Annotated in this window: 53 protein-coding genes (1 of these 53 only partly in view); 38 read left to right on the forward strand and 15 right to left on the reverse strand. The window is 63.8% G+C overall.

From position 1 onward, the window contains the following. The 4 genes from pnp to BM408_RS03250 all read right to left on the reverse strand — a co-directional run. A protein-coding gene (gene pnp, locus BM408_RS03235) for a polyribonucleotide nucleotidyltransferase (RefSeq protein WP_092126787.1) crosses the window boundary here: on the reverse strand, window positions 1-1,883 show its 5' portion. 235 nt of this gene lie to the left of the window's left edge; 1,883 of the gene's 2,118 nt are visible here — the first part of the coding sequence; its start codon is at window positions 1,881-1,883; the stop codon falls past the left edge of the window. A gap of 220 nt (window positions 1,884-2,103) precedes the next feature. Next, window positions 2,104-2,370 carry a 30S ribosomal protein S15 gene (rpsO, locus tag BM408_RS03240; RefSeq protein WP_007864491.1) on the reverse strand — a complete coding sequence of 89 codons (267 nt, stop codon included), beginning with the start codon at window positions 2,368-2,370 and terminating at the stop codon, window positions 2,104-2,106. A 160-nt stretch (window positions 2,371-2,530) separates the two neighbouring features. Further along, on the reverse strand, window positions 2,531-3,724 hold the full coding sequence (locus tag BM408_RS03245; RefSeq protein WP_092126789.1) for a pyridoxal phosphate-dependent aminotransferase: 1,194 nt from the start codon (window positions 3,722-3,724) through the stop codon (window positions 2,531-2,533). Between the two features lie 54 nt (window positions 3,725-3,778). Next, window positions 3,779-5,044 (reverse strand): branched-chain amino acid ABC transporter substrate-binding protein, encoded by a 1,266-nt coding sequence (locus BM408_RS03250; RefSeq protein WP_092126791.1) that lies wholly within the window; start codon window positions 5,042-5,044, stop codon window positions 3,779-3,781. Window positions 5,045-5,185: 141 nt separating this feature from the next. Between BM408_RS03250 and BM408_RS03255 the strand changes: the two genes are divergently transcribed. Continuing rightward, window positions 5,186-5,587 carry an Hsp20/alpha crystallin family protein gene (locus BM408_RS03255; protein ID WP_092126792.1) on the forward strand — a complete coding sequence of 134 codons (402 nt, stop codon included), beginning with the start codon at window positions 5,186-5,188 and terminating at the stop codon, window positions 5,585-5,587. Between the two features lie 31 nt (window positions 5,588-5,618). Here BM408_RS03255 and tsaD read toward each other — a convergent pair whose 3' ends face one another. Then, window positions 5,619-6,662, reverse strand: coding sequence for a tRNA (adenosine(37)-N6)-threonylcarbamoyltransferase complex transferase subunit TsaD (gene tsaD / locus BM408_RS03260; RefSeq protein WP_092126794.1), 1,044 nt, complete (start codon window positions 6,660-6,662; stop codon window positions 5,619-5,621). Window positions 6,663-6,751: 89 nt separating this feature from the next. Between tsaD and BM408_RS03265 the strand changes: the two genes are divergently transcribed. From BM408_RS03265 to BM408_RS03335, 15 genes are all read left to right on the forward strand, one after another. Then, window positions 6,752-7,963, forward strand: a complete 1,212-nt coding sequence (locus BM408_RS03265; RefSeq protein ID WP_092127345.1) for a nitrate regulatory protein — start codon at window positions 6,752-6,754, stop codon at window positions 7,961-7,963. A gap of 370 nt (window positions 7,964-8,333) precedes the next feature. Further along, complete coding sequence (locus BM408_RS03270) at window positions 8,334-9,590, forward strand: CmpA/NrtA family ABC transporter substrate-binding protein (RefSeq protein ID WP_092126796.1); 1,257 nt, start codon at window positions 8,334-8,336, stop codon at window positions 9,588-9,590. A 24-nt stretch (window positions 9,591-9,614) separates the two neighbouring features. Beyond that, entirely contained in the window at window positions 9,615-10,580 is a 966-nt protein-coding gene (gene ntrB, locus BM408_RS03275; RefSeq protein WP_092126798.1) for a nitrate ABC transporter permease, read from the forward strand. Between the two features lie 9 nt (window positions 10,581-10,589). Further along, window positions 10,590-11,399 carry an ABC transporter ATP-binding protein gene (locus BM408_RS03280; RefSeq protein WP_092126800.1) on the forward strand — a complete coding sequence of 270 codons (810 nt, stop codon included), beginning with the start codon at window positions 10,590-10,592 and terminating at the stop codon, window positions 11,397-11,399. A 48-nt stretch (window positions 11,400-11,447) separates the two neighbouring features. After that, entirely contained in the window at window positions 11,448-13,916 is a 2,469-nt protein-coding gene (gene nirB, locus BM408_RS03285) for a nitrite reductase large subunit NirB (protein ID WP_092126802.1), read from the forward strand. A 48-nt stretch (window positions 13,917-13,964) separates the two neighbouring features. Further along, window positions 13,965-14,771, forward strand: coding sequence for a type IV pili methyl-accepting chemotaxis transducer N-terminal domain-containing protein (locus BM408_RS03290; protein WP_092126803.1), 807 nt, complete (start codon window positions 13,965-13,967; stop codon window positions 14,769-14,771). A 21-nt stretch (window positions 14,772-14,792) separates the two neighbouring features. Next, entirely contained in the window at window positions 14,793-15,179 is a 387-nt protein-coding gene (gene nirD, locus BM408_RS03295; protein WP_092126805.1) for a nitrite reductase small subunit NirD, read from the forward strand. A 14-nt stretch (window positions 15,180-15,193) separates the two neighbouring features. Then, entirely contained in the window at window positions 15,194-18,187 is a 2,994-nt protein-coding gene (locus BM408_RS03300) for a nitrate reductase (protein ID WP_092127347.1), read from the forward strand. A gap of 43 nt (window positions 18,188-18,230) precedes the next feature. Next, window positions 18,231-19,148: a DNA-binding protein YbiB gene (gene ybiB / locus BM408_RS03305; protein ID WP_092126807.1), complete on the forward strand. Its 918-nt coding sequence runs from the start codon at window positions 18,231-18,233 to the stop codon at window positions 19,146-19,148. Next, window positions 19,145-19,921, forward strand: a complete 777-nt coding sequence (gene cobA / locus BM408_RS03310; RefSeq protein WP_092126809.1) for a uroporphyrinogen-III C-methyltransferase — start codon at window positions 19,145-19,147, stop codon at window positions 19,919-19,921. The genes ybiB and cobA overlap by 4 nt, the downstream gene beginning before the upstream one ends. Window positions 19,922-20,004: 83 nt before the next feature. Beyond that, complete coding sequence (locus BM408_RS03315) at window positions 20,005-21,129, forward strand: sterol desaturase family protein (protein WP_092126811.1); 1,125 nt, start codon at window positions 20,005-20,007, stop codon at window positions 21,127-21,129. Between the two features lie 70 nt (window positions 21,130-21,199). Further along, window positions 21,200-22,450, forward strand: a complete 1,251-nt coding sequence (locus BM408_RS03320; protein ID WP_092126813.1) for a BaiN/RdsA family NAD(P)/FAD-dependent oxidoreductase — start codon at window positions 21,200-21,202, stop codon at window positions 22,448-22,450. A 263-nt stretch (window positions 22,451-22,713) separates the two neighbouring features. Further along, on the forward strand, window positions 22,714-22,926 hold the full coding sequence (gene rpsU, locus BM408_RS03325) for a 30S ribosomal protein S21 (RefSeq protein ID WP_007872347.1): 213 nt from the start codon (window positions 22,714-22,716) through the stop codon (window positions 22,924-22,926). Between the two features lie 121 nt (window positions 22,927-23,047). Then, entirely contained in the window at window positions 23,048-23,497 is a 450-nt protein-coding gene (locus tag BM408_RS03330) for a GatB/YqeY domain-containing protein (RefSeq protein WP_092126815.1), read from the forward strand. A gap of 22 nt (window positions 23,498-23,519) precedes the next feature. Further along, the gene (locus BM408_RS03335) at window positions 23,520-24,206 is read left to right on the forward strand and encodes a class I SAM-dependent methyltransferase (RefSeq protein ID WP_092126817.1); all 687 of its coding nucleotides are present in this window, start codon (window positions 23,520-23,522) and stop codon (window positions 24,204-24,206) included. A 7-nt stretch (window positions 24,207-24,213) separates the two neighbouring features. Here BM408_RS03335 and BM408_RS03340 read toward each other — a convergent pair whose 3' ends face one another. Together BM408_RS03340 and pmbA are read right to left on the reverse strand one after the other, a co-directional pair. Continuing rightward, window positions 24,214-25,116, reverse strand: a complete 903-nt coding sequence (locus BM408_RS03340) for a DMT family transporter (RefSeq protein WP_092126819.1) — start codon at window positions 25,114-25,116, stop codon at window positions 24,214-24,216. A gap of 44 nt (window positions 25,117-25,160) precedes the next feature. Then, the gene (pmbA, locus tag BM408_RS03345; protein WP_092126821.1) at window positions 25,161-26,564 is read right to left on the reverse strand and encodes a metalloprotease PmbA; all 1,404 of its coding nucleotides are present in this window, start codon (window positions 26,562-26,564) and stop codon (window positions 25,161-25,163) included. A gap of 25 nt (window positions 26,565-26,589) precedes the next feature. On the opposite strand from pmbA, the gene yjgA reads away from it, so the two are divergent. Genes yjgA through BM408_RS03360 form a run of 3 tightly spaced genes read left to right on the forward strand, consistent with a single transcriptional unit; the run spans window position 26,590 to window position 29,098 of the window. Continuing rightward, window positions 26,590-27,228 carry a ribosome biogenesis factor YjgA gene (gene yjgA / locus BM408_RS03350; RefSeq protein ID WP_254774688.1) on the forward strand — a complete coding sequence of 213 codons (639 nt, stop codon included), beginning with the start codon at window positions 26,590-26,592 and terminating at the stop codon, window positions 27,226-27,228. Beyond that, on the forward strand, window positions 27,225-27,830 hold the full coding sequence (gene mog / locus BM408_RS03355; protein WP_092126825.1) for a molybdopterin adenylyltransferase: 606 nt from the start codon (window positions 27,225-27,227) through the stop codon (window positions 27,828-27,830). Before yjgA ends, mog begins: the two co-directional genes overlap by 4 nt. Continuing rightward, the gene (locus BM408_RS03360; protein WP_092126827.1) at window positions 27,827-29,098 is read left to right on the forward strand and encodes an amidase; all 1,272 of its coding nucleotides are present in this window, start codon (window positions 27,827-27,829) and stop codon (window positions 29,096-29,098) included. Before mog ends, BM408_RS03360 begins: the two co-directional genes overlap by 4 nt. Before the next feature lie 10 nt (window positions 29,099-29,108). Here BM408_RS03360 and cysE read toward each other — a convergent pair whose 3' ends face one another. Next, complete coding sequence (cysE, locus tag BM408_RS03365; RefSeq protein ID WP_092126829.1) at window positions 29,109-29,885, reverse strand: serine O-acetyltransferase; 777 nt, start codon at window positions 29,883-29,885, stop codon at window positions 29,109-29,111. 9 nt (window positions 29,886-29,894) lie between these two features. Beyond that, the gene (locus tag BM408_RS03370) at window positions 29,895-30,719 is read right to left on the reverse strand and encodes an RNA methyltransferase (protein ID WP_092126831.1); all 825 of its coding nucleotides are present in this window, start codon (window positions 30,717-30,719) and stop codon (window positions 29,895-29,897) included. A gap of 138 nt (window positions 30,720-30,857) precedes the next feature. Here BM408_RS03370 and BM408_RS03375 point away from each other — a divergent pair, with 138 nt between their 5' ends. The 8 genes from BM408_RS03375 to BM408_RS03410 all read left to right on the forward strand — a co-directional run bounded on the left by BM408_RS03375 (window position 30,858) and on the right by BM408_RS03410 (window position 40,822). Beyond that, the gene (locus BM408_RS03375; RefSeq protein ID WP_092126833.1) at window positions 30,858-31,856 is read left to right on the forward strand and encodes an inositol monophosphatase family protein; all 999 of its coding nucleotides are present in this window, start codon (window positions 30,858-30,860) and stop codon (window positions 31,854-31,856) included. A 391-nt stretch (window positions 31,857-32,247) separates the two neighbouring features. Then, on the forward strand, window positions 32,248-32,748 hold the full coding sequence (locus BM408_RS03380; protein ID WP_092126835.1) for a Csu type fimbrial protein: 501 nt from the start codon (window positions 32,248-32,250) through the stop codon (window positions 32,746-32,748). A gap of 14 nt (window positions 32,749-32,762) precedes the next feature. Next, window positions 32,763-33,431: a fimbrial biogenesis chaperone gene (locus BM408_RS03385; protein ID WP_092126837.1), complete on the forward strand. Its 669-nt coding sequence runs from the start codon at window positions 32,763-32,765 to the stop codon at window positions 33,429-33,431. A gap of 30 nt (window positions 33,432-33,461) precedes the next feature. Then, on the forward strand, window positions 33,462-35,828 hold the full coding sequence (locus tag BM408_RS03390; protein ID WP_092126839.1) for a fimbria/pilus outer membrane usher protein: 2,367 nt from the start codon (window positions 33,462-33,464) through the stop codon (window positions 35,826-35,828). Beyond that, a complete protein-coding gene (locus BM408_RS03395) occupies window positions 35,825-36,337 on the forward strand; it encodes a Csu type fimbrial protein (RefSeq protein WP_175541664.1) in 513 nt (170 codons plus the stop codon). The genes BM408_RS03390 and BM408_RS03395 overlap by 4 nt, the downstream gene beginning before the upstream one ends. 118 nt (window positions 36,338-36,455) lie before the next feature. Beyond that, window positions 36,456-39,080: a DNA mismatch repair protein MutS gene (mutS, locus tag BM408_RS03400; RefSeq protein ID WP_371326984.1), complete on the forward strand. Its 2,625-nt coding sequence runs from the start codon at window positions 36,456-36,458 to the stop codon at window positions 39,078-39,080. Between the two features lie 68 nt (window positions 39,081-39,148). Then, window positions 39,149-39,976, forward strand: coding sequence for a proteasome-type protease (locus BM408_RS03405; protein ID WP_092126843.1), 828 nt, complete (start codon window positions 39,149-39,151; stop codon window positions 39,974-39,976). Between the two features lie 3 nt (window positions 39,977-39,979). Beyond that, window positions 39,980-40,822 (forward strand): alpha/beta hydrolase, encoded by an 843-nt coding sequence (locus BM408_RS03410; protein WP_092126845.1) that lies wholly within the window; start codon window positions 39,980-39,982, stop codon window positions 40,820-40,822. A 652-nt stretch (window positions 40,823-41,474) separates the two neighbouring features. Here BM408_RS03410 and BM408_RS03420 read toward each other — a convergent pair. The 3 genes from BM408_RS03420 to BM408_RS03430 are packed head-to-tail and all read right to left on the reverse strand — an operon-like array spanning window position 41,475 to window position 43,569. Further along, on the reverse strand, window positions 41,475-42,293 hold the full coding sequence (locus tag BM408_RS03420) for an IclR family transcriptional regulator (protein ID WP_092126847.1): 819 nt from the start codon (window positions 42,291-42,293) through the stop codon (window positions 41,475-41,477). Continuing rightward, window positions 42,293-43,012 carry an SDR family NAD(P)-dependent oxidoreductase gene (locus tag BM408_RS03425; RefSeq protein ID WP_092126849.1) on the reverse strand — a complete coding sequence of 240 codons (720 nt, stop codon included), beginning with the start codon at window positions 43,010-43,012 and terminating at the stop codon, window positions 42,293-42,295. The genes BM408_RS03420 and BM408_RS03425 overlap by 1 nt, the downstream gene beginning before the upstream one ends. A 29-nt stretch (window positions 43,013-43,041) precedes the next feature. Then, window positions 43,042-43,569 (reverse strand): 2,4'-dihydroxyacetophenone dioxygenase family protein, encoded by a 528-nt coding sequence (locus tag BM408_RS03430; RefSeq protein ID WP_007874999.1) that lies wholly within the window; start codon window positions 43,567-43,569, stop codon window positions 43,042-43,044. A gap of 258 nt (window positions 43,570-43,827) precedes the next feature. On the opposite strand from BM408_RS03430, the gene BM408_RS03435 reads away from it, so the two are divergent. Next, window positions 43,828-45,108, forward strand: a complete 1,281-nt coding sequence (locus BM408_RS03435; protein WP_092126851.1) for an MASE1 domain-containing protein — start codon at window positions 43,828-43,830, stop codon at window positions 45,106-45,108. Between the two features lies 1 nt (window position 45,109). Then, window positions 45,110-46,636, forward strand: a complete 1,527-nt coding sequence (locus tag BM408_RS03440) for an acyl-CoA-binding protein (protein ID WP_254774689.1) — start codon at window positions 45,110-45,112, stop codon at window positions 46,634-46,636. Between the two features lie 12 nt (window positions 46,637-46,648). On the opposite strand, the gene BM408_RS03445 is transcribed toward BM408_RS03440, so the two are convergent. The 3 genes from BM408_RS03445 to BM408_RS03455 form a co-directional block, all read right to left on the reverse strand. Next, window positions 46,649-47,857 (reverse strand): dienelactone hydrolase family protein, encoded by a 1,209-nt coding sequence (locus tag BM408_RS03445; protein ID WP_092126853.1) that lies wholly within the window; start codon window positions 47,855-47,857, stop codon window positions 46,649-46,651. Window positions 47,858-47,868: 11 nt separating this feature from the next. Further along, complete coding sequence (locus BM408_RS03450; protein WP_092126855.1) at window positions 47,869-48,702, reverse strand: undecaprenyl-diphosphate phosphatase; 834 nt, start codon at window positions 48,700-48,702, stop codon at window positions 47,869-47,871. A gap of 79 nt (window positions 48,703-48,781) precedes the next feature. Next, window positions 48,782-49,225 (reverse strand): nuclear transport factor 2 family protein, encoded by a 444-nt coding sequence (locus BM408_RS03455; protein ID WP_092126857.1) that lies wholly within the window; start codon window positions 49,223-49,225, stop codon window positions 48,782-48,784. Between the two features lie 237 nt (window positions 49,226-49,462). On the opposite strand from BM408_RS03455, the gene BM408_RS03460 reads away from it, so the two are divergent. From BM408_RS03460 to BM408_RS03500, 9 genes are all read left to right on the forward strand, one after another. Further along, window positions 49,463-50,200, forward strand: coding sequence for an amino acid ABC transporter permease (locus tag BM408_RS03460; RefSeq protein WP_092126859.1), 738 nt, complete (start codon window positions 49,463-49,465; stop codon window positions 50,198-50,200). After that, window positions 50,197-50,850: an amino acid ABC transporter permease gene (locus BM408_RS03465; protein WP_092126861.1), complete on the forward strand. Its 654-nt coding sequence runs from the start codon at window positions 50,197-50,199 to the stop codon at window positions 50,848-50,850. The genes BM408_RS03460 and BM408_RS03465 overlap by 4 nt, the downstream gene beginning before the upstream one ends. After that, entirely contained in the window at window positions 50,834-51,562 is a 729-nt protein-coding gene (locus BM408_RS03470; protein ID WP_092126863.1) for an amino acid ABC transporter ATP-binding protein, read from the forward strand. Before BM408_RS03465 ends, BM408_RS03470 begins: the two co-directional genes overlap by 17 nt. Before the next feature lie 103 nt (window positions 51,563-51,665). Then, window positions 51,666-52,442, forward strand: coding sequence for a transporter substrate-binding domain-containing protein (locus BM408_RS03475; protein ID WP_254774705.1), 777 nt, complete (start codon window positions 51,666-51,668; stop codon window positions 52,440-52,442). 213 nt (window positions 52,443-52,655) lie between these two features. Continuing rightward, on the forward strand, window positions 52,656-53,066 hold the full coding sequence (locus BM408_RS03480) for a DUF2306 domain-containing protein (RefSeq protein ID WP_092127353.1): 411 nt from the start codon (window positions 52,656-52,658) through the stop codon (window positions 53,064-53,066). A gap of 438 nt (window positions 53,067-53,504) precedes the next feature. Beyond that, window positions 53,505-54,668 (forward strand): branched-chain amino acid ABC transporter substrate-binding protein, encoded by a 1,164-nt coding sequence (locus BM408_RS03485; protein ID WP_092126868.1) that lies wholly within the window; start codon window positions 53,505-53,507, stop codon window positions 54,666-54,668. 18 nt (window positions 54,669-54,686) lie between these two features. Beyond that, window positions 54,687-55,343, forward strand: coding sequence for a DUF924 family protein (locus BM408_RS03490; protein WP_092126870.1), 657 nt, complete (start codon window positions 54,687-54,689; stop codon window positions 55,341-55,343). Between the two features lie 254 nt (window positions 55,344-55,597). After that, entirely contained in the window at window positions 55,598-56,152 is a 555-nt protein-coding gene (locus BM408_RS03495) for a DUF3455 domain-containing protein (RefSeq protein ID WP_092126872.1), read from the forward strand. A gap of 428 nt (window positions 56,153-56,580) precedes the next feature. Then, window positions 56,581-57,171, forward strand: coding sequence for a DUF3455 domain-containing protein (locus BM408_RS03500; RefSeq protein ID WP_092126874.1), 591 nt, complete (start codon window positions 56,581-56,583; stop codon window positions 57,169-57,171). The last annotated feature ends 64 nt before the right edge of the window (window positions 57,172-57,235 follow it).

A 57,235-nucleotide genomic window follows, 5' to 3' on the forward strand; every position in this document is an offset into this window, starting at 1 on the left:
TCGTAGACCTTGCCGATTTCGACTTCAGCGGTGATCTCGGCGATGCGGCGTTTGGCTTCATCAGCCTTGGCGCTGTCGTTCGACGCGATCGTGATGGTGCCGTCTTCCTCGATGTTGATCTGCGTGCCGGTTTCTTCGGTCAGCGCGCGGATGACGGCGCCGCCCTTGCCGATCACGTCACGGATCTTCTCGGGATTGATCTTCATGACATAGAGGCGCGGTGCGAAGTCGGACACTTCGGCCTTGGCTTCGCCCATGGCTTCCTGCATCTTGCCCAGAATGTGCATGCGGGCTTCCTTGGCCTGGGCCAGCGCGACCTGCATGATTTCCTTGGTGATGCCCTGAATCTTGATGTCCATCTGCAGTGCGGTGATACCGAAGGTGGTACCGGCAACCTTGAAGTCCATGTCGCCCAGATGATCTTCGTCACCCAGGATGTCGGTCAGCACGGCAAAGCGGTTGTCTTCCTTGATCAGGCCCATGGCGATACCGGCCACGTGGGCCTTCATCGGCACGCCGGCGTCCATCAGCGACAGGCAGCCGCCGCAAACCGAAGCCATCGACGAGGAGCCGTTGGATTCGGTGATTTCAGAGACCACGCGCATGGTGTACGGGAATTCTTCCTTCGTGGGCAGCACGGCGACGAGCGCGCGCTTGGCCAGGCGGCCGTGGCCGATTTCGCGGCGTTTTGGCGAGCCGACACGGCCGGTTTCGCCGGTGGCGAACGGAGGCATGTTGTAGTGCAGCATGAAGCGGTCTTCGTAGTCGCCCGACAGTGCGTCGATGCGCTGCGCGTCGCGCTCGGTGCCCAGCGTGGTCACGACCAGCGCCTGGGTTTCGCCACGCGTGAACAGGGCCGAACCGTGGGTGCGGGGCAGCACGCTGTTGCGGATTTCAATGGCGCGAACGGTGCGCGTGTCGCGGCCGTCGATGCGCGGCTCGCCGGCCAGGATCTGGCTGCGAACGATTTTGGCTTCGATGTCGAACAGCATGCCTTCAACGGCCACGCCGTCGAATTCCACACCGTCGGCCTTGAGCGCGGCCATGACTTCAGACGTCACCACGCGGCAAGCTTGCGTACGGGCTTGCTTGGCGCGGATCTGATATGCGGCTTGCAACTTGGCGCCGGCGAGTTCGTTGACCTTGGCGATCAGCGGCTCGTTCTTGGCAGGCGCTTGCCAGGCCCAGACCGGCTTGCCGGCGTCGCGCACGAGTTCGTGAATCGCGTTGATGGCGATGTTGCCTTGCTCATGGCCGAACACCACGGCGCCGAGCATGATTTCTTCGGACAGTTGCTGGGCTTCGGACTCGACCATCAGCACAGCGGCTTCGGTACCGGCCACAACCAGGTCCATCTTCGATTCTTTGAGCTGGGTCTTGCCGGGGTTCAGCACGTACTGGCCGTCGATATAGGCCACGCGGGCGGCGCCGATGGGGCCGTTGAACGGGATGCCGGAGATCGACAGTGCGGCGCTCGAAGCGATCAGCGCGGGGATGTCGCCTTCCACTTCAGGGTTGAGCGACAGCACGTGGATCACGACCTGCACTTCGTTGAAGAAGCCTTCGGGGAACAGCGGGCGGATCGGGCGGTCGATCAGGCGGGAAGTCAGCGTTTCGAATTCGCTGGGACGGCCTTCACGCTTGAAGAAGCTGCCGGGAATGCGGCCGGCGGCGTAGGTTTTTTCGAGGTAGTCAACGGTCAGGGGGAAGAAATCCTGGCCAGGCTTGGCATCGGTCTTGGCGACCACGGTGGCCAGCACCACGGTGCCGTCCATGTCAACGATGACGGCGCCGCTGGACTGGCGTGCGACTTCGCCGGTTTCCATCGTGACCTTGTGCTGGCCCCATTGGAAGGATTTGGTGACTTTGTTGAAAATGCTCATGTTCTTTTCTCCACTAAATTCACGCACTTGAGGCAGTGCGGGAGGCCCGGAGTGGCGGCTGGCTGAACACGATGCCATTCCACAAAATGCCTGGAATCAGGGGGCTGACCAGGGCTTTTTTTGTGGAATGACACAGCGCGTGCTCGTTTTGCCTTGCTCCGAAGTAAAAAGCGCCTGAGCTAGTGAACTAACTCAGGCGCTTTCAAATCGTTTTTACCGATTACTTGCGCAGGCCAAGCTTGGCGATCAGCGCGGTGTAACGGTCAGCATCTTTGGACTTCAGGTAGTCCAGCAGCTTGCGGCGGCGGCTCACCATGCGCAGCAGACCGCGGCGGCCGTGGTGATCTTTGGCGTTAGCCTTGAAATGGGGGGTCAGTTCGTTGATGCGGCCGGTCAGCAGCGCCACTTGAACTTCAGGGCTGCCGGTGTCGCCGGCGGCACGTGCGTTGGCCTGAACGATTTCGGCCTTGACTGATTTTGCAATCATGGATTTCTCTTTCTTGCACCGAGGTGCGCTTGCGAGCGAAGCAGCGTTCCCGACATGGGAGTGAAATAAACCGCTTTCGTCGTGTTCCGGCATGAAAAAAGCCCCAAAAAGGCCTCAAACCGCGCAGAGCCTTGGATTATAGCCTGAGAAGCCGCCCAGGTCAGGAACGGGCCCCCAGCCAGTGCTGGAGGCGCTCCACCCCCTGCCCCAGGCGGGCGACGTCCTGGCTGGCGAAACACCAGCGCAGCCAGCCCTGCGCTTCCGGGCCGGGGTTGACCATAAAGGCATTGCCGGGCGCCAGGCCCAGCCCGGCCTCGACCACCAGGCGTTTGGCCGTCTCCAGCGAGTCGCCGAAGCGGGTTTGGTCTTCCAGCCGGAAAAAGGCGTACATACCGCCTTTGGCCGGCGCCAGTTGTACACCCGGCACCGCCTGAAGCAGCGGCACCAGGGTGTCCCGGCAGGTTTTGAGGTGGGCGACCACTCGCGGGGTGATCTCGGCGGTGCGCTCAATGGCCACCAGCCCGGCCCGTTGCACAAACACCGGCGCGCAGGAGGTGTTGAACTCCACCAGTTTGCCCATGTGGGGCGTCATGGTGGCCGGCATCACCAGCCAGCCCAGGCGCCAGCCGGTCATCAAAAAGCTCTTGGAGAAGCTGTGAACGACCACCAGACGGTCCTCAGGCGCCGCGATGTCCAGAAAACTGGGCGCGCAGCCATTGGGCGTGGGTTCGTAGTAAAGCCGCTCATACACCTCGTCAGCGAGGATCCAGGTGCCGGTTTTACGGCAGTGCGCCAGGATAGCCTCCTGCTCGGCGCGCGACAGCGTCCAGCCGGTGGGATTGTTGGGCGCATTCACGATCAGAAGTTTGGTTTTCGGCGTGATGGCGGCCAGCAACTCGGCCACGTCAAGCCGCCATTCGCCCGCTACCGGCTTGAGGCTGACGCATTGGACCCGTGCCCCCATGATGGCCGGCTGGGCCGTCAGGTTGGGCCAGACCGGCGTGACGGCCACCACCTCATCGCCCGCATCCACCAGCGCCTGCACCGCCAGCATCAGCGCATTGACGCCGCCGGAGGTAACCGCAATGCGGTCAGCCGTGATGGGCGCGGCGCCTGCGCAGCGCAAGCCGGTTGCGTAAGCGGCAATGGCGTCCCGCAGCTCGGGCAGGCCCAGGTTGTGCGCATAAAAAGTCTCGCCCTGCTGCAGCGAAGCCGCTGCAGCATCGCGGATGAAAGCCGGGGTGACCTCGTCGCTCTCGCCAAACCAGAACTTGAGCACATCGCTGCGCCCCATGCCGGCATTGGCCACCTGGCGGATCATGGACTCTTCAAGATTTAAAACGGCCTGTCTCATGGGATGGTTCGATCTGCCTGCCGGCGTCAGTCAATAAATAAAAGAAGCAAAAATTCAAGGCCTGACCATCTTGCAACTGGTCGGCTGCTCGGCCCGTTCGGGCGAAATAGTCTTGATGACGCGAAACCCGTAACCCGAGCCTTCCACGTCAAACCTCACGCCCGGCGAGCCCTGCTTGCCCATCAGCGCCACCAGCAGCGGCTGCTGGAACTGGTGGTCGGCCGCGCGCATCGCGCCTTTGTGGCCCGCAAATGTGACCGTGCTGCGCTCCAGCTGCGCCGCCACCGCGCCGGCGTCAGCACTACCCGCCTTGTCGATGCTTTGAGCCAGGGATTCAATCATGAGCTGCATACGCATGTGCACATAGTCATCCTGCGGCTTGGGGAAACGCTGGCGGAAGGACTGGTAGAAAGTCTCGGACGCTACGCCGGCTTCATTCGGAAACCAATCGGCCACCGCCACCACCTTGCCGACACCCGCATCGCCCAGCGCCCCCGGCACGCCCAGCGCATTGCCGTAGAAGGTGTAGAACTTGCCCTCGTAACCGACTTCTTTGGCGGCCTTGATCAGCAGTGTCAAGTCGTTGCCCCAGTTGCCCGTCAGCACCGCCTGTGCACCGCTGGCCTTGATCTTCACGGCGTAAGGAATGAAGTCCTTGACGCGGCCCAGCGCGTGCAATTCATCGCCCACGATCTGCACATCGGGCCGCTGCACGCCGAGCTGCCTGCGCGCTTCACGCAGCACGGCCTGGCCGAAGCTGTAGTCCTGGCCGATCAGGTAAATGCTTTTCAGCGCCTTGTCGTCCTTGAGCACATCCATGAGCGCAGCCATGCGCATGTCGGCATGCGCATCAAAGCGGAAGTGCCAGTAGCTGCATTTCTCGTTCGTCAGGACAGGGTCGACCGCCGAGTAGTTGAGAAACAGCACGCGCTTGTTTGGCTCGCGTTCGTTGTGCTTGTTGATGGCGTCGATCAGCACCGCCGCGATGGCTGACGAGTTGCCCTGCGCAATGATGGTCACACCGTCGTCGATGGCCGAGCGCAATGCCGCCAGCGCTTCTTCGTTCTGGCCCTTGTTGTCATAGCGCTCAATCACCAGGTTGCGCGGGCCGCCCACCAGCTTCACGCCGCCGCGCGCATTCACACGCTCGGTGGCCCAGACCAGGTTGCGGAACACCGCTTCGCCGGTGTTGGCGAAGGCACCTGACAGGCTTTCGATCAACGCGACGCGTACCGGCGGCTGGCTGCCGGTCTGCGCCCCGGCGCCCAGCGAAGCGCCAAGACATAGGGCCGTGAACAGGCGTTTCAAGTGTTTGTGCATAAAAAAATAGCCTCTTGCTTTCGCTGGGATAAACCTTGAATAAACCGACCCCACACCTAACTGGTGTGCATGCGGCAATCACGGTGAGCGCCGCGCAGTGTAAGGGGAAAACGCCCCTTGTTAACCCTTCAAGGAACAGCCATGTTTTACTCTCTCGCCAATCGCCCTTCCCGCGCCTTTCATCGTCACTACGCACCCGTCGTGAGCAACGGTGCCCTGGAAAAATTCCTCAACGACACCTTCTCGTCGCTCTCCGACACCAGCGCTGCCAAGGCCGCCAGCGTGGAAGACCTGGAGAAAGCCTACACCCTGCAACTCGACGTTCCCGGCCTGGCCCGCGAACACCTGGACATCGGCATCGAAGGCGATGTGGTCCGCGTTTCCAGCAAGGAAGACGCTCCCCGCAAAGTCAAGGCCGCATGGCGTTTCCCTCTGGAAATTGATACCGCCAACAGCTCGGCCAAGCTGGAAAACGGCGTGCTGACGCTGACGCTGGGCAAGAAAGTCCCCGTCAGCAATGTGACGAATCTCGATATCCAGTAATCGAAGCACGCAGGCTTGCGGGCGGTACGGCTCAGGCCGGCTCCGCCTGCAATTCAGCCAGGTTCCAGCGCGGCTTCACATCAAACGTGTAGCCGCGCTGAAGCGTTTCAAGCCCCGCCTGCAAGCGCATGCCGGCCGCCAGGGCAATCATGGCGCCGTTGTCAGTGCACAAATGCAACTCGGGGTAGTGCACACGGATGCCGCGTTGTTTACACACGGCATTGAGCTGGCTGCGCAGCAGCGAATTGGCGCCCACGCCGCCAGCCACCACCAGGCGTTTCAACCCGGTTTGCGTCATCGCGGCCAGGGATTTTTTCACCAGTACTTCAACAATGGCCGCCTGCGTAGACGCGGCCAGATCGGCCTTGCGGCTCTCCAGTTCAAGCCCCAGCTTTTTGGCCTGCGTCAGCACCGCCGTTTTGAGCCCGGCAAATGAAAAGTCCAGGTCGCCGCTGTGCAGCAAGGGCCGCGGCAGCTTGAAGGCCGCGCCGTCCCCGCCTTGAGCCAGTTTCGACAGATGCGGGCCGCCCGGGTAAGGCAAGCCCATCAGCTTGGCCGATTTGTCAAAGGCTTCGCCGGCCGCATCGTCAATGGTTTCGCCCAGCAATTCGTAACTGCCCACGCGGTCCACCCGCATCAGCTGGGTATGGCCGCCGGACACCAGCAAAGCCACAAAAGGAAACTCCGGCGGGTCTGCGCTCAGGAAGGGTGAGAGCAAATGCCCCTCCAGGTGATGCACCCCCATGGCCGGCTTGCCCAGTGCGGCCGCGAGTGAGCAGGCCACCCCCGCCCCCACCAGCAGCGCTCCAGCAAGACCAGGGCCGCGCGTGTAGGCCACGACATCCACCTGTGCCAGGCTGCTGCCCGACTCCGCCATCACCTGGTGCGTCAGCGGCAAAACACGGCGAATATGGTCCCGGCTGGCCAGCTCAGGCACCACGCCGCCATAAGCCTGGTGCATGTCGATCTGGCTGAACAGCGCGTGCGACAGCAGGCGGGGCACGCCGGCGCCGCTGGCATCCACCAGCGCCACACCCGTTTCATCGCAAGAAGACTCAATTCCCAGTACCAGCATGCGGGCAAGTGTAAAGTGTCCTCACGGCCCCGCCCTCTTGCAGGGTCTTGCGGCACGGATGTTGCTGCATCCCTCAAAACACCCCCATGATGAAGTCCGGACTCAGTTTTCTCATCGCCGCGCGCCAATGCGAAATCGGCGAGCTCGAACAGCTTGCGCTTACCAGCGAGCTGGTCAATGCCGTAGGCCGGCTGATCCATGCGCTGCAAAAGGAACGCGGTATTTCCAACGTGTTTCTCGGCTCGCAGGGCACGCGCTTTGCCGACCAGCGCCTGCAGCAAGTTGCTGAATGTGAGCGGGTCCAGCAGTTCGTGCGTACGCATTTCGATACGCTGGACACCGACCCTGCCCGCGTGCGCAACGGCGCGCGCCTCTTTAGTCGGATCGCCTTTGTGCTGCACGCGCTGGACGCCCTGCCTGCCCTGCGCCAGCGCGTCAGCACCCAGGCCACCACGCCCGACGAATCCACCGCGGCTTTCTCGCGGCTGATTGCCGGCCTGCTGGTGGTTGTCTTTGAGGCGGCCGACAGCGCCACCGACCCCGAGATTTCCCGCGCGCTGGTGGCCATGTTCAATTTCATGCAGGGCAAGGAATTCGCGGGGCAGGAGCGCGCCTGCGGCGCCGCCACCTTCGCCTCGGGCCACACAGGCGCGGCGCGCCAGCAGCAATGGCAGCACCTGATTGAATCGCAGGAGCGCTGCTTTGAGGTGTTCACCGATTTCGCGGACCCGGCCGTGCTGAACGCCTGGACTGCCGCGCAGGCGGTTGAATCCATTGCCGAACTGGAGCGCCTGCGCCGCACAGGCTGCGCCCCGGGTGCCGGCGGCAGGCTGGACGCCAACCTGAGCCAGACCTGGTTTGACTGCTGCACGCAGCGCATCGACGCGATGAAAACCGTGGAAGATCTGCTGGCAGCCAATCTGCGCGGCCTGTGCGAGCGCAAGATCGACCAGGCGCATGCCGAACTGCGCGACCAAAAGGCCATCCTGGACGAGCTCTCGCGCCAGGCCGATGCAGACCCCCACGCGCCCACGCACTATGGGCCCCAGCTGGAACGCTCCATCCTCGGCCTGGTGCAGGAACAGGCCCATCGCCTGCAAGTCATGAGCGACGAACTCGAGACCGTGCGCGCCGCACTCAACGAGCGCAAAGTGGTGGAGCGCGCCAAAGGCCTGCTGATGGCCACCCGCAAGCTCAGCGAAGACGACGCCTACAAAATGCTGCGGCAAACCGCGATGAGCCAGAACCGCCGACTGCTGGACGTGGCCGAGTCCGTGCTGGCAATGGCCGACTACCTTTAACGCGGCTCGGCACGGCCTGGCACCACAGCCAGGCGCTAAACGGCCTGCTGCACCGCACAAATCCTGTGCCTGCACGCCCCCGGCGCGCACCACCTTGGGTAGCTCCTGGCAGCGGCCCAAAATCCCCACACCCTCGCTAAGCACCTGTTTTCAAAAGGAAATTTTCCGGCGCATCGGCAACACCATGCCTGGCACGCTTTCTGCTTGATTCACTCCAAAGCAGGACCAAAGGCGGTCCCGCAGCAAGCCTTTCGAGGCTTGCCCAGGACAACGGCGTCCATCTCTTACCGGCTTCGTGCAGGTGACCAGATGGACGCCGTTTTGTTTTTCAGCTTGGTTTTTTCTTCTTTTTTGCCTTCAGGAGTTCAACATGACGCAGCAGTCTTATGGCCCCCTCAAACCCGCCCGCCGCGACTTCATCAAAAAAGCCGGCGCTGCCGGCAGTGCTGCCCTGTTCACCGGCATGCTTCCGGGCGGCGCCTGGGCGGCAGGCTCGGATGCGCCCGAAAAGAAGGAAGTCAAGATCGGCTTCATCCCGCTGACGGATTGCGCCAGCGTGGTCATGGCCTCGGTGCTGGGCTTTGACAAGAAATACGGCGTCACCATCATCCCGAGCAAAGAGGCCAGCTGGCCCGGCGTGCGCGACAAGCTGGTCAGCGGGGAGCTCGACATGGCTCACGTGCTGTACGGCCTGATCTACGGCGTCCATATGGGAACCGCCGGCCCGAAGAAGGACATGGCCGTGCTGATGAACCTGAACCACAACGGCCAGGCCATCACCCTGTCGAAAAAACTCGCCGACAAAGGGGCTGTGGACGGCCCCTCGCTGGCCAAGCTGATGACCACCGACAAGCGTGAATACACCTTCGCGCAGACCTTCCCCACCGGCACGCACGCCATGTGGCTGTACTACTGGCTGGCCACCTACGGCGTCAACCCTATGAAGGATGCCAAGGTCATCACCGTGCCGCCGCCGCAGATGGTGGCCAACATGCGCATCGGCAACATGGACGGCTACTGCGTCGGCGAGCCCTGGGGCCACCGCGCCATCATCGACGGCATCGGCATCACAGGCATCACCACCCAGGACATCTGGAAAGACCACCCCGAAAAGGTGCTGGGCACCACCGCCGATTTCGTCAAGAAATACCCGAACACGGCGCGCGCCGTGACGGCCGCCATCATCGAGGCCGGCAAATGGATAGACGCCAGCCTCTCCAACAAGAACAAGATGGCCGAGACGATTGCCGAAAAGAGCTACGTCAACACCAGCGTCGACGCCATCAACCAGCGCATCCTGGGCCGCTACCAGAACGGCCTGGGCAAGACCTGGGATGACCCTAACTACATGAAGTTCTTCAACGACGGCTCGGTGAATTTCCCCTACCTCTCCGACGGCATGTGGTTTCTCACGCAGCACAAACGCTGGGGCCTGATCAAGGACCATCCCGACTACCTCGGCCTGGCCAAACAGATCAACCAGATCGATATCTACAAGGACGCCGCCGCTGCCGCCAAGGTGAGCGTTCCCAAAGAGCTGATGCGCACGCACAAGCTGCTGGATGGCACCGTCTGGGACGGCAAGGACCCGAAGAAATACGCGGACTCTTTCAAGATCCGCGCCTGAGCCAGCCACACCAAGGAGAACACCATGGTCAGCGCCGTCTTTCACAGCCCGCTTGAAGCGGCCGCCCCCGCGGCCCGCAACGGGGACAAACCCAGAGACCCGGCAGCTACATATTTGATAGCTGCTCACGCAAATAACACGGGGGCCACAGCCCAGAATGACATGAAAACCAGCACGCCGGCCGTGGCCGCCGCCAAACCCCAGCGAGACTTTTCCTATCTTTGGCTGGGCATCCTGCCTCCCCTGCTAGGCCTGGGCCTGCTCCTGCTGGTCTGGGAGCTGGTCTTCATGGGCACGGCGGGCAGCATCCCCTCGCCCAAGGACACGTTTGCGCAGGCAGTGCAGATCTTCAGCGACCCGTTCTACAGCAAAGGCCCCAACGACCAGGGCGTGGGCTGGAACGTGTTGTCGTCGCTCAAGCGCGTGGCCATGGGCTTCGGCATGGCGGCCATCGTCGGCATCCCGGTCGGCTTCATGATCGGCCGCTTCAATTTCCTGAGCCGCATGTTCAACCCGCTGATCAGCCTCCTGCGCCCGGTCTCGCCGCTGGCCTGGCTGCCCATTGGGCTGCTGGTCTTCAAGGGCGCCAACCCGGCCGCCATCTGGACCATCTTCATCTGCTCGATCTGGCCCATGATCATCAACACCGCCGTCGGCGTGCAGCGTGTGCCGCAGGACTATATGAACGTCGCCCGCGTGCTCAACCTGAGTGAATGGAAGATCGTCACCAAGATCCTCTTCCCCGCCGTGCTGCCTTACATGCTGACCGGTGTGCGCCTGGCCGTCGGCACCGCCTGGCTGGTGATCGTGGCAGCCGAGATGCTGACCGGCGGCGTCGGCATCGGCTTCTGGGTCTGGGACGAGTGGAACAACCTCAACGTCAAGAACATCATCATCGCGATCTTTGTGATCGGCATCGTCGGTCTCGTTCTGGAATTCGCGCTCATCAAGCTGGCCACGGCCTTCACGTTTGAAGAAGTGAAGAACTAAGGAATCACCATGACATCCTTCATCACCAAATACATCGAGATCCAGGGCGTCGAGCAGACCTTCAAGACCAAGAAGGGGCCGTTCTGCGCTTTGCAAAACATCAACCTCACGGTCGCCAAAGGCGAGTTCGTCGCACTCATCGGCCACTCGGGCTGCGGCAAGTCCACCCTGCTCAACCTGATCGCCGGGCTGACCACGCCTACCCAGGGCAGCCTGCTGTGTGCCAATCGCGAGATCGCAGGCCCCGGCCCCGAGCGCGCGGTGGTGTTCCAGAATCATTCACTGCTGCCCTGGCTCACCTGCTTTGAAAACGTCTACCTCGCCGTCGAGCGCGTGTTCTCAGCCACCGAAAACAAGGCGCAACTCAAGGCCCGCACCGATGCGGCGCTGGCCATGGTCGGGCTGACACCTGCCGCACAAAAACGCCCAGGCGAGATATCCGGCGGCATGAAGCAGCGCGTCGGCATCGCCCGTGCGCTGTCGATGGAACCCAAGGTTTTGCTGCTCGACGAACCCTTCGGTGCGCTGGACGCCCTGACCCGCGCCAAGCTGCAGGACGAGTTGCTGCAGATCGTCGCCACTACCCACAGCACAGTGGTCATGGTGACTCATGACGTGGACGAAGCGGTGCTGCTGAGCGACCGCATCGTGATGATGACCAACGGACCCGCAGCCACCATTGGCGAGGTGCTGGCCATTGAGCTGCCACGCCCCCGCAACCGGGTGGACCTGGCGGAGAGCACCCAATACCTGCACTACCGCAAAGCGGTCATCGACTTTTTGTATACCCGCCAGGCCCACGTGGAAAAAGCCGCTTAAGCGCGACTTTCAGGCCTGCAAACGTACCGAGACAAACAAGGAACCACGATGGACATGCGTGTCAAAAAACCCAAACTGGTGATGGTGGGCAACGGTATGGCCGGCGTCCGCACGCTGGAAGAGCTGATCAAGGTCTCGCCCGACCTGTACGACATCACGGTGTTCGGCGCCGAGCCTCATCCCAACTACAACCGCATCCTGCTGTCGCCCGTGCTGGCCGGCGAGCAGACGCTGGATGAGATCGTCCTCAACTCCTGGGACTGGTACACCGACAACCACATCACGCTGCACGCCGGCAAAAAAGTGGTCGAGGTGGACCGCATCAAACGCGTGGTGCGCGCCGTTGATTCCGACGGCGGCGTTACCGAAGAAGAATACGACCGCCTGCTGATGTGCACCGGCTCCAACCCCTTCATCCTGCCGGTGCCGGGCAAAGACCTGCAGGGCGTGATCGCCTACCGCGACATCGCCGACACCAACGCGATGATTGACGCCGCGAAGAAGTACAAGAAGGCCGTCGTCATCGGCGGCGGACTGCTGGGCCTGGAAGCGGCCAACGGCCTGATGCTGCGCGGCATGGAAGTCACCGTGGTGCACGTCATGCCCTGGCTGATGGAGCGTCAGCTTGACGATGTGGCGGGCAAGCTGCTGCAAAAGTCACTGGAAGACCGAGGCCTCAAATTCCTGATCGGCGCGCAGACGCAGGAGCTCACCGGCAATGCCGAAGACGGGAAGAGTGGTCGCGTCACGTCCATCAAGTTCAAGGACGGCAGCGAAGTGGCCACTGACCTCGTCGTCATGGCCGTGGGCATTCGCCCCAACACCCAGCTGGCCGAATCCATGCGCCTGCATTGCAACCGCGGCATCGTCGTCAACGACACCATGCAGACCGTCACGGACGCGCGCATCTACTCCGTCGGTGAATGCGCCGCGCACCGCGGCATTGCCTACGGCCTGGTGGCCCCGCTGTTTGAGCAGGCCAAAGTGGCCGCCAATCACCTGGCGCAATTCGGCATTGGCCGCTATACCGGGTCACTCACCTCCACCAAGCTGAAAGTCACCGGCATCGACCTCTTCAGCGCCGGCGAGTTCATGGGCGGTGAAGGAACTGAAGAAATCGTGATGAGCGACCCCTTCGGCGGCGTTTACAAAAAACTGGTCATCAAGGACGACAAGCTGGTCGGCGCCTGCCTCTACGGCGATACCGTGGACGGCAGCTACTACTTCAAGCTGCTGCGCGACGGCCGCAATGTGAGCGACATCCGCGACAAACTGATTTTTGGCGAGTCCAACCTGGGCGATGCGGGCCACGAAGGCCAGAACAAGGCCGCGCTGATGGCCGACGACGCGGAAGTCTGCGGCTGCAACGGCGTCAACAAAGGCACCATCTGCAAGGCCATCAAGGAAAAAGGCCTCTTCACGCTCGACGAAGTGCGCAAACACACCAAGGCCAGCGCCTCGTGCGGCTCCTGCACCGGGTTGGTGGAGCAGATCCTGATGTTCACCGCCGGCGGCGACTATTCGGCCACGCCCAAACTCAAGGCCATGTGCGCCTGCACCGACCACGGCCACCAGGCGGTGCGTGATGCGATCCGCGCCAACAAGCTGCTCAGCATCCCGGACGTCTACAAATTCATGGAGTGGAAGACACCCAACGGCTGCGCCACCTGCCGGCCTGCCGTCAACTACTACCTGATCAGCACCTGGCCCAAAGAGGCCAAGGACGATCCGCAAAGCCGCTTCATCAACGAGCGCAGCCACGCCAACATCCAGAAAGACGGCACCTACAGCGTCATTCCGCGCATGTGGGGCGGCGAGACCACGGCCAGCGAGCTGCGCCGCATTGCCGATGCAGTCGATAAATACAAGATCCCGACCGTCAAGGTCACCGGCGGGCAGCGCATCGACTTGCTGGGCGTCAAAAAAGAAGACCTGCAAAACGTCTGGAAAGACATCGGCATGCCCTCGGGCCACGCCTACGCCAAGGCCCTGCGCACGGTGAAGACTTGTGTGGGCAGCGAGTGGTGCCGCATGGGCACGCAAGACAGCACCCAGATGGGCAAAGACCTGGAGCGCGCGATGTGGCGCATGTACGCACCGCACAAGGTGAAGTTTGCCGTGAGCGGCTGCCCGCGCAACTGCGCCGAATCCGGTATCAAGGACGTCGGCATCATCGGCGTCGATTCTGGCTGGGAGATGTACATCGCCGGCAACGGCGGCATCAAGACCGAAGTCGCGCACTTCTTCACCAAGCTCAAGACGGCGGCTGAGGTGCTCGAATACACCGGGGCCTTCTGCGAGCTCTACCGCCAGGAAGGCTGGTACCTGGAGCGCACTGTGCACTACGTCAACCGCGTCGGCCTGGATTATGTGAAGAAAAAAATCCTGGAAGACCATGAAGGCCGCAAAGCCCTGTGGGAGCAGCTCCAGTTCGCGCTCGACGGCGAGCCCGACCCCTGGTTCGACCTCAAGGAAGCGGCGGTCGACACGCGGCAGTTTGCCGCATTACCCGCTTGAGCCGCCTGAGATGCCGGCCCATCGTTCACAAGACACAGGAAAAACCTGATGCGACACACTCTTCAACGCCGGGCCTTTTTCAGCCTGGCGCTCGCCCCGCTCGTTTCACTGGGCTCCCTGGCGCCTTTCGCCGCCCACGCGCAAGTAGCCGGGATCGGCGATGCCATCAACAAGGCCGGCCGCCAGCGCATGCTGTCCCAGCGCATGGGCAAGGCCTGGTTCGGCCTGGGCCAGGGCATACAGGCCGAGTCGGCACGCCGCGTGCTGGACCAGTCCATGGCGCTGTTTGACCGGCAGCTGGTGGAACTCAAGGCATTTGCACCGGCCGGCGAAACCCGCGACACCTATGTCCAGCTGGAAGCGGCCTGGTCCGACTACAAAACCCTGCTGATCGGGACCACGCCCTCACAGGAAAAGGCCAAACAGGTGCTGGAGCAGGCCGGCAAGGTGCTGGCGCTGGCGCACAAGGGCACCGGGCTTTTTGAGCAGCAGGCCGGCAAGCCAGGCGCCAGGCTGGTGAACGTGGCCGGCCGCCAGCGCATGCTCTCGCAGCGCATGGCCCAGTTTTACCTGGCCAACAACTGGAACGTCGAGAGCGCTGTCAGCCTGCGCGAAATCAACAAGGCCCGTGACGAGTTTGTGCCGGCGCTGGAGCTGCTGCGCAACGCGCCCGAAGCCACACCCGAGATCAAACAGGAACTGGCGCTGGCCGACAACCAGTGGTTCTTTTTCGACAACGCACTGAAAGCCCGCGTGACCGGCGCCAAGGCAGCCACCGATGTCTTTGTGAGCAGTGAAAACCTGTTGCAGGTCATGGACCGGGTCACCGGCATGTATGCACGGGTTCTGGGTTAAGAGGGTCAGGAGGAGACAAGCATGAGTGAATGGAAAAAAATCTGCCGGGTCGATGAAATCCCCGTGCTCGGCTCACGCCGCGTCACGCGCGCGCAGGGCATGGATGTCGCGGTGTTCCGCAACGACCAGGACCAGGTGTTTGCGGTGCTGGACCGCTGCCCCCACAAGGGCGGGCCGCTGAGCCAGGGCATTGTTTTCGGCACCAGCGTGGCCTGCCCCCTGCACAACTGGACGATTGACCTGGAAGGCGGCTGCGCCCGGGCGCCGGACGAAGGTTGTGTGCAGAAGTTCAGCGTGCGCGTGGAAAGCGGCGCCGTGCACCTTGACGCCGGTGAGCTCGCCACGCTTGCGACGGACCTGCCGCGTCCGGTCGCCGGCCCCGCCCGAAAAGAGCTGGCCAGCACATGACCACTGACGGGGCCCTGCGCGAAACACGGTCCACCTGCCCCTACTGCGGCGTTGGTTGTGGGGTGATTATTCAGTCGCAAGGCGACGAAATCACCGGCGTGCGAGGCGACCCGGATCACCCGGCCAACTTCGGCCGGCTGTGCACCAAGGGCTCGACGCTGGCGCTGACCGCGACGGCGGCCGTCACGCGGCAGACACGCCTTTTGCAGCCGATGCGGCGCGAGCACCGGCATGAGGCGCCCAAACCGGTGTCGTGGGATGAGGCGCTGGGTTTTGCCAGCGAAAGTTTTGCGCAAATCATTCGCGAGCACGGGCCCGATGCGGTGGGGTTTTATATTTCAGGCCAGTTGCTGACCGAAGACTATTACGTCTTCAACAAGCTGGCCAAGGGCCTGATCGGCACCAACAATGTCGACACCAACTCGCGCCTGTGCATGAGCAGCGCGGTGGCGGGCTACAAACAGACGCTGGGTGCGGACGCGCCGCCCGCCTGCTACGACGATGTGAACCATGCGCAGTGCATCTTCATCGTCGGCAGCAACACGGCTTACGCGCACCCCATTCTCTTTCGCCGCATTGAAGACGCCAAGGCGGCCAACCCGGCGCTCAAGATCATTTTTTGCGACCCGCGCCGCACCGACACAGCCGAGATCGCCGACCTTTACCTGGGCATACAGCCGGGCACCGATGTGTCGCTCTTCAACGGCATGCTGCACATCATGCTGTGGGAAGGCTGGACAGATGCCGCCTACATCGCGGCGCACACCACGGGCTTTGACGCGCTCAAGGCGACGGTGCGCGACTACACGCCCGACCTGGTGGCCGAAACCTGCGGCATCAAAAAAGAAGACCTGCTGGCTGCGGCCAGACTCTTCGCGACTTCGGCCGCCACACTGAGCCTGTATTGCCAGGGCCTGAACCAGTCGAGCAGCGGCACCGCCAAGAACGCCGCGCTGATCAATCTGCACCTGGCGACCGGCCAGATCGGCAAGCCGGGCGCCGGCCCTTTTTCATTAACCGGCCAGCCCAATGCCATGGGCGGGCGCGAAGTGGGCGGCCTGGCCAATTTGCTGAGCGCGCACCGCGACCTGGACAACCCGGATCACCGCGCCGAAGTCGCTGCGCTGTGGGGCGTGCCGTCGGTGCCTGAAACGCCGGGCAAAAGCGCTGTTGAAATGTTCCAGGCCGCAGCCGACGGCCAGATCAAAGCGCTGTGGATTGCCTGCACCAATCCGGCCCAGTCCATGCCCGACCAGGCCACCGTGCGCCGCGCGCTGGAGCGCGCCGAGCTGGTGATCGTGCAGGAGGCTTTTGCCACCACCTCGAGCTGCGACTACGCCGACCTGCTGCTGCCGGCCACCACCTGGGGTGAAAAAATCGGCACGGTGACCAACAGCGAACGCCGCATCAGTCGCGTGCGGCCGGCTGTGGCCGCGCCGGGCGGCACACGGCATGACTGGTCGATTGCCGTGGACTTTGCGCAGCGGCTGGAGAAGCTGCTGAAAACGGGGAGCCCTCACCCTAACCCTCTCCCAAGGGGAGAGGGAACAAGAAAAGAAGGAGCGTCCACCTCCGCGCATTTACTCCCTCTCCCCCTGGGAGAGGGCGGGGGTGAGGGCTCCCCGAATTCGACCCTTTTCCCTTACTCCCTCGAGGATGCCGCGCTGGGCGCCGAAACCATCTGGAACGAACACCGCGAATCCACCCGCGGCCGCGACCTCGATATCACCGGCCTGAGCTATGCCCTGCTCGATACAGCGCCGCAGCAGTGGCCCTTCAGGACTGGCGATACCGCGGGCAAAGTGCGGCTGTATGAAGACGGCGTATTCCCCACCGCCGACGGCAAGGCGCGCTTTGTCAACACCGTCTACAAGCCGGTGGCCGAACCGCGCGAGTCGCGTTACCCGTTTTCACTGACCACCGGCCGGCTGCGCGACCAGTGGCACGGCATGAGCCGCACCGGCACGCTGGGGCGCTTGTTCGGTCATGTGGCCGAACCTTCGGTGCAAATGAATGTGCAGGACATGGCGCGGCGCCTCTTGAAAGACGGCGACCTGGTGCATGTGACCTCCAAGCGCGGCTCCATCGTGGTGCCGCTGCAGGCCTCGCCCGAGGTGGCGGTAAGCCAGGCTTTTATCGCCATGCATTGGGGTGAGGAATATTTGAGCGGGCAATCCACGAACGGCGACACACTGACCGGCGTCAATGCGCTCACCACCTCGGCCTACTGCCCCAGCTCCAAACAGCCCGAGCTCAAACACGCGGCGGTGAAGATTCTCAAAGCGGAAATGCCCTGGACGCTGCTGGCCATGGCCTGGCTGCCGGAAGGCGATGCGCTGACGGCGCGTGAGCAACTCAAGCCGCTGATGGCGCAATTCCCTTTCACCAGTTGCGTGCCTTTTTCCAACAACACACCGCTGGCCGACCGCGGCCGCGAACGCACCGGCGTGCTGTTTCGCGCCGCCAGCCACGAAGCGCCGCCCGACGAAACGCTGGCCGCACTGGAACGCATCCTCGGCCTGGACAGCGCCGACGTGCTGCGCTACGCCGACCGCAAAAAAGGCCAGCGCCGCACCATGCGCCTGGTGCGCAGCGAAGGCGACGCCCAACTTGCCGGCTTTGTGCTGGCAGGCGACACCAGCGCGCAGGCCTGGATCAAAACCCTGCTGCAGGACGAATTGCCGGCGCAGGCTTACGGCCGGCTGCTGCTCTTGCCTGGCGCCAAGCCGCCGGTGGCGGTGCAGTCGCGCGGCAAGCCGGTGTGCACCTGCTTTAACGTGAGCGATATCGCCATCGACGAACACCTGTCGCTGCTGGCGGCCGGCGGTGGCGGCGCGGGCCACCTGGGCACCGATGAGGCGCGCCTGGCTTCTCTGCAATCCACACTCAAGTGCGGCACCAACTGCGGCTCGTGCGTGCCCGAACTCAAACGCCGGGTGCGTTCATCGCGCGGCGACGCTGCGGCTGCGGCGCCACGCACCGTGATCCCAATCCGGCAGCTGGCTTAAGCTCATAACGAGAAGTTATCTGCATTCGCGGACAATCACGCTTATGGGTATTAGCCAGTACATCAAGGAAATCGGCCGCGGCAAAGACGGCGCCCGTGCCTTGTCACGCGAGCAGGCCGCCGACCTGCTGGGCCAGGTGCTAGACGGCACGGTGACCGACCTGGAAATCGGCGGCTTTTGCCTGGCCATGCGCATCAAGGGCGAAACACCCGAAGAGATGGCCGGTTTTCTGGATGCGCTGCACCAGCGCCTGAACCACCTGCCCGCAGGCGACAGCCCCACCGTGGTGCTGCCCAGCTACAACGGTGCACGCAAGCTGCCGGTGCTCACACCGCTGCTGGCGCTGCTGCTGGCGCGTGAAGGCGTTCCGGTGCTGATTCATGGCACACCCACTGAATCAAGCCGGGTTTTTGCCTCGGAAGTGCTGCAAGCCCTGGAAATACCAGCGCAAGCGGCTATTCAAAAAATAGCAAACGGCGAAGTGGCGTTTGCGCCTACCGAGCTGCTGCTGCCGGCACTGAAGCGCCTGCTGGACGTGCGCCGCGCCGTAGGGCTGCGCAACCCGGCGCACAGCCTGGTCAAGATCATGAGCCCCTGCCTGGGCAAAAGCCTGGTGGTGAGCAGTTACACACACCCCGAATACGCCGTGTCGATGGCGCAGACCTTTGAGCTGACGGGCGCCAACGCGCTGCTGCTGCGCGGCACCGAAGGCGAAGTGGTGGCCGACGCCCGCCGCATGCCGCAAATGGACGCCTTTATCGGCGGGCAGCGCTCACTTCTGCAGGAAACCCAGGCCGGCACGCTGGCCTCCATCCCCGACTTCCCCAAAACAGTGGACGCCGCGGCCACGGCGGACTACATTCGCGCCGTGCTCGCCGGCGATGTGCCGGTGCCGGCTTCGATTGCGCGGCAGGTGGAACATATCTTGCGTTTGCTTCCTCAAATCACCCCACGACCATGAACAACGGACACAACGGAAAAGTCACCCTGGTAGGCGCAGGCCCCGGCGATCCGGAGCTGCTGACCCTCAAGGCCCTCAAAGCCATCCAGCGCGCCACCGTGCTGCTGGTCGACGACCTGGTCAGCGACGAGATCGTGGCCTTTGCGCGGCCCGAGGCGCGCATCGTCTATGTGGGCAAACGCGGCGGCTGCAAGTCCACGCCGCAGGCCTTTATTGAAAAGCTCATGCTGATGGCCGCCCGCGAAGGCGAAGACGTGGTGCGCCTCAAGGGCGGCGACCCGTTCATCTTTGGCCGCGGCGGTGAAGAAGTCGAACACCTGCGCGCCGCCGGCATCGCGGTGGACGTCATCAACGGCATCACCTCGGGCCTGGCGGCCGTCACCTCGCTGGGTGTGCCGCTCACGCACCGCGAACATGCGCATGGTGTGGTGTTCGTCACCGGCCATGCCAAGCCGGGCGGTGCGGGCGCCGACTGGAAGGCGCTGGCCGCCACGGCGCACAGTGCGCGCCTCACGCTGGTGATCTACATGGGCGTCAGCGGCTCCGAGCGCATCCAGGAAGAGCTGCTCTCGGGCCTGCCGGCCGCCACACCGGTGGCCGTGATCCAGAGCGCCTCGCTGCCGACGCAGCGCCACATCACCACCACGCTGGGCGAGCTGGCCGGCGCCATCCGCGAAGCCGGTTTGGCCAGCCCGTCGGTCATCGTGGTGGGTGATGTGATCAGCGGTGTGGCGCTCGCCGCCGCGCACCCTGACGCAGTACGCGCAGCCTGAGCCGGCGTCCGAGGCTGCAGGCGTCTTTGTGATGCCGCCGCAGCTACACTCCCGAAGTCAATACAACAACAGAGGGAACCACGGTGCTCGACAAACTCAATGAACTGACCGAAAGCCACGGAGAACTTCGCCCCGGAAGCGGCATCATGAGCGGCGTGATCGCCCTCAGCCTGGGCGTGCTGTGCTTTCTGGGCGTGCTGGCTTTTCACTTCCCTGAATACCTCACCACGCCGCAGCTGCGCAAAAGCTACAACGTCGACGTGATCCGCATCGTGATGCTGGTGGCGCTGGCAATCGCCGGCGGCATTTCGCTGGTCAACATCATCTTCAACCGCTCGCGCTGGCTGGCCAGTGCAGGCTTTTTGCTGGTGGTGGCCACCGCGCTGCTGGGCGGCCACAAAGTGCCGGTGAACGACTTCGCCGACAACACGCCTTACATCGGCCTGGACTGGTTCATCCTCGACCTGCTGGGCTCGTCGCTGATTTTTATCTTCATTGAAAAGCTGTTTGCGCTGCGCAAAGACCAGCCCGTCTTTCGCGCCGAGTGGCAAACCGACTTTCACCACTTCATCGTCAACCACATGATCGTGGGCTTTGTGCTGCTGGCGACCAATTTGCTGGTGCACAAGTTCTTCGGCTGGGCCGCCAACGACGGTATTCGCGGCTGGGTGCAAGGCCTGCCCTTCTGGGGCGGCGTGCTGCTGATCGTGCTGGTGGCTGACCTGGTGCAGTACTGGACGCACCGCGCGTATCACGAGGTGCCGGTGCTGTGGCGCCTGCACGCGGTGCACCACAGCGCCAAAAGCATGGACTGGCTGGCCGGCTCGCGCCAGCACATCCTGGAGTTGCTGATCACCCGCACGCTGATCCTCGCGCCCATCTACGTGCTGGGTTTTTCCAAGGAAGTCATCGACGCCTACATCGTGATCGTCGGCTTCCAGGCGGTGTTCAACCACTCCAATGTGAGCGTGCGCCTGGGCCCGCTGCGCTACATCATCGTCACGCCCAACTTCCACCACTGGCACCACAGCCAGGATCAGGAAGCGCTGGACCGCAATTACTCGGCGCACTATGCCTTCATCGATTACTTCTTCGGCACCGCCGTCAAAAGCACAAAACTCTGGCCGGAACGCTACGGCGTGCTGGGCGACTACGTGCCCAATGGGTTCTTGAAGCAGCTGAAGTTTCCGTTTACCTGGAAAGGCTAAAGCGGCCTCAAACGGATTGCTATGACTTTTATAGCTGTTTACGCCCGTACCCATTGGGCGAGAGACTGATTTGGCACATAAATTTGATGTCGTGGTAGTCGGGGCGGGCGCCGCCGGGCTGTTTTGCGCCGCCCAGGCGGGGCAACGGGGCCTGAAGGTGCTGCTGCTCGACCACAGCGAAAAGGTGGCCGAGAAGATCCGCATCTCGGGCGGCGGCCGCTGCAACTTCACCAACCGCGACGCCACGCCCGCGCAGTTTCTGGGCGAAAACCCGCACTTTTGCCGCTCTGCCCTCTCGCGCTACACGCCGCAGGATTTCATCGAACTGCTACAGCGCCACAGCATCCCCTTTCACGAGAAGCACAAGGGCCAGCTGTTTTGCGACCGCTCGGCCGAAGACATCATCAACATGCTGCTGGCCGAGTGCGACGCCGGCCAGGTCACACGCTGGCAGCCTTGCGGCGTCAAAAGCATCAAATACGGCTCCAACCCTGACGGAACGGGCGTAAGCAGCTATCAAATCGAGAGCGACCGCGGCTTGATCGAAGCACCGCAGGTGGTCATCGCCACCGGCGGCCTGTCCATCCCCAAGATAGGCGCAACCGATTTCGGCTACCGCATCGCCAAACAGTTTGGCCTGCGCCTGGTCGAGCCCCGCGCCGCGCTGGTGCCGCTGACCTTTGACGGCGAAGCCTGGGTGCCCTACGCCCAGCTGTCGGGCCTGGCGCTGCCGGTGCTGATCGAAACCAGCCCGGCGGACGCCACGCCCAAGCAGCGAAAAAAAGCCGTGGTGTTCTCGGAAGACCTGCTCTTCACCCACCGCGGCCTGAGCGGCCCGGCCGTGCTGCAAATCTCCAGCTTCTGGCGCGAAGGCCAACCCATCCGCATCGACCTGGCCCCCGGCGTCGACTTGCCCGGCTTGCTGCTGCGCGCCAAAGCCAGCTCCAAAAAACTCATCGCCAACGAACTTGCCACCCTGGTGCCCAGCCGCCTGGCCGACGCCTGGGTCAGCCAGGACCCTGCCCTGCAGCGCCCCATCAGCGAAGCCACCGACAAGGCCCTGCAAGCCCTGGCCCAGCGCCTGGCCGGCTGGGAACTCACCCCCAACGGCTCAGAAGGCTACAAAAAAGCCGAAGTCACCACCGGCGGCGTCGACACCCGGGATTTGTCTTCCCAAACCCTCGAATCGAAGCAACCAGGCCTCTATTTCATCGGCGAAGTCGTCGACGTCACCGGCTGGCTGGGCGGTTACAACTTCCAGTGGGCCTGGGCTTCGGCGCATGCCTGTGCTGAGGCGCTAGCGGCCAGAGCGGCGGCCTGAGTCAGGCAAAAAAAGCCCCCGATACAGCCAAAACCCCTGAAAATAGGGGCCCAGCGAAGCGAAGGCCCGTCCCTCTCCCCTACCAGCATGAGCCGTGGAACCGGCTTTGCCGGGCCACAGGCGGGCGGCCCCCTTGGGGGGCAGGGAGTTACACGAAGTGAACGACCGTGGGGGTGCTATAATCTCAGGCTTTGCTAGCAAACCCGCGCCTGGCCTGATCCTGATCAGATCAATTAAGGCGCACCTTTTGGATCAACTGAACAATGACCACCATCCGTGTAAAAGACAATGAGCCCTTCGACGTGGCTCTGCGCCGTTTCAAGCGCACCATTGAAAAACTCGGCCTGCTGACCGACCTGCGCGCCCGCGAGTTTTACGAAAAGCCAACGGCTGAACGCAAGCGCAAGAAGGCAGCAGCCGTCAAGCGCAACTACAAGCGTATCCGCTCGATGCAATTGCCGAAAAAGCTGTACTAATCTTTAGTACCGCCTCACGGCAACAAAAAAGCCCGCACGAGGACGCTCTGCGGGCTTTTGTGTTTTTGGCGCCCTGCTGCGCCAACCCCCTTCCCTATTTCCAGCCCCTCAGGAGCCCCGAATGTCCGCACTCAAAGACCAGATCACCGAAGACATGAAGACCGCCATGCGCGCCAAGGACAGCGAGCGCCTGGGCACCATCCGCCTGCTACTGGCCGCCCTCAAGCAAAAAGAAGTCGATGAGCGTGTGGTGCTGGATGACGCGGCCGTCATCGCCATCGTCGACAAGCTGATCAAGCAGCGCAAGGACTCGCTCGAAGCCTTCATCAAAGCCGAGCGCAAGGACCTGGCCGACAAGGAAGCGGCCGAGCTGGTCGTGCTGCAGGCCTATCTGCCCGCGCGCCTGAGCGCCGACGAAGTCGCCGCCGCCGTCAAAGCCATCGTCGCCGAACTGGGCGCCAGCGGCCCCGGCGACATGGGCAAGGTGATGGGTGCGGTCAAGGCCAAACTGGCCGGCAAGGCCGACATGGGCCAGGTCTCCGCCGCGGTCAAAGCCGCGCTGTCGTCCTGACACTCAGGCTGCGGTTGCCCGCATGAGCTACTCCTGGAACACCTTTGACGAGGTCGTGCGCCACGTGCTGCAGACGCTGCGGCCGGCCCGCGTCCTCGACATAGGCGCCGGCCAGGGCAAATACGGCAAGATGACCCGCGAGGCCCATCCGGGCGTCGCGCAGCTCACCGCCGTGGAGTGCGACACCACGCTCAATGCCGGCCTGGCCGCGGCGGGCTACACCGAAGTGCTCAACATCACGGCCCAGCAGTTGCTGGACCGCCCCGACCGGCACTACGACCTGGTCATCCTGGGTGATGTGATCGAACACATGAAGCACTCGGACGGGCAGGATCTGCTCGAATTCCTGAACTACCGCTGCAGCTACCTCCTCATCATCACGCCCGAGTGCATGCCGATGAGTGACGCGAATTTTTATGTGGGCCACAACTCGCTCTGGACGCCGCGCGCCATGCAGTGGCACGATCTCTGGGCGCACCAGCGCTGCCGCATCATGCACTTTTACCTGCTGCGCGGCTACCTCGACTTTGAAGCGGTACCGCTGGCCGACGTGGTGAACAGCATCAACGCGCAAGGGTTCATGCTCAAGCTGAATGACTCGGACGCCCGGGAAGCCGCAACGCCTTGCCAACTCGGCATCACCGACCAGCGCATTTCAGACCCTATCGCGGGTGAGTCCGGCAACTACGCCATCTACCGGCCGCGCTAAGGACGCGCTAGGGGCGGTGCAGCAGGATCAGCGCGCAGCCCGTCACCGTCAGCACCGCGCCTATCCAGCCGCCCATGGCAGGCCGGCGGCGGTACACCCACCACAATAGCGGTAGCAAAATCACCGGCGTCACCGACGACAGCATGCCCACCATGCCGGCGCTGCCTTGCTGCAGCGCCTTGAGGATCAGAGTCATACCCAGCGTCATGCCCAGTGCGGCGCTGGCAAAAGTGTAGCCCAGGTCCACCCAGCGCGGCGACTGCGTGGCCTGCACCAGGCGCCAGCCCGTCAATAGCAGCAAGAGATGCGCAACCATGCTGCTGCTCATGCGCACAGCCGAGGCCGCCACCGGGTCCAGCCCTGTCTGCATGAGCGGCTTGAGCATCAAGGTAGCCACCGACTGCCCCAGCGCCGACAGCAGGCCCAGGCCTATGCCGACGGCCAGCCGCCCCTGCGTGGCCTCCCATTGGTGTGATTCGGTATCGCGCCGGCCAAAAGCAATCGCCGTCATCACGCCGCCCACCAGCAGCGCGCTGCCCAGCAAGCCCCAGCCCGACAGCGTTTCGCCCAGAAACAGCCATGCCAGCACGGCGGAAAACAGGGCATGGGTGGCAAACAGGATGCCCGAACGCCGGGGCCCGAGGCGATTCATACAGGCAAAAAGCGCTGTATCGCCCACAAAAATCCCGATCAGCCCCGACAGCGCCAGCACGCCCGCGCCGTCAAGCTGCAAGCTGCGCCAGCTACCCGTGGCCAGCGTCATGCCCCACAGCAGCAGGCAGGCAAATGCCATGCGCCAGCGGCTGAAAGCAAAAGCCCCCATGCGGGCGACGGCAGCGGCCGACAGCAGGCTGGAGCCGGCCCAGGTAGCGGCCGCGACAAGCGCCAGTGTTTCGGCGGGCAAAGCCATCAAGAAAGCGAGAAAGGGAAAGCAACAAGCGGCCCGGAGAGCGATTAGCTCCCGGCCACCTTCATGCGATTGACCAGGACGGAGCCCACGGTTTTCGCGCCGTAGTTGTAGGCGTCCGCACCCACGGCCTCAATGCCCATGAGCATGTCGCGCAGGTTGCCGGCGATGGTGATTTCTTCCACCGGAAACTGGATACGGCCGTTTTCCACCCAGAAGCCCGAGGCTCCGCGTGAATAGTCGCCCGTCACGTAGTTCACGCCCTGGCCCATCAATTCAGTCACAAAGAGGCCGCGGCCCAGCTTGCGCAGCATGCCGTCCAGGTCGTCACCCGGGCGGGTGTGTCGGCTGGTCATGATGAGGTTGTGCGAGCCGCCGGCGTTGCCGGTGGTGCGCATGCCCAGCTTGCGGGCCGAATAGGTACTGAGGAAGTAACCCTCAACGCGGCCGCCCTCCACCACCTGGCGCGCCTTGGTTTTCACGCCCTCTTCGTCAAAGGGTGCGCTGCCCTTGCCTTTGCGCAGGTGCGGGTCTTCGGCGATGTCGATGTGTTTGGGAAAAGCCGCTTTGCCCAGGCTGTCGGCCAGGAAGGTGCTTTTGCGGTAAAGCGCGCCGCCGCTCACGGCCTGCACAAAGCCGCCCAGAAGGCCGGCGGCCAGCGGCGACTCAAACAGCACCGGGCACTGCGTGGTCGGGATCTTGCGGCTTTTCAGGCGCGCCAATGCGCGCTCGGCGGCATAGCGGCCCACGGCCTCGGGCCGCGCCAGCTCACTGGCATCACGCATGGAGCTGTACCAGGCATCGCGCTGCATCTGGTCGCCCTTGCCGGCGATAGGCGCGACTGAAATGCTGTGGCGCGAGCTGGCATAACCGCCGCGAAAGCCCTTGGTGTGGGCACTGAAAAAATGGCTTTGCTGGGCCGACACGCCGGCGCCTTCGCTGTTGGTAATCAGCCGGCTGGTGCCCAGGGCCGCGGCTTCGCACTGCAAGGCGAGTTGCGCGGCTTGTTCCGAGTCGATGGACCAGGGGTGAAACAGGTCCAGCGCCGGATGCTGGCGCGCGATGTCGCGGTCGTCTGGCAGGCCCGAGGTTTCGTCTTCGGCCGTAAAGCGGGCGATGTCATAGGCCGCCTGCACGGTCTGCTCGATGGCGGCTTTGGAGAAATCGCTGGTAGCGGCGTTGCCGCGCTTTTTGCCGATGTAGACGGTGATGCCCAGCGACTTGTCGCGGTTGCGTTCCACATTTTCCAGCTCACCCTTGCGCACGCTGACCGACAGGCCGCAGCCTTCGGAAGCCTCTGCTGCGGCGTCCGTGGCGCCCAGTTTCTTGGCGTGGGCCAGTGAGGTGTCGACAAGTTCCTCGAAAAAATCGCGGTGGTAGCTGAAGCCCGATTCGGGACGGGAAGCGCTGCGGGTTGCGCCGCCGGCGCGAGAGGAAGCTTTTTGGGTCATATGGGTAGCTATGATACTGACTGCTATGAATACCAAGACCACGAAGGCCATTCCCAAGTCTCCCAAGGCCATCAAGGGCTACTGGTCCAACGGCCGCTTCGTCAAACCCGAAGAAATCGCGCTTGAAGAAGTCGGCCCGCCCAGCAAAACCCAGCTCAAGGCCGAGGCCGACGAGAAACAAGCCCTTGGCGAAGCGCTGCTGACCCTGCGCGCCGACCTGATGGCGCGCCTGGATTTGCCCGACAAGCTGCGCGACGCGATCGCCGACGCCAAAAAGATCACCAATTTCGAGGGCAAACGCCGCCAGATGCAGTTCATCGGCAAGCTGATGCGCCCGCTGGATCCGGAACCCATCCGCGAAGCGATCAACGAACAGCTCAACGGCTCTGCCGACCTGACACTGGCGCTGCACCTGGCAGAGCAGTGGCGCGACAAGCTGATCGCCGACGATGCCGCACTGGGCACCTGGCTCGGCGAACACCCTGATACCGATTCGCAGCAGCTGCGCGCGCTGATCCGCCAGGCCCGCAAAGACGCCAAGCCCGAAAAGCCCGGCGAAGCCGCGCGCCATGGCAAGTCTTACCGCGAGATTTTCCAGCTGGTGCGGCAGGCCCTGGCACAGGGGCCCGGCGATGCAGGCGAACCCGGGGAACCCGAGGCATGAGCGAGGCTTTTGACGCCGTCAAGATCGGCATCGTCTCCGTCAGCGATCGCGCCTCGGCCGGCGTCTATGTCGACAAAGGCCTGCCTGCCCTCAAAGAATGGCTGACCCGCGCACTACGCAACCCCATTACCTTTGAAGAGCGCCTGATTCCCGACGAACAGGCAGGCATCAGCGCCGCGCTGATCGATCTGGTCAACGCCGGCTGCTCACTCGTGCTCACCACAGGCGGCACCGGCCCCGCACCGCGCGACGTGACGCCCGAAGCCACGCTGGCCGTGGCCCACAAGGAAATGCCCGGCTTTGGCGAGCAGATGCGGCAGATCAGCCTGAAGTTTGTGCCCACGGCCATCCTGTCGCGCCAATGCGCGGTCATTCGCGACAAAAGCCTGATCCTCAACCTGCCCGGCCAGCCCAAGTCCATCCAGGAAACGCTGGAAGGCCTCAAAAACGAGGCCGGTGAATCGGTAGTGCCCGGCATCTTTGCCGCCGTGCCCTATTGCATAGACCTGATAGGCGGCCCTTACCTTGAAGCCGACCCGGCCGTGTGCAAGGCCTTCCGGCCCAAGTCCGCCATTCGGGTGTCAGGCACACCAGCCCCATGAAACCACGCGCGCCGTCCGCCATTGCGACGGCCGCGCAGCTGGCCGACGGCAAGCTGGATGCCACCACCCTGCTCACTGAAACCTTTGCGCGCATTGACGCCGTCGATGCCACGCTGGGCGCCTTCACCGCCCGGCTGCCCCTCTCCACGGCGCTGAGCCAGCTCCCGGCGCTGAAAGGCCCGCTGCAAGGCCTGCCGGTCGCCGTCAAAGACATCTTCGACACCCGCGAGCTCCCCACACGCTACGGCTCCACGCTCTACCCGGCCGAACCAGCCCGTTTTGACGCTGCCATCGTCAGCACCATCCGCCGCGCCGGCGGGCTGGTGATTGGCAAATCCAGCACCACCGAATTCGCCTTCCTCAACCCCACCGCCACACTGAACCCGAATGCGCCTGGCCGCACACCGGGCGGCTCCTCGGCCGGCTCGGCAGCCGCTGTGGCGGCGGGCCTGGTGCCCTTTGCCATCGGCACACAAACCGGCGGCTCCGTGATCCGGCCGGCATCGTACTGCGGTGTCACCGGCTTCAAGCCCAGCTTCGGGCTGTTGCCCACGCCGGGGCTCAAATGTTTTTCCTGGTCGCTCGACACCGTCGGCCTGTTTGCCGCCAGCGTGCCGGAGGCAGCCTGGTTTGCTGAAGCGCTCAGCGGCCAGGCACTGGCGCTAGCCTACGCCCCGCCAGCCAAACCCTGGGTGGTCGGCGTGCCGGACGCCTATCCGTGGGCTGAGCTCTCCCCCAGCGCCCGGCAGGCGATGGAAGCCGGCGTCCTGGCGCTCAAGGCCGCAGGCGCACAAATCAAAGCTGTCACCCTGCCCGGCTGGATCCAACAAGCCTTCGACGCGCAAGACGTCATCCAGGGCTATGAAGTCTGGCGCAGCCTGGCCCGTGAGGTGGACGAACACCCAGAGGCGCTCTCAGACATCCTGCGCAACTACCTGCTGGCGGGCAGCAAAGTCACGCCCGCCGCTTATGAGGCCGCGCAGCGCACCGCTGCACAGAGCCGCCAGGCCTGTACAGAGTGGTTCAGCCAGTTTGATGTGCTAATGACGCCCAGCGCGCCCGACGAAGCCCCTGCGGGCTATGGCAGCACCGGTACGGCGATCTTCAACCGCGTCTGGACGCTGCTGGGTGTGCCTTGTGTGAATGTGGCGGGCGCTACGGGGGTGAATGGCTTCCCCATGGGCCTGCAGATCATCGGCGCGCCACACGCGGATCGCACCTGCCTGCAGGCGGCGGACTTTCTGGAACGCGCCCTGAAGGCGTCCTGAAACCCGCGCCCTACTTGCCAACCAGCTGGTTGAGCTTTTCGGCCTCAAAGGTTTCCGTCAGCGCCGCGTCCTTGGGCACACAGTCCTTGCTCATGGCCGTTTGCGGGCCTGAGAGTTTTTCAATCGCCTGCCAGAGCAGCGCGATCTGATGCTCCTGAGACGACGCGTTGTCGATCAGCCCTTTCATGGCCTGCCCGATCGGGTCGTCGTCCAGGGTGATGCCGTAGGCGGAGAACTTGGGCGAGGTCGTGACGTCGGCGCTTTCGCCCACTTTGGACGGGATGATGCGCGCCGGAATGCCCACCGCCGTGGCGCCGGCCGGCACCGGCTTGATGACCACCGCATTGCTGCCGATCTTGGCTCCGTCACCGACGATGAAACCGCCCAGCACCTTGGCGCCTGCGCTCACCACCACGTCTTTGCCCAGTGTGGGGTGGCGTTTGGCGCCCTTGTAAAGCGAGGTGCCGCCCAGTGTCACACCCTGGTAAATCGTGCAGCCGTCGCCGATTTCAGCGGTTTCGCCCACCACAACGCCCATGGCATGGTCAAAAAACACCCGCTCGCCGATCTTGGCGCCAGGATGGATCTCAATACCCGTCATCCAGCGCGAAACATGCGAGATAAACCGGCCCAGCCATTTGAAGCCGTGGTTCCAGCACCAGTGCGCCCGGCGGTGCAGCACCAGGGCATGCAGGCCCGGGTAGCAGGTCAGCGCTTCCCAGGCCGTACGGGCGGCGGGGTCGCGGTCAAGAATGCACTGGATGTCGGAGCGGAGTCGGGAAAACATGGTGGGAGTTTAGTGGCCGCCCGCAGACCCTGCTGGCCTGCTGCCTTTAGGCGGCGTTTGGTCGGCTATGGCCGTGTTTTGCAGCATGGCCTTGGCCACCCCCCGCAGGATGTGGATTTCCTCCGGGCTGAGCTGGGCGCGGTTAAACAGCTGGTTGAGCCGCGGCATCAGCTTTTTCGGCGAAGCCGGGTCCAGAAAGCCGATGCCCGTCAGGGCCTCTTCCCAGTGTTTCAGCATGCCGGCCACCGCCGCCGCGTCGGCCAGTGTGGGCTCGGCCGTGGCCGGCTGCACGCTGAAGCCGCCCAGCGCCTGGCGCCAGTCATAGGCAATCAGCTGCACGGCGGCGCCCAGGTTGAGCGAGCCGAACTTCGGGTCGGTCGGGATGCTCAGCGCCACGTGGCAGCGGTAAACGTCTTCGTTTTGCATGCCAAAACGCTCCGAGCCGAACAAAAAGGCCACCGAATCGGGCTTTTGGGCAACAGGGACGGGCGCAAGCCGCTCTTCTTTTGATAGCGCGGCAGTTTGCCCCAGCAAAGTCGCAAAGTGCTCACGCGGCGCCCGCGTGGGCGGGCCGAAGTCGCGCGGCGTCATGGCGGTGGCGCAGAGGTGCGCCATGCCTTCCACCGCCTCGTCCAGCGTCTCGACGATGCGGGCGTTTTTGAGCACGTCGAGCGCGCCGCTGGCCCGCTGTATGGTTTCTTCGCGGTTCAGCACATTGGCCCAGCGCGGCGCCACCAGCACCAGGTCGTCAAAACCCATGGTTTTCATGGCGCGGGCGGTAGCGCCCACATTGCCGGCGTGGCTGGTGTTGATCAGGACAAATCGGGTTCGCATGGGCTGGATTGTCCTAGAAGCGGTGCGGCGGCGGCCCGGCGGGCAAAAACCGGGGCAAATCCCATTTATGGGAAAATACCGCCACTGCCCGCCGCCCGCATCGCCAGCGCCGGATTTTCCCGTTCTTCCCTACAAATCATGTCCAGCAATCTCCATCCCATGCTCAACGTGGCCATCAAGGCTGCGCGCGCTGCCGGCGCCATCATCAACCGCGCGGCGCTTGACGTCGAAGCGGTCCGCGTCTCGGTCAAGCAGACCAACGATTTCGTCACTGAAATCGACCAGGCCGCCGAAGCCGCCATCATCGAAACCCTTTTGACCGCCTACCCCGGCCACGGCATCCTGGCCGAAGAATCGGGCAGCGAGCATGGCGCCAAAGACTCCGACTTCGTCTGGATCATCGATCCGCTGGACGGCACCACCAACTTCATCCACGGCTTCCCGGTCTATTGCGTCAGCATCGCGCTGGCCGTCAAAGGCAAGGTCGAGCAGGCCGTGGTCTACGACCCCACCCGCAACGACATCTTCTGCGCCACCAAGGGCCGCGGCGCCTACCTGAACGACCGCCGCATCCGCGTGGCCAAGCGCACCCGCCTGCAGGAATGCCTGATCTCCACCGGCTTTCCCTACCGCCCCGGCGACAAGCTCAAGACCTACCTCAACATGCTGGGCGAAGTGATGAGCCAGTGCGCCGGCGTGCGCCGCCCTGGCGCCGCCGCGCTGGACCTGGCCTATGTGGCTGCGGGCTTCACCGACGGCTTTTTTGAATCCAACCTCAAGCCCTGGGACGTGGCGGCGGGCTCGCTGCTGGTCACCGAGGCCGGCGGCCTGATCGGCAACTTCACGGGTGAGGCCGACTTCATGGACCACGGCGAATGTGTGGCCGGCAACCCGCGCATCTACGGCCAGATGGTGGCCACCCTGGGCAAGTACAGCAAATTCGCCGGCGCCGGCGACAAGGCCGTGGTGCGCCAGGCCCTGAAAGACACACCCGGCACGCCTGACACGCAAGCCGATGCAGAAGACAGCGAAGCAGCAGCGCCCGCACCGGCAGCGGCTGAAAAGCCAACGCTCAAGGCCAAACGCATCAAGGCAGCCGGCCAGCCCACCGCCAAAATGCCCGACGCGCCGATCTGATCAGACCCCAAACGCCCAGACATCAAAGCCCGCCATGCGGGCTTTTCTTTTTTCCGCAGTCTTCATGCAGGTCAAAAGACCACATGCAGCAAATTCTGCTGGGCAGAAAGTTCACATTTGTAGCCGCGTCAGTTGCAAAAAAATGACCACCCTCGGATTTGTGTTGATTAATTCGAAGCCTGCCGTTTAAATAGTTTCACTGCGTGAAACGCAGGTGGTAGAAAAAAACAAGTCAGTCACTTTGCTGTCGCCAGTGCAGCAAAAAAACTGTGGTGTCAGTGCAGGGGAGCAGTGGTATCAGGTCTGGCCTGCCTGTCTCAATCAACGGGCAAGCCGGAAGGCATGGGCGCATCTCCCCGAAGCGGTTCAACCCTTGACTTTCGGAGGCTCCATGCGATTTGTTCCATCAAAAAAACTGGCCACTGTCACCCTTGCCCTCGCGGGCCTGGCGGCCGCTCCTTCCAGCCCTGCTGCAACCGCTACCGGCGTCCTCGCCGTCAGCGCCATCGTGCTGTCCACCTGCGTTGTGGTGGCCACCCCGCTGGTCTTCAACAACTACACGCTGGCCATACTCAACAGCACCGCCACCATCACCGTCACCTGCACGCCTGACGTGCTGACCTACACCGTCGGCCTGGACGCCGGCCTGGGCGGCGGCACGACCTCCACCCGCAAGGTCACCTTCCTCACCAACACGCTTAACTACGGCCTCTACCGCGACGCCGGCCATACCCAGAACTGGGGCAACTCCGCCGGCGTGGACACCCAGCCCTCCAGCGCCGGCACCGGCACACTGGTCAAGCTCTTCACGGTGCACGGGCAGTTGGCGGCCAACCAGCCCGGGGCCATAGGCACCTACCTGGACACCGTCCAGATCAACGTCGAATACTGAGCGGCGGCCCGCTCATGACACGCCATTTGCAATGGCTGCTGGCGCTCGGCTGCCTGCTGCCTGCCGGCGCAGCCTGCATGGCCACCGGCATTCCCATCGCCGTCAGCCCGGTCTCGGTCAAGATGGACACGGCCACCGAATACGGCGGCGTCGAAGTCAGCAACCGCGGCGAGCAGGCCACCGGCATCCAGGCGGAAATCGTGCGCGTGCACTGGGTGGACGGCCAGGAGCGCTACGAGCCCACGGCGGATTTTGTGGTCTCGCCGCCCACCTTTCGCCTGCAGCCCGGCAAGAACCGCATGGTGCGCTTTCGCTACTCAGGGCCGCGCGAAGACATGGAGCGCTTTTACCGGCTGTATATCCGCCAGCTGCCCGAAGCCAGCACCGCCGGGCAGGTGAACATGGTCTTCAACCTCGGCATTCCCGTTTTCATCGCACCGCACCAAGCACGCCCCGCCCTCGTCCTGACGCCTTCAAGCGGCGGCGCGCCAGCGGAGCTCAGCAACACCGGCAACGTGACGCTGAGCGTGGCGCACCTTGAAGGCAAGGACTGCCCCCCGGGCCCGCTCAAAGTGGCGTCGCGCCTGTCGCCACGGCAAAAGCTCGTACTCAAAACCGACGTGCCCGGGTGCACGACTGCGGCGCTGACCGACCGCGGCCTGATTCCCCTGGCAACGCCCTGACGGCGCCCGGCGCCCCTGCCCCGCACCCCGATGGCGTTACCTCAAGGGCACCCTGCAAACCACCGCGGCAAAGCCGCCCGGGCCGCGGCGGCCTGCCTGCTGATGCCCGCCGCCGCATGGGCCGGTGGCGACTGCCTGGTGCTGGGCCTGGCGCCTGACTCGCGCATGGTGATGCAGCTGCGCGAAGCCGGCCACGGCGAGCGGGTGGCCCTGGTATTTCGTGACCGCGAGCGCAGCGGCTGGTTTGTACCGGTGCTCGCCGAACCTGGTAACGAAGACGCCGGCGCGCGCTGCACCTTCGAAGGCCGCTCTTACCGCAAATTCGCCGCCACCGACACGGCGCTGCGCCACGACGCCGACAGCGACCTGCTCACCGTGCTCGACCCCAGCCAGGCGACCGACGTGATCGACGGCCGCAAAGCGCCGCTGCAGCAAAGCCCGGCGCTGGAAAGCGCCGGCATCAACTACCAGCTGGCCCTGAACTACGCCGAGAACAACCCGCAGCGGCGCTTCAGTCCCTCCGCCTACGCCGACTTCTACGCGTATACCGGCGGCTGGTATCTCAACAACAGCCTCGCCTGGAACAACAACGGACGCGTTGCCCGCTACGAAAGCTATGCGCTGCGCGAATGGCTGGACACCGGCACCTTTCTGCGCCTGGGCGACGCGGTGAGCAACCCCACCGCGCTGGGCGAGTCGCTGCAGTTCGCCGGGCTCTCCTGGGGCACAGACCGTAACCTGCGCCCCGGCGACTTCGCACCGGTGCTGCCCACGCTGCGCAACGGCAATGCGCTGGCCGGGCCGCTGGAAGTTTTCGTCAACGACAACCTGCAGTTCCAGCAAACCTTGCAAAGCGGCGTCTACGACCTGCGCAACCTGCCGGCCCAGCAGGGCTTTAACAGCTACAGCGTGAGGACGCTGGACGCGCAGGGCAACCCGGTCACGGTGCAGCGCGAAATCTACCTGCCGGTGTCGCTGCTGCCGCCCGGCATCACCGCCTGGCGGGTCGACGCGGGCTTTCAGCGCGAAGACTTTTTCACCGCCAATGCCAACTACGGCCCGGGCTTTGTGTCCGGCAGCTATGCGCGGGGCATTACCTACGACGTCACGCTCAGCGCACAGGGCCTGGTGAGCCGGGCCGCCTCCACCCTGTCGGCCGGCTACGACCAGCGCCTGGGCGATTTGTGGACCGGGCACCTGGGCGTGATCACCGCCCGCAATACACAGCAAGGACAGCAGCAGGGGCACGCGCTGCAGGCACGCCTCGACGGCGGCAGCCGCTGGTGGCGGCTGCTGGCTGACTGGACACACGCCCCCCGTGCCTTGCCCGGACTGGGCACGCGCGCCGCCCTGCGCATGCAGCGCCTGCTGCGAGCCCAGTGGAACGACGCGGCCGGGTGGAACCTGGGCCTGACCGTGGTGCAGACCGAGCGCGAGCCCTCCACGCGCGAAGACCTGGCCACGCTCTCAGCCTCCACCCGAGTCCTGCAAAGCGGCGCCAGCGTAACGCTGAGCCTGACCCGCACACGCTTTGCCGGCGTCAGCCAGGACAACCTGATGCTGTCCCTCTTCGTGCCACTGGCGCCCGGCGCCGGCAACCGCAACCGCGGCTTTTATGCCAGCCACAACAGCACCGAAGGCGCCGAGCTCAGCCGCGCGCAGTACAGCAGCAGCGGGCAGACACCGCAAGACGGCGCCTGGAGCGTGGGCGCCACGCACGACTCGCGGCCGGGCCTGTCGGCTGTGGACGGCTTCTGGTCCGGCAGCACCGACAAGGCCGACCTGAACTTCAGCGGCCGCGCCAGCCGCGGCGATAACAGCGGGCAGTTCACCCTGCGCAGCGGCGTGCTCTGGACGGGCGGCTCCGCCTACCTGAGCCGGCCGATACGCGGCGCCTTCGCCATGGTGTCCACCGGCGAAGAAGGCGTGGACGTGTACTACGAAAACCGCCCCATGGGCCGCACCGACGCACGCGGCATGCTGCTGGTGCCCGAGCTGCGGGCGCTGGAGCTCAACCGGCTGAGCCTGAACCCCTCGGCCTGGCCCATCCACTGGCTGGCCGGCGAGGTCGAGCGCCAGGTCGTGCCGCCCCGCGGCGGCGGCGTGCTGGTGTCCTTCAAGATCAACGCCCGCGTCTGGCCCTCAAACAGCATGGTCACGCCGCTCGCGCCGGGCGGCGGGCCCTTTCCGGCGGGCACCGTGGTGCGCGCGGTGGCCGAGGGCGAACCCACTGAAACCGTCATCGACCGGCAAGGCCGCATGTGGCTGGCCGAGCTGCTGCCGGCCCGCGTATTCAGCATCACCCATGCCGGCAAGCGCTGCGAATTCGACATGCCCGATCCGGGCGGCGACGCCGAAATGGCGGTACAGCCACGCCAATGCGAGGACACACCATGACATACACCTCTAAGCCCACCCGCGTCCTTGCTCCCGCATGGCGCAAGCTGTTCACCGCCTGCGGCCTGGGCCTGTGGCTCACACTCTTCAGCCCGCCCGCCAGCGCCCAGCTCTGCACCGTGCTGGGCGTCGCCCCGCTGTTCGGCACCTACAGCACCAGCACAGGCGCGCCCGCCAACGGCTCGGTCACCGTGACCTGTATCGTGCTGGGCATTTTTGGGCAGGATGTGTCCTATACCGTCAAACTGGGCATGAGCACGCAGGCGCTGGGCAACCAGCGCCGCATGAAGAACGGCACCGCTTTTCTGAACTACAACGTGTTCTGCGACGGCGGCTACAGCCAGATCTGGGGCAACGGCGTGAGCCCCACCTGCGCACCCACCGGCGGGCAAGCCGGCCTGCTCGGCAACCTGGTCACCATCTACCCGGTCTACGGCAACATCCCGGCCGGACAGTACGTGACGCCCGGCACCTACGGCGACAGCATAGACATCGAAGTGCTGTACTGAGGCGCCCCCTGAAACGGCTTCCCGGCGGGGCATTGGATAATGCAGGTCTTTGACCGCGCGCCGGCCCGGGCCCGCGGCCGGGGCGCACCGCCCAGCACACGCAACGCAAGAGGAATCAATGGCGGCCAAGCCGAATGAATTCACCACGCCCGCCGGCGCCGGCATGCCGCCGCTGGCAGCGCACACGCCGATGATGCAGCAGTACCTGGGCATCAAGGCTGAGTACCCCGACACGCTGGTCTTCTACCGCATGGGCGACTTTTATGAAGTCTTTTTTGCCGATGCCGAAAAAACCGCGCGCCTGCTCGACATCACGCTGACGCGGCGCGGCCAGTCGGCCGGTGAGCCGGTGGTGATGGCGGGTGTGCCTTTTCATGCGCTGGAAGGCTACCTCGCCAAACTCATCAAGCTCGGTGAATCGGTCGCCATCTGCGAGCAGGTTGGCGACGTCGCCACCAGCAAGGGGCCTGTGGAGCGCAAGGTGGTGCGTGTCGTCACGCCAGGCACGCTGACCGACACCGAGCTGCTCAACGACAAGAACGAATCAATTTTGCTGGCCGTGCACCAGGGCCCGCGCAACACCTGCGGCCTGGCCTGGCTCAGCGTGACGCAGGGTGAAATCCACCTGGCGCACTGTGCCAACGATGAACTCGAAGCCTGGCTGGCGCGCGTGGCGCCCAGCGAGCTGCTCTACAACATCGACGTGACGCCGGCCTTTGAGCAGCGACTCAAGGCTCAGCGCTGCGCATCCTCCGCCCGCCCGGCCTGGCAGTTTGACGCGGCGCTAGGCGCGCGCCGCCTGCTCGACCAGCTCAAGGTCGCCTCGCTGGCTTCGTGGAACGCCGAATCGCTGAACGAAGCCCACGCCGCCGCATCCGCCCTGCTGGGTTATGCCGAACACACGCAGGGCCGCGCGCTCTCGCATGTGCAGGGCCTGCAGGTGGTGCGCTCGGGCGAGCTGATCGAGCTGCCGCAAACCACGCGCCGCAACCTCGAACTCACACAGACCCTGCGCGGCGAAGACTCGCCCACGCTGTTTTCATTGCTGGACACCTGCACCACCGGCATGGGCAGCCGCGCGCTCAAAAGCTGGCTGCTCAGCCCGCGCCGCGACCGAGCGCAAGCCGCCGCACGGCTGGAGGCCATCACCCATCTGCGCGGCGGTGCGCAGCAAACCCTGCGCGGCAAGCTCAAGGGCTGCAGCGACGTCGAGCGCATCACCGCCCGCATCGCCCTGCGCCAGGTGCGTCCGCGCGAGCTGGTCGCGCTGAAAGACACGCTACAAAAAACAGAGCTGGCTACGCTTGCCGGCAGCGGCCTTCCGGAGCTTTTGACCCGGATTTTTGAAGACCTGCAGCCGCCCGAAGGCTGCGCCGCGCTGCTGGGCCGTTATGTGCTCGACGAGCCCGCCGCCCTGATTCGCGACGGCGGCGTGATCAACCATGGCTGCGACGCCGACCTGGATGAGCTGCGCGCCATCCAGACCAACTGCGATGATTTTTTGCTCGACCTTGAAGGCCGCGAAAAAGCCCGCACCGGCATCGCCAACCTGCGCGTGCAGTTCAACAAGGTGCACGGCTTCTACATTGAGGTCACGCAGGGCCAAGTCGACAAAGTGCCCGACGACTATCGCCGCCGCCAGACGCTGAAAAACGCCGAGCGCTACATCACGCCCGAGCTCAAGGCCTTTGAAGACAAGGCGCTGTCGGCGCAGGAACGGGCCCTGGCGCGCGAAAAATGGCTGTACGAACAGCTGCTAGACCAGCTGCAGGGCTTTATCCCCGCGCTCAGCCGCCTGGCGCGCGCGCTGGCTTCGCTAGACGCGCTGTGCGCGCTGGCCGAACGCTCACTTACGCTCAACTGGGCCGCGCCCGTATTTGTGCGCGAGCCCTGCATAGACATTGCCCAGGGCCGCCACCCGGTGGTTGAAGCGCGCCTGGCCGAAACCGGCGGCGGCTCTTTCATCGCCAACGACACCCGCATGAGCGGCAAGCACCGCATGCAGGTCATCACCGGCCCCAACATGGGCGGTAAATCGACCTATATGCGCCAGGTGGCGCTCATCGTGCTGCTGGCCAGCGTCGGCTCTTACGTGCCGGCCGCCGGCTGCAAGCTCGGGCCGATTGATGCGATCCACACCCGCATAGGCGCGGCCGACGATGTGGCCAATGCGCAGTCGACCTTCATGCTCGAGATGACCGAGGCCGCGCAAATTTTGCATGCCGCCACGCCGCATTCATTGGTGCTGATGGACGAAATCGGCCGCGGCACCTCGACCTTTGACGGCCTGGCGCTGGCCGGCGGCATCGCGGCCTACCTGCACAACAAGACACAGGCCTTCACGCTGTTTGCCACGCATTACTTTGAGCTCACCGAATTCCCGGCGCAGCACCACGGCGCCATCAACGTGCATGTGAGCGCGGTCGAGTCCGGCGCCGACATCGTGTTCATGCACCACATCGAGCCCGGCCCCGCCAGCAAAAGCTACGGGATTGCCGTGGCCAAGCTGGCCGGCGTGCCGGCGGCCGTCGTCAACCATGCCCGCCATGCACTGACTGCGCTGGAGGCCCACCAGACCGAGGCCCGCGCCCAGGTCGACCTGTTTGCCGCGCCGCCCGAGGCCGCCGCGCCCGACCAAAGCGCCGTGGAAAAGGCATTGGGTACCATAGACCCTGATGCCCTGAGCCCGCGCGAGGCGCTGGACGCCCTGTACCGCCTGAAGAAAATTTCCATCGCACCGTGAACCAGCGCAACCCCACTTCCCCGATTTCTCCGACCTCCCCCACGTCCCCCACACTTCCAGACCACCTCATGACTTATTGCGTCGCCGCCAAACTCAACGCCGGGCTGGTGTTTCTGTCCGACTCCCGCACCAACGCGGGCCTGGACCACATCAGCACCTTCCGCAAGATGATCGTCTATGAAAAGCCGGGCGACCGCTTCATGGTGCTGCTGTCGGCCGGCAATCTGTCGATCTCGCAGTCCATCCGCGAAATTTTGCAGGTCGAGCAGCTCAAGGACCACGATGGCGGCGAAGCCATCACGATCTGGAACGCCAAAAGCATGTTCGACGCCGCCCGCGTGCTGGGCTCGGCCATCCGCCGCGTGTATGACCGCGACGCCGAGGCGCTGAAAAACGCCGACGTGGATTTCAATGTCTCGCTGGTCTTCGGCGGGCAGATTCGCGGCGAGAACATGCGCCTCTTCCAGATGTACTCGGCCGGCAACTTCATCGAAGCCACCGACGAGACGCCTTACTTCCAGGTCGGCGAATCCAAATACGGCAAACCCGTGCTGGACCGCGTGCTCACCCCCGCCACCCCGCTGGCCGAAGCCGCCAAATGCGTGCTGGTCTCCATGGACTCGACCATGAAGTCCAACCTCTCGGTCGGCCTGCCGCTGGACCTGGTGGTCTATGAAGCCGACACCTACAAGAGCGACAAAATCGTCTGCATCGACAACGACAACCCCTACTACCGCATGATGCACAGCAGCTGGGGCCAGAAGCTGCGCGAAGTGTTCGACAGCATTGAAGACCCGGTGTGGGACGACGCGCACACCGACATCCCGCTGAAGATGCCGGCCACGCGCCACGAGCCGCTGAAGAAGATCAGCACGCCTGACGAAAAACTCATCTAAGCCGTGCCCACTTCGACAAAACCGCTGGTCATCTTCTCGCACGGCAACAGCTTCCCGGCCAGCACCTACAGCGCAGTCTTCCAGAGCCTGAGAGCCCGCGGCTTTCAGGTCAAAGCCATTGAAAAATTCGGCCACGACCCGCGCTACCCCGTCACCAGCAACTGGCCCAATCTGGTTCAGCAGCTTGCCGACTTCACCGCGCGTGAAGTTGAAAAGTGCGGCCAGCCGGCCTTCCTGGTCGGCCATTCACTGGGCGGTTTTTTAAGCCTGATGTGCGCCGCTCGCAATCCGCAGCTGGGCGGCCAGCCCGTCAAAGGCGTGGTGCTGGTCGACTCGCCCATACTCGGCGGCTGGCGCGCCCGCGCCCTCAGCGTCGCCAAACGCGCACAGCTGGTGGGCGCCATCTCGCCCGGCGCCATCAGCCGCAAACGCAAAAACCAGTGGCTGGGCAAAGACGAAGTGTTTGAACACTTCCGCAGCAAAAAAGCCTTTGCCGCGTGGGACGAGCAGGTGCTGCGCGACTACATCGAACACGGCACTTACGAAGGCGCCGGTGATGACGAAGGCAAGCAGCTGCTGAGCTTTGACCGCGATGTCGAGACTGCGATCTACAACACCCTGCCCGACAACCTGGAGGCGCTGCTCAAACGCCATCCGCTCAAATGCCCTGTGGCGTTTATCGGCGGGCGGCAGTCGGTGGAGATGAAGCAGGTTGGGATGGCGATGACCGAGAAGGTCACCAAGGGGCGGATCATGATGCTGGATGGGAGTCATCTGTTTCCGATGGAGAAGCCTCTTGCAACGGCGGCTGCCGTTGAAGCTGCTTTGAGGAACTTCCTCGACTAGCCTCCGGCTGGGGTTGATTTCGGCGGGGTGCCTTCCTCTGGCTTCTGCTGGCCGGGGGTTGCCCGGCGGCAACTCACTTTCTTTTGCTTCGCCAAAAGAAAGTAAGCAAAGAAAAGGCGACCCTGCTGTCTGCGTCCCTCCGCTTCGCTGCGGGCAACCTGTGGTGCTCGGTCCAGCCGGGGTCAAAAACAACTCGCTTCGCTCAAACAAGTTTTTGCCCTTATCCGTCTGGACCTCCGCTCCTCGGCGCATACAGAAGGGGTGGGAGAAGGAATACCGAACAGCCAAACAGCCGAATACAAATACCGAATACCAGAAGAAACAAGGACTCGCCATGGCGAGTCCTTGTTGGTATTTGTCTTTGGTATTTGTCCCCGCTCCCGTTCCCGATTGCCCCTTCTGTATGCGCTGAGGAGCGGAGCCTGGAGCGGAAAAAGGGCCGCAGTTGTTTGAGCGAAGCGAGTTCTGCGGACCCCGCTCCAGGCGAGCACCGCAGGGTGCCCCGTAGCGAAGCGCAGGGGTCGCAGACAGTAGGGTCGCCTTTTCTTTGGTGACTTTCTTTTGGCGAAGCAAAAGAAAGTTACTTGCTGCCGGGCAACCCCCGGCCAACTCCCCTCAGCAAAGAGCGCAAAGGCCGAAGCAAGACCGGCTCCTACAGAACCTCAGCAGAAGCCAAAGAAGGCGTATCAGCAATGCGAGCAGAGATAACCTTACAAGCCTCCAGCAAGGGAACAACATAAGCCCCTTCCGAATCAGCCTTCTGCCGAAACATCAAAGTACTAACACTGATAGCAGCCACAGGCACACCACGGCTGCCGCGAATAACCGCCCCATAACAAAAGATACCGGCCTCATGCTCCTCGGCATCGACAGACCAGCCCCTCTCCCGCGTCACCTGCAACTGCCTGCGCAAATCAGGCAACTTCACCAGCGTATTGCCGGTGTAACGCGGCAAGGGCAGCCCCTGCAACAACGGCTCCAGCACGGCAGGCTCCAGCGCCGACATATAAGCCTTGCCAACGGCGGTGGCGTGCAGCGCTACGCTGGTGCCAATACGCGAGGCCATGCGCACGGCACTCGGGCTTTCGAGCTTTTCGATGTAGACCATGGTGTTGCCATTCGGCACGGCGAGGTGCACGGTCTCGCCGGTGATATCGCGCAGGCGTTTGAGTTCGTCGACCGCCGCCAGGCGCAGGTCTGAACGGCCCCAGCTGCGGCTGGCGAGCTGGATGAGGCGCGGGCCCAGGGCCAGCAGCGCGCCGCGTTCGTTTTCGACCAGCAGGCCTTCGGCCACCAGCGCGGCGACGATGCGGTGCACGGTGGGCCGTGGGTAGCCGCTGGCTTTGACGAGTGCGCCTACGTTGAGCGGCTGCTCCGAGTCAGCCACCAGCTGAAGCACATGCATGAATTTGGAAAATGCGGCCGTGCCGGCGACTTGCGGCGCAGCCTGGGACTTGCCGGGCAACGCCATCACGACACCATGTAGCCGCCGTCCACCGGCAGGATCACGCCTGTCATGAAAGCGGCGGCGGGTGTGCAGAGAAACATCGCGGCTTCGGCCACGTCTTTGGGTGTGCCCCAGCGGCCCATGGGTGTGCGCGCCAGGATGGGGCCGGCGCGCGCGGGGTCGTCTTGCAGTGCCTGGGTGAGCGGTGTGGCGATCCAGCCGGGGGCGATGGCGTTGACGCGTATGCCGTCGGGTGCGTAGGCAATCGCCAGTGATTTGGTGAGTTGGGCTACGCCGCCTTTGCTGGCTGCATAACCGGGCACCAGGCCGCCGCCGAAGAAGCTCAGCATGGAGGCGGTGTTGACGATGCAGCCTCGGCGCGGCTTCAAACGATCACGCGTGGCGGTGCACACGCGCATGGTGCCGGTCAGGTTGACGGCCAGCACTTTCTGGAAGACCTCGATGTCGTGCTCGGCGCCGCGCTGGATGATGCCGGCGCAGTTGAAGACGATGTCGAGTTCGTCGATGCCGGCCAGGGCCGCGTCCAGGCTGGCTGCCGAGGTCACGTCGGCCTGGCGCACATCGACGGCGGCATCCAGCGTGCCATCGCCGTTACCCAGTCCCAGGGCCGTGACCTCAGCGCCCAGCGCGGCGAGGTGGTTGGCGATGACAGCACCTATGCCCTGCGTGGCGCCGGCGACCAGCGCGCGCCGGCCTTTGAAGAGTCCTGCCTGGTAGGTCATGAAGGTTTCCTTTTTTTCTTAGGTGAAGGTCAGCGGATGAACTGCTGCGTGTAATCAGCACCCAGGCCGACGGCCTCAAAGTGCTTGTTGCACATCTCGATCTTGGTGAACACGTCTTCGTAGCCCATGCCTTTGCCATACGGGTCGGTGTAGTACATGACACCGTTGACCTGGAAGTAAGTGATCATTTCCTCGACGTCTTCAGGCACGTAGAGCGTGTGGGTTTCGCCGGGCGGCTCAAACACATAGCTGCCTTCGGTGGCTTCCCAGTCGTGCTCCAGGTAGCGCCAGCGGCCCTTGAGCACAAAGCCATGCACCGCCTGCGGATGGCGGTGGCGGCTGAGCACGCCGGACTTGCGCACCCGCAGCAGGTTCATCCAGTAGCCCTGGCTGGCGTTCAGGCACAGCGGGCGGAACCAGACGTTCTCGGCCTGCGGCACCCAGAGGCGCTCATCGGTCGGGATGGCGTGCTGCACCACGATTTCCGGCCTGGCATCGGGCGGGTTCGGGTACTGGTAGGGCATCAGGGGCGTCTGGTCTGGGGTGTCGACTGGCATTTGAGTTTGTCCATATTGTGGATACACGTCCACATTATAGATTTCAACCCTCAATGCGGCTACCGGTAAAGACCCTTGGCCAACGGATTCGCCGGGTTGGCCACGCGTTTCAAGCCACATCCCAACGCGGGTCACAAGAGGGGAATGTCCTCCGAAAGACGCATACGCACGCCACCTCAACGACCAACAGACTAGATAAACTAGCCGACAAACCACCGGCGCCTGTGCAACAGCGTCACCCATACGAGGAGGATTTCCATGGCCTTGCGTTTTGCCGTCACCGCGGGTGTGACTTTTCTTGCCTGGGTCGTTGCGGCCGTGCTGTCTCAAAGCATGGGCGACGCGATGACGCTGAGCGCATCGGTCTGGCTGGCCACAGGCGTCACCTTTGGTGCGCTGCTGGCAGTGCGGCCGCCCAAGCGCCCTGCCGTGCTGACGGGCGCCGCGCTGGCGGCCATAGTGCTGGCCCTGCTGGACGGCCTGGCCGTGCTGCCGGCCGTGGCCTTTGGCCTGAACGAAGCCCTTTGCGCCGCGCTGGGCGCCTGGGTGGCGCGCCTGCTGCGCAGCACCGGGCCTGAGGGCAGCCTGGAGCCGGGCAAAGCCTACGCCGGCGTGCTGCTGGGCGCGCTGCTCACCTCCGCCCTGGGCGCCAGCATCGGCGTGATGACCTGGAGCTGGGCGCTGCCCGAGCCGGTCGCGATCATGGTCGAGTGGCGTGTGTGGACCTGCACCACCTTTGTCGGCATCCTGCTGATCGCGCCGCTCATCACCTCATTTGCCGGTTTCAAGGTCAAGCGCTCGGGCGGCATGGCCAGCAGCCAGTTCCTGGCGGGCGCGGGCACCTTTTTGCTGTTCTTTGTGGTGGCGGCGCTGATCTTCTCGGCCGATGTGTCGGACCGCTTCAGCGCCTCGCTGGGCCCCACCCTCACCTATTTGCCGCTGCCCTTTATGGTGGTGACGGCCATCTTGTGGAAGGAACGCGGCGCCACCGTGGCCACGCTGATCGGTGCGCTGGCGCTGATCGCCTGGACCAACGCCGGTGGCGGCCCCTTTGCCGAAATTGAAGGTTTCCCCGGCGAGGCGGTGATCGAAGTCCAGGGTTATGTCGCTGTGATGGCGCTGCTGGTGGGCGTGGTCAACGCCCTGGGCGCTACCGCCGCGCAGGCACTGGCGCAGGCGCAAGACTGGCGCACCCGCTACCGCCAGGTGCTGGACTCCAACCGCACAGTCGTCGCCAACTTCGACGCCAGGACGGGTGCGGCCGAATGGGGCGAAGGCGCGAGCGAACTGCTGCGCACCAACGCCAGCGTGCTGCTGACGGTGCAAGACCTGATCGCCCACGCCGACCCGCAAGAGCAACCGGCGCTGCAAGCCGACTGGCGCGACCTGACCCAGGGCCAGCGCGACCACATCTTGTGGAAGAACACCTTGCGCTGGAGCGACGGGCGCGTGGCCAATGTGGATGCGCGCCTCTCGAGCGTGCGCGGCGCCGACGGCCAGGTGGAGCAGGTCGCGGCATTGCTGCAAGTCGAGGCCTGACGTGGCTGTGGAAACCTCCAACACACCCACCTCCGCGGTGACACCGGCGCATGCGGCGGGCCCGGTGCCGGCGGCCGACAAAAGCACGCCGGCCGTTTTCCTGATCCACGGCCTGGGCGGCACGCAGTACGACCTGGGCTCCATGCACAAGCGCCTGAAAAACGCGGGCTTCGTCACCCATTCGCTGACGCTGCCCGGCCACGGCACCACGCCGGAAGATTTGGTCAAGGTGACGGCCGAGCAGTGGATGGAAGCGGTGACCGCCAAATACCACGAGGTCGCAGCGCTGCACGACAACTTCCACATCATGGGCATGTGCATGGGCGCGCTGCTGGCCACCGAGCTGGCCAAGCGGCAAAAACACACACGCGGCAAGCTGATCGCGCTGGCGCCGCCGATTTACATCGACGGCTGGGCCACCGCCTGGTACACCCCGCTGCGCCACCTGATTTATCACGTGCCGGGTGTGCAGGCGCGCATGAAGGTGGAAGAAGAAGACCCCTTCGGCATCAAGAACGAACAGCTGCGCGCCATCGTCAAAGCCAAGTTCGCGCGCGGTGAAAACTTTCACTACCGCTGGGTGCCGCTGGCCTGCGTGCGGCAGGTTGACCGCCTGCGCGGCTGGGTCATGACGGGCCTCAAAGACATGGCCAGCGAGACGCTGGTGATCCACGCGCGCGAGGACGAGCTCACCAGCCTGAACTCGGCCAACTACCTGGTCGAGCAAATCGGCGGCGCCAAGGCCCGCATGGTGGTGCTGGAAAACAGCTATCACATGATCTGCGTGGACAACGACCGCGAGCAGGTTGCGCGCAATGTGCTCGAATTTTTCGGCGCCAGCAGCGCGGCCTCTTTGGGCATGGCGGTGGACGACCCGAAGATGAGCGCTGAAGCACTCAGCGCGTTTGCGCAAGGGCTGCGCACTTCGCTTGAGGCTGGCGACTTCACCAGCATCTTTGCGCGGGGTTCGTCCGACATGGCGTGGTTCCAGCCCGGCGCCAACGGTGCCAGCGGCGTCTACCGCGGCAACAAGGGCTTGCAGGCCATGCTGCCCTGGGCCGGTGCGGTGCGCTTTACCGCCTTCGGCCAGCCGGTGTTTAACGCCGGTGTGGCCGTGTTGCCCGCCACGCTGACGGCCGGCGGCCTGATGTCGCAAGGTGTGCTGGCTTTTGCGGTGCGCTCGGGCCGGCTGCTGGATGCGCGCTGGTTCCCGGACGACGTGGCGCTGGAAGATGCGCACTTCGGCGCACCGGTGGCGCCTGCTGGCCCCACTGAGGCCGAGCGCGCGTTTGAGGCCGCGGGCATCGCGGTGAAGACGCTGGCCAAACCACCCGGCAACGACGAGTTGCTGGCACTGTATGCCTTCTACAAACAGGCAACGGTGGGTGACGCGACGGGCGAGCGCCCCGGCATCATGGATGTGACCGGCCGCGCCAAATACGATGCGTGGGCAGGCCGCAAAGGCCTGGCGCGCGAGGCAGCCATGACGGCTTATGCCGAACTGGTGGAAAAACTCAAGTCCGCCTGAGGCGCGGCAGCGTTATCTGGCAGCCGGAGCGCCCACGCGCTGCAGGCTTGCCGCGCCGGCGCGAGCCGCCGCGTCGGGCTGCCACACCACCTGGTCGTCCACGGCATAGAGCCAGCACCTGGACTTGGCCTTTGCACACAGCTGAAAGGTCGTGGCAATGGCCTCGGGCTCACCGGCGTTGAAATACCAGCCTCCCTTTTCCGTCACGGCAAAAGCCTTGGGCGACGGCAGGGTGCGAAAGTGGGCGTAGCGCGCCTTGCCCGCGTCGCTGAGCGGCACGGCGGCCAGGTCATCGGCCGCCGCAAAACCCGACGCCGGCGGCACCACATAGTGATGGCCCTTGAAGCGCTGGGCATGGGTCAGCAGCAAAGGCTGGCCGAGCTGCGCCGACAAGAACTCGAACATGCGCGCATGCGAAGCTTCACGTGCCGCCGGGTTGCCGCCCACCGTAGCCTTGCCGGTTTTGGTGTTGCCCAGGTTTTCCATCTGCCTGACGGGGCCGGGGCCGTCGAAGCCGTGGTAACTGCCGGGGTAGACCACCAGGTCCACGGGCGCATTGGCCTTGTTCTTTTGCAGGCGCTCCTGCAGCGTCACGCAATCGCGCGCCAGCGTCCAGTCGTCAAGCTCACCGATCATGATCAGCAAGGGCTGGTGGACTTCATAGTTCCACATCTTGTTGGTGGCGATACAACCGGGGTAAAAAGCCACGGCGGCGCGCGGCTGCACCTTCTGCGCTTGCACGTATTTGTCGGTCGCATCGATGACGCTGAGCACCGTCTGCGCGCCATGCGACCAGCCCATGACCACGATGCGCGAGGCATCTACCGAAGGCTGCTTCACCAGCCATTCGATGGCGGCGAACACGTCTTCGCGGCGCTCGCTTTCATTGATGGTGCGAAGCCGGTTGGGGATTTCGCAAATCGACTTCTGGCCGCGCGGCGTGAAACTGTCCAGCGGCAGGAAATGGATGCGCTCGGCGTTGAAGTAGCCCCCGTAGCGAAAGAGGCGCTCGGCAAAATTGCCCTTGGAATCGAGCCCACCGCCGCAGCCATGCAGGCCGATGATCGCGGGCCGGGGCCCGTTGCCCTCGGCCTCAAACCAGTAGCCCGGAATCTGCAGCTTGCCGTCCAGCGACGGAATGCTCACCGGACCGGACGCATGCGAGAGCTGGGCCAGCAGCAGGCCCGCAAGCAGCGCGAAAAAGCGGCAAGCCCGGCGCATGTTCGGCCGCCTTATTCCGCCCAGATCACCAGCCCGCTCCACGCCGTGGCCAGCACCACGATGCCGAAGGCGATGCGGTACCAGGCAAAGGGCACAAAGCTGTTGGTCGAGATATAGCGAAGCAGCCAGCGCACACACAGCCACGCGCTGAAGAAAGAAAACACCAGCCCGACGGCGAACATCGGCACATCGGCCATGGACAGCAGCGCGCGTTCTTTGTAGAGGCTGTAGGCGCCAGCGCCTATCAGCGTGGGCATGGCCAGGAAGAAAGAGAAATCCGTCGCGGCCTTGCGCGACAGGCCCAACAGCATGCCGCCGATGATGGTGGCGCCGCTGCGGCTGGTGCCGGGGATCATCGCCAGGCACTGCACCAGGCCGACCTTGATGGCGTCCATCGCAGTCATGTCGTCAACCTCCTGCACGCGCGCGACGGCGGGGTTGTTCTGCTGGCGCTTTTCAGCCCACAGGATGATGAAGCCGCCGATGATGAAGGTGCTGGCCACGACCACGGGCGTGAAAAGATTCGCCTTGATGGCTTTGCCAAAGAGCAGGCCCAGCACCACCGCCGGCACAAAAGCGATGAGCACATTGAGCACAAACTGTTGCGCCTGTTTCTCGGTCGGCAGGGCCACGACGGTGGCGCGGATCTTTTGCCAGTACACAAGAATGACCGCGAAGATGGCGCCGGTCTGGATTGCGATGTCGAAAACCTTGGCTTTTTCGTCGTCAAAACCGAGCAGCGCGCCGGCCAGAATCAGGTGGCCTGTCGAGGAGATGGGAAGAAATTCGGTCAGGCCTTCAACAACGCCCATGACGGCGGCTTTGATCAACAGTGCAATGTCCACGCTGGCTCCAGAAATGTAGCGGCGATTATCGCCGCTGCTGTCTTAAGCCAGCCTTAGCGCGCTGCCCCTCAGACCGCGCTCACGAGGGCAGGCGGATCGCCTGGCGCGCCAGCAGCTTCCAGTCGCCGCCCTGCTGCTGCCACACCTGCAGGATGTTGATCTTCACATTGCCCGACTTGCCGCCGTCGTTGGTGGTGGCCGTCAGCGTGTGGCGCACGGTGGCGACATTGCCGGTGACTTTCACCACCTGGCCGGTGATGTCTATGGTCACGAAATCAGAGGCGCCGCTCAGCAGGTCGGCGATGAAGCTGGCCTTGGTGTCCAGCTTGCCGGCCGAGTGCCCATAGGTCAGGTCGTCGGCCACCAGCGCTTCGAGTTTGGCCTTGTCCGGGTCCACCATCAGCACGCGCAGTTTTTCAGCTGCATCGGCCACGCTGCCTCCGCCCGCCTGCCCGGCAGGCATCACGGAGCAGGCGCACAAGGTACCGGCCGTGGCCAGCACAAAGAGAAGGTTTTTAAACATGTTGTTGTCTCCTTGAAAGATGAACTCGTTGGTGAATCCGTTGGTGTTTTCTACAAACTTATCAGCCAGGTTTATTCGCCCGGCTAAGGTCTGCCTAAGGCGGCAGTGATAAGTTGTCCGACATCTTACTGATCACTTACCCCGGTAAATCCAAGGGTAAATACCCAGTTTTACAGTCAATTACAGCCTCAATAATTCCGGCAGTTGTATGACAAGGTATGTGTTTTGAAGTACGCAATGGATTTCACGGACCTGGCGCCCTATGCGCCGGTCTTTCTCAATGGTGCGTGGCTGACCCTGAAAATGACGGCCCTGGCCATCGTGCTGGGCGTGGCGGTGGGCGTGCTGGTGGCCTTTGCCCGGCGCAGCCGCAACCGCGCCGTGGCGCGCGCCTGCAGCGCCTATGTCGAGGCCGTGCGCAACACGCCCTTTCTGGTGCAGATCTTTCTGCTTTACTTTGGCCTGGCCAGCTTCGGCGTGCGCATGCCCACCTTCGCCGCGGCCGTGCTGGCCATGGTCATCAACATCGGCGCCTACTCGGCAGAAATCATCCGCGCCGGGCTGGAGTCGATTCCCAAGGGCCAGATCGAGGCGGCTGAATGCCTGGGCCTTTCAAAGTGGCGCATCCGCTGGCACGTCATGCTCCAGCCCTCAATTGAAAAGGTCTACCCCGCCCTCACCAGCCAGTTCCTGCTGATGATGCAGGCCTCGGCCATGGCCTCACAGATATCTGCTGAAGAGCTCACGGCGATTGCCAACACGGTGCAGTCCACCACCTTCCGCTCGCTGGAGACTTACCTGGTGGTGGCCGCGCTCTACCTGGTGTTGTCGCTTTTCATCAAGCTGCTGGCCTGGGCCGGCGGTGAATACTTCTTCAGGCGCCGCCGCGTGATCCGCCAGGCGCTTAAAGCCGCAGGCAAAAAGCCGCCGCCGCGCGCACCCGGCGAGCTGGCAGAACCCAGGGGTATGGCGTGATCGGCGAATTTTCAGTCACCCACCTGCTCTACCTGCTGCAATGCACCGGCTGGACGTTGGTGCTGTCGGCCCTGGCCCTGGTGCTGGGCGGCGTGGGCGGCTTCGGGCTCATGCTGGCGCGCATCTCAAAGCACGCCTTGCCGCGCTGGCTGGCGCTGGCGTATATCGAGTTCTTCCAGGGCATTCCGCTGCTGATCGTGCTCTTCATCGTCTACTACGGCCTGTCGGTGTACGGCTTGGTGCTGCCGGCCATCGTCGCCGCCGGGCTGGGCCTGATGCTGTATGTCAGCGCCTACCTGGGCGACATCTGGCGCGGCTGCATCCAGGTCATGCCGCTGCCGCAGTGGGAGGCGTCCGAATGCCTGGGCCTGACCCGCTGGCAAACGCTTCGCCTGGTCATCATCCCGCAGGCCTTGCGCTTGTCGCTGCCGCCCACCGTGGGCTTTCTGGTGCAGCTGATCAAGATGACCTCGCTCGCCTCGGTGATCGGTTATGTCGAGCTCACGCGCGCCGGCCAGATCATCAACAACTCCATCTTCCAGCCCTTCCTGATCTTCAGTGTGGTGGGGGCCATTTATTTTGCGATCTGCTACCCGCTGTCGCGCTGGAGCGAATCCATGGAAAGAAAACTCAATGTCGCCAATCGTTAACCTGAACGAAGTCCACAAGAGCTTCGGCAGCAACCACGTCCTGCGGGGCGTGTCCTTCAGCGCCGCCAAGGGCGAGATGGTCGCCCTCATAGGCGCCAGCGGCTCGGGCAAAAGCACGGCCCTGCGCTGCATAGACCGGCTCGAAGCCATCGACTCCGGCACGATTGAAGTCTGCGGCCTGCGGGTCGACAGCCCCACGGTTGACCTGCACCAGCTGCGCCAGGAAGTCGGCATCGTCTTCCAGAGCTACAACCTCTTTCCCCACCTCACGGTCGAAGAAAACATCCAGCTCGCGCTGCGCCATGTCAAAAAGCTGGGCAAGGACGAATCACGCCAGATCGCGCTGACCGTGCTGGGCCAGGTGGGTCTGAAGGAAAAAGCCGGCGCCTACCCCGAACAGCTCTCTGGCGGCCAGCAGCAGCGTGTGGCGATTGCGCGCTCGCTCGCCATGTCGCCCAAGGTCATGCTGTTTGACGAGGTCACGTCGGCGCTCGACCCGCAACTCACCGGTGAGGTGCTGCGCGTGATGGAAGACCTGTCGTCGCAGGGCATGACGATGATTCTTGTCACCCATGAAATGGCCTTCGCCAGGCGCCTGGCCAACCGCATCATTTACATGCACCAGGGCAAGGTCTGGGAGACCGGCGACGGCAGCATGATCGATTCACCGCAGACACCGGAGCTGCAGGCTTTCCTCAACAACGGGTTGTAAGCGGCGGCGCAAGACTGCCCTCTTCCCGTTTTTTTCCGTTGTTTTTTTCCTTAGTTTTTCCACCACAACCACACCAACTGGAGACACCATGACACCGCACAAAATGATCCGCACCTGCCTGGCCGTTGCCGCGCTCGCCTTCACGGCGCAGCACGCGCTGGCCGACCAGCTCGACGACATCAAGAAGGCCGGCAAGATCCGCATCGCCGTGGCGATGGGCACGCCGCTCTTCAGCTACGCCGACGCCAACCTCAAGCCCACCGGCTCGGATGTCGACACGGCCGAGCTGCTGGCCAAAGACCTGGGCGTGCAATGGGAGATGGTCTCGGTGACCAACGCCGCACGCATCCCCGCCCTGCAGGCCAACAAGGCCGACATCGTGGTGGCCGATTTGTCCATCACGCCCGAGCGTCAGAAAGTCATCGACTTCTCCAAGCCCTATGCCGTCATCACGCTGATCGTCGGCGGGCCAAAGAATGTCCAGATCAAGGACTACGCCGACCTGAACGGCAAGAAGATCGCCGTGACGCGCGCCACCACCAACGACCAGCTCACCACCCAAAACGCCAAGGGCGCGGAGATTGTTCGTTATGAAGACGACGCCACGCTGATCACCTCCATGGTGACCGGCCAGGTCGATATCTTCTCCAGCACGCCGTCCAACCTGGGCGAGATCGTCAAGCGCGCCCCGGGCAAAAACATCGAGCGCAAGTTCGACCAGCAGAACTTCCTGCTCGGCATTGCGCTGAACAAGGACCAGGCCCGTCTGAAGGAATGGATAGACAACTGGGTCACCGCCAACCACAAGAACGGCAAGCTCACCGCCATCTACAAGAAGTACCACGGCAAGGACCTGCCTGCCGAAGTCACCAACCCCTGATTGGCTGACCGCCCGCCCGCCGGCCAGCGTCAGTGCTGCGCCGGCCCCTTCTCGTTTTAAGGTGAGAAGAGAACTTTGCCCCTGCCGCCGAAACCTTCGGCCCAGGGGCTTTTTGCTGGGCGCGGCGCGCGTCATCAGCGGCGGCATAAAAATCTTTTGGCAAAACCGCGCCGCCGCCGGACAATTCGTGACCTGCATCAAGCCGCCGCCAACATGCAACTCACGCCGGTCATCGCCATTCACCTGTCCGCCGCCATCAGTGCCATCGTCATCGGCCCTGTCGCGCTGTGGGCACGCAAGGGACGCATTCAGCGGCCCAAGCTGCACCGTGCTTTTGGTTATGCCTTCGTGACGATGATGCTGGTCACCGCCGTGACGGCGCTTTTTATCCGCGACTACAACTATCCCAATGTCGCCGGCTACACGCCGATTCATTTGCTGGTGCCTTTCACGCTGTTCAGTCTGTTCGGCGCGTTCTGGCATTTGAGCCGCGGCAATATCGCCGGCCACCGTGGGGCGATGCAGGGCCTGTACATCGGCGCGTGCCTGGTGGCGGGTGTGTTTACCTTGCTGCCCCAGCGTTACCTTGGCAAGCTGCTGTGGACGCAGCTGGGCTGGATCTAGAGCCCCACACAAGAGCCCCCACGGTCGCTCACTACGTGTAACTCCCTGCCCCCCAAGGGGGCCGCCCGCCCTACGGCCCGGCAAAGCCGGTTCCGGGGCTCATGCTGGCATGAAGAGTTCAGTGACCTAACTCGATGAGGACCGAGGGTCCACCCGCCAAGGTCCAGCCCTCCAAACCTGTTTCAAATCGTAAATACTGGCCCGGCGCTTGCTCAGTAGATAGCACGCGCCCGTTTTTGATTGGAGTGAACGGTTTTGGTGCACTTTTCCCGTAAAACGAACACAAATTGCAGCAAATACGAACCAAAGCGAACCATTAGTAAAACTAATCTCCTCGCACATCCATTCAGAAATAGGTGAAACCCACTACCGGTTCACAACGGCTAAACATACATTCAGTTACACCCAATCCTCAACCAGGTAACCAAGGCTCTCACCATGACCCACTTCACCTCCCGCCGCCATACCCTGGCCGCCATGACCGTCGCTGTTGTTGCAGGTGCCAGCCTGCTGTCCGGTTGCGACAACCCGCCTGACACCATCAAGATCGGTGTCGCCCAGCCCCTGTCGGGCAACCTCGCCGCACTCGGCCAGGATTTGCACAACGGCGTGAAGATGGCCGTGGACGAGCTCAACAAAGAGGGCTTCCAGATCAAGGGCAAGACGGTCAAGATTGAAATCGTGGCCATGGACGACCGGTCCGACCCGAAAACCGGTGTGGAAGTCGCGCAGCAGCTCGTCGACGCCGGCGTGGTCGCCGTGATCGGCAACCTCAATTCGGGCGTCAGCATCCCGGCCGCACCCGTCTACGCCGCCAAGAACATTGCCCAGCTGGCCATCTCGACCAACCCCAAGTTCACCGAGCTGGGCCTGGCCACCACCTTCCGCCTGGTGGCCAATGACAACCTGCAGGCGCGCGCGATCGGCTCCTTCGCCGCCAACCAGCTCAACGCCAACAAGTTCGCCGTGGTCGATGACGGCACCACCTACGGCAAAGGCCTGGCCACCGGCGCGGTCGCCGAGCTGAAAAAAGCCAACAAACAAGTCGTCGTTGTCTATTCGTCCGACGACAAGACCACCAAGTTCGACGAGCTGGCCGGCAAGATCAAGGACGGCGGCGTCGAAGTGGTCGTCTCCACACAAGGCGACTTCCAGATCCTGGCGCTGATTGAAGCGCTCAAGAAGATCGACTACAACCAGCAGATCAGCATCCTGGGCGGCGACACCATCAAGACGACCGACATGCTCAAGGGCAGCGACACGGTCAAGGGCCTCTACGCCACCTCGCCCATCCTGGACGCCAAAGAGTTCGTCAACGGCAAGGCCTTCCTGACCAAGTACCAGGAACTCTACAAACGTGAACCGGCCTACGGCGGCCACTACACCTACGACGCGATGTACATCCTGGCCGGCGCGATGAAGCGCGCCAACTCGGTCAAGCCTGAAAAAATCACCGAAACCCTGCGCACCTTTGACGGCTACGCGCCTATCACCGGCTCCATGAAGTGGGACTCGGTGGGCGAGCAGCGCTACGGCGTGGTGGGTGTTTACGCTGTGCGCAAGGGTGTTTGGGACCTGCAACTGCGCTCCGACCGCTGGTAGGCTAAGCTCCCGGTCGTCATGACCGAGCCAACCTCCTACCCGAACGCCCCCAACACACCAGCGGCCCGCCACCACGCCACGCCCGCAGAAGTCCTGGACTTCTGGCTGGGCGATGGGGTGCACAAAGAGTGGCCCACGCAAGACCTCAACAAGCGCTGGTTTAGCGGCGGCGCCGAACTCGACACCGAGATCAGCGAGCGCTTTGGCAGCGATGTCGAAGCGGCCGTTGCCGGCGGCCTGCAAGACTGGGAACAACCACCGCTCAATCGCCTGGCGCTGGTCATTCTGCTAGACCAGTTCACCCGCAACGTCTTTCGCGGCAAGGGTGAGGCCTTTGCCGGCGACGCGCGTGCGCAGCAACTGGTGCTGCAGGCGCTGGCGGATGGCGAAGACCTGACGCTGCCCTGGGCGGGGCGGCTCTTCCTCTACATGCCGCTGATGCATGCCGAAAGCCTGGCGCTGCAGGATGAATGCGTGGCGCGCTTTGTCCGCCTGCAGGCCGACGCGCCCGACTCGCTCAAGCAACGCCTGCAAAGCAATATCGACTTTGCCCACCTGCACCGGGACATCATTGCCCGGTTTGGACGGTTCCCGTATCGCAATGCCGCGCTGGGGCGACTTGATACGGCTGAAGAAGCCGACTTCCTGCTCAAAGGGCCGCGCTTCGGGCAGTAGAACGCTCCCCCTGTCCAGTCTCACTGCGTGTAGCCTGTTCTCCCCTCGAGGGGACGGCGCCTGGGGCCGGCGGAGCCGGACCCTCGGCCCCCGCTAGTGGGGTCCTCTCCGGTGGTTACGCCGTTTTTGAATCCATTCGCCCGGCTGCGGCGTATCAGCAGCAGGACGCCCCGCGCCACACCGCCAATAACAACGGCCGGACGCCCCAATACCGGCCAGCCCTGGCCGGCTCACAAAAAACCAGGAGTTAAAAAATGATGCTACGTACTGCTACCGCCTCAGCTTCAGTTCTGTTCGTATCCCTGCTCGCCGCCTGCGGCAGCATGTCGCCCATGCAACCCATGTATTCGCAGGCCAACCTGCCCGCCACCGTGCAGGTTCCGGCCGGCAACAAGGTCGCGATGGAAACCGTCGGCGTGGGTGAGATCACCTACCAGTGCAGCGCCAAGAAAGACATGGCCGGCCAGTTTGAATGGGTGTTTGTCGGCCCCGACGCCAAGCTCAACGACCGCAGCGGCAAGCAGGTCGGCAAGTACTACGGCCCGCCCGCCACCTGGGAAAGCATGGACGGCTCCAAGCTGACGGCCACCCAGATCGCCGTGGCGCCCAACGGCACCGGCAACATCCCCTCGCAGCTCGTCAAGGGCAACCCTGCCATGGGCAGCGGCGCGATGAGCGGCGTGACTTACATCCAGCGCGTGGACACCAAAGGCGGCGTCGCACCCGCCATGGCCTGCGCCGCCGGCAATCTGGGCGCCAAGCAGATCGTGAAATACCAGGCCGACTACATCTTCTACAAGGCGATGTAATTTCCCCCACCGCTACCCTCCCGCGTGCCGCGCGCACCGGGAAGCCCACCCGTTCTCCTCCAAGGATGCAGAGCATCTCCAAGGTGAGCAGCCGGCTCTGAAGTTAGGCGGGGCTGGCTTTCAGGCCCACAGGCTTGCCGCAAGGCGGGGTCTGTGGGCTTTTTTGCGTCTTTTTTGGCGGACCCCTGCCGGTTTTCTGTCGATCTTCTGCCGGGTTTTGGTGCATTCCAGCCGTTCCCCACCCCGTCACCCGCTTTTCCGGCAACCGGTCCGGATGACTTCCCTCATCGGGCCTGCGCGGCGTCCTACAGCGGGTTGAAGTGCGCCGGGATTTACTGCACAGGAGGCTGAAAAAGCAGCCCGGATCACCCGATCAGTGAGCCAGGAAGAAACGCAAACAACAAGCAGATAACAACCGAGGAGCCTTCATGAAAAGCACACACAACCGTATTTGGGCCTACACCAAAAGCGCCGCCGTCACACTGGCCATGGTCACCGGCACTGCCGCGCTGATCACCGCCTGCACCGGTGTCGCGCCCCTGCCGAAGGAATACACCCAGGACCAGCTGGACGCCGCCATCGTCGTGCCACCCGGCCACGTGGTGGCGCTGGAAACCACGGCCAGCGGCCTGCTGTATTACGAGTGCAAGGCCAACGCCACCACCGCCGGCACCATTGGCTGGGTGCTGGTACGGCCTGAAGCCGAACTGCTGGACCGCACTGGCAAAACCGTCGTGAAATATTCCGGCCCGCCCGCCACCTGGACGCATATCGACGGCTCCAGCGTTGTCGGCACCCAGGTCGCGCTGGCGCCCCGCGTAGGCGCCACCAACCTGCCGCAGCAGCTGTCGACCGGCGCTTCAGGTTCTGCGCCCGGCGCGCTGCAAAACGTGAGCTACATCCAGCGCATCAAGACCAAGGGCGGCCAGGACCTGAGCAAGGCCTGCACACAAGCCGATATCGGCGACAAGCTGACCACCTCTTACCAGGCTGACTATATTTTCTGGAAGCCGGCTTAAGCCAGCTTGCGGCGGCTTTTACAGGCACGCCGTCAAACGCCCACCCACAAAAAAGCCCGCACGA

The organism is Polaromonas sp. YR568 (genome assembly GCF_900116715.1).
Taxonomy (GTDB): Bacteria; Pseudomonadota; Gammaproteobacteria; order Burkholderiales; family Burkholderiaceae_C; genus Polaromonas.

Coding starts and splice junctions, on each gene's coding strand:
- BM408_RS03445 (WP_092126853.1), bottom strand. CDS start 47,857: ATGCGCCGGGCTTGCCGCTTTTTCGCGCTGCTTGCGGGCCTGCTGCTG.
- BM408_RS03340 (WP_092126819.1), bottom strand. CDS start 25,116: ATGGCTTTGCCCGCCGAAACACTGGCGCTTGTCGCGGCCGCTACCTGG.
- BM408_RS03265 (WP_092127345.1), top strand. CDS start 6,752: ATGAAGTCCGGACTCAGTTTTCTCATCGCCGCGCGCCAATGCGAAATC.
- yjgA (WP_254774688.1), top strand. CDS start 26,590: ATGAATACCAAGACCACGAAGGCCATTCCCAAGTCTCCCAAGGCCATC.
- BM408_RS03375 (WP_092126833.1), top strand. CDS start 30,858: ATGTCCAGCAATCTCCATCCCATGCTCAACGTGGCCATCAAGGCTGCG.
- cobA (WP_092126809.1), top strand. CDS start 19,145: ATGAACAACGGACACAACGGAAAAGTCACCCTGGTAGGCGCAGGCCCC.
- BM408_RS03245 (WP_092126789.1), bottom strand. CDS start 3,724: ATGAGACAGGCCGTTTTAAATCTTGAAGAGTCCATGATCCGCCAGGTG.
- BM408_RS03370 (WP_092126831.1), bottom strand. CDS start 30,719: ATGCGAACCCGATTTGTCCTGATCAACACCAGCCACGCCGGCAATGTG.
- pmbA (WP_092126821.1), bottom strand. CDS start 26,564: ATGACCCAAAAAGCTTCCTCTCGCGCCGGCGGCGCAACCCGCAGCGCT.
- ybiB (WP_092126807.1), top strand. CDS start 18,231: ATGGGTATTAGCCAGTACATCAAGGAAATCGGCCGCGGCAAAGACGGC.
- tsaD (WP_092126794.1), bottom strand. CDS start 6,662: ATGCTGGTACTGGGAATTGAGTCTTCTTGCGATGAAACGGGTGTGGCG.
- BM408_RS03280 (WP_092126800.1), top strand. CDS start 10,590: ATGACATCCTTCATCACCAAATACATCGAGATCCAGGGCGTCGAGCAG.
- BM408_RS03470 (WP_092126863.1), top strand. CDS start 50,834: ATGTCGCCAATCGTTAACCTGAACGAAGTCCACAAGAGCTTCGGCAGC.
- BM408_RS03250 (WP_092126791.1), bottom strand. CDS start 5,044: ATGCACAAACACTTGAAACGCCTGTTCACGGCCCTATGTCTTGGCGCT.
- BM408_RS03430 (WP_007874999.1), bottom strand. CDS start 43,569: ATGCCAGTCGACACCCCAGACCAGACGCCCCTGATGCCCTACCAGTAC.
- nirB (WP_092126802.1), top strand. CDS start 11,448: ATGGACATGCGTGTCAAAAAACCCAAACTGGTGATGGTGGGCAACGGT.
- BM408_RS03460 (WP_092126859.1), top strand. CDS start 49,463: ATGGATTTCACGGACCTGGCGCCCTATGCGCCGGTCTTTCTCAATGGT.
- BM408_RS03405 (WP_092126843.1), top strand. CDS start 39,149: ATGACTTATTGCGTCGCCGCCAAACTCAACGCCGGGCTGGTGTTTCTG.
- BM408_RS03435 (WP_092126851.1), top strand. CDS start 43,828: ATGGCCTTGCGTTTTGCCGTCACCGCGGGTGTGACTTTTCTTGCCTGG.
- BM408_RS03395 (WP_175541664.1), top strand. CDS start 35,825: ATGACATACACCTCTAAGCCCACCCGCGTCCTTGCTCCCGCATGGCGC.
- BM408_RS03270 (WP_092126796.1), top strand. CDS start 8,334: ATGACGCAGCAGTCTTATGGCCCCCTCAAACCCGCCCGCCGCGACTTC.
- BM408_RS03425 (WP_092126849.1), bottom strand. CDS start 43,012: ATGACCTACCAGGCAGGACTCTTCAAAGGCCGGCGCGCGCTGGTCGCC.
- BM408_RS03255 (WP_092126792.1), top strand. CDS start 5,186: ATGTTTTACTCTCTCGCCAATCGCCCTTCCCGCGCCTTTCATCGTCAC.
- BM408_RS03490 (WP_092126870.1), top strand. CDS start 54,687: ATGACCGAGCCAACCTCCTACCCGAACGCCCCCAACACACCAGCGGCC.
- mog (WP_092126825.1), top strand. CDS start 27,225: ATGAGCGAGGCTTTTGACGCCGTCAAGATCGGCATCGTCTCCGTCAGC.
- BM408_RS03480 (WP_092127353.1), top strand. CDS start 52,656: ATGCAACTCACGCCGGTCATCGCCATTCACCTGTCCGCCGCCATCAGT.
- BM408_RS03335 (WP_092126817.1), top strand. CDS start 23,520: ATGAGCTACTCCTGGAACACCTTTGACGAGGTCGTGCGCCACGTGCTG.
- BM408_RS03290 (WP_092126803.1), top strand. CDS start 13,965: ATGCGACACACTCTTCAACGCCGGGCCTTTTTCAGCCTGGCGCTCGCC.
- BM408_RS03485 (WP_092126868.1), top strand. CDS start 53,505: ATGACCCACTTCACCTCCCGCCGCCATACCCTGGCCGCCATGACCGTC.
- BM408_RS03330 (WP_092126815.1), top strand. CDS start 23,048: ATGTCCGCACTCAAAGACCAGATCACCGAAGACATGAAGACCGCCATG.
- BM408_RS03455 (WP_092126857.1), bottom strand. CDS start 49,225: ATGTTTAAAAACCTTCTCTTTGTGCTGGCCACGGCCGGTACCTTGTGC.
- BM408_RS03495 (WP_092126872.1), top strand. CDS start 55,598: ATGATGCTACGTACTGCTACCGCCTCAGCTTCAGTTCTGTTCGTATCC.
- BM408_RS03500 (WP_092126874.1), top strand. CDS start 56,581: ATGAAAAGCACACACAACCGTATTTGGGCCTACACCAAAAGCGCCGCC.
- rpsO (WP_007864491.1), bottom strand. CDS start 2,370: ATGATTGCAAAATCAGTCAAGGCCGAAATCGTTCAGGCCAACGCACGT.
- mutS (WP_371326984.1), top strand. CDS start 36,456: ATGGCGGCCAAGCCGAATGAATTCACCACGCCCGCCGGCGCCGGCATG.
- BM408_RS03380 (WP_092126835.1), top strand. CDS start 32,248: ATGCGATTTGTTCCATCAAAAAAACTGGCCACTGTCACCCTTGCCCTC.
- BM408_RS03420 (WP_092126847.1), bottom strand. CDS start 42,293: ATGGCGTTGCCCGGCAAGTCCCAGGCTGCGCCGCAAGTCGCCGGCACG.
- BM408_RS03360 (WP_092126827.1), top strand. CDS start 27,827: ATGAAACCACGCGCGCCGTCCGCCATTGCGACGGCCGCGCAGCTGGCC.
- ntrB (WP_092126798.1), top strand. CDS start 9,615: ATGGTCAGCGCCGTCTTTCACAGCCCGCTTGAAGCGGCCGCCCCCGCG.
- BM408_RS03390 (WP_092126839.1), top strand. CDS start 33,462: ATGGCGTTACCTCAAGGGCACCCTGCAAACCACCGCGGCAAAGCCGCC.
- BM408_RS03475 (WP_254774705.1), top strand. CDS start 51,666: ATGATCCGCACCTGCCTGGCCGTTGCCGCGCTCGCCTTCACGGCGCAG.
- BM408_RS03385 (WP_092126837.1), top strand. CDS start 32,763: ATGACACGCCATTTGCAATGGCTGCTGGCGCTCGGCTGCCTGCTGCCT.
- cysE (WP_092126829.1), bottom strand. CDS start 29,885: ATGTTTTCCCGACTCCGCTCCGACATCCAGTGCATTCTTGACCGCGAC.
- rpsU (WP_007872347.1), top strand. CDS start 22,714: ATGACCACCATCCGTGTAAAAGACAATGAGCCCTTCGACGTGGCTCTG.
- nirD (WP_092126805.1), top strand. CDS start 14,793: ATGAGTGAATGGAAAAAAATCTGCCGGGTCGATGAAATCCCCGTGCTC.